Origin of the sequence: Protofrankia sp. Cas3, assembly GCF_963555955.1 — a bacterium.
GTDB lineage: Bacteria > Actinomycetota > Actinomycetes > Frankiales > Frankiaceae > Protofrankia.
In genome coordinates, this window is sequence record NZ_CAUVXP010000026.1 from 1 (window position 1) to 47,731 (window position 47,731).

Sequence of the window (47,731 nt, forward strand, 5' to 3'; positions counted from 1 at the left end):
CCCCCTCACAAGACCAGTGCCCCCCGCAACGGGTGACCTGTGCCGACCGGACTACGGTGCCGGCCGGGCAGCCGTGTCCGACCCCGACGCCCGGCTCCACCTGCCCAGGCGGAGCCCTGCCGGACAGCGCGGGCCGCTGTCCGCAACCGTCGGTGACATGCCCTGGCGGCCTGCTCGTGCCCGCCGGACAGCGGTGCCCACAGCCGCCGACGCCCTGCCCGACGACGTCGGTACGAACCGCTTCGGGTAGGTGCACACCGACCACCCCGGGATCGACCCCCACGCCTGTCCCACGCAGCCCGGTACCCGGCGAGCTGCTGCTGGACCATCCGATTCTCTCCGCCGGGGACACGCTGATCGCCACCGGCGCGGGATGCGGGTCGGGCGCGCCGGTCGTCATCACGTCCGACGACAACAAGATCATCGGACAGACGACAGCGGACAGCCGTGGTCGCTTTTCCACCGTCGTACAGTTCGCCACCTATCGGGCCGGGCACCGCACGATCACCGCGAGTTGCGGGGCTGTCCTGCGGTCCGGTGTGGACATGGTGCTGACCAGCTCGAACGGGGGTACGTCCAACACGTTCGTGCTGCTGCTTTTCTTTCTGCTGGCGGGTTCCCTGGTCGTGCGCCGCCAGCTGGGTGACGGCAGCCGGTCTCCGATGGCACGAAAGCACGAAAGACGGGAACGGCGGCGCGGGTAAGGGATGGCGGTGGCCGTGTACCACCGCTACCCACGCCGCCGCTCCCGCATCAGCCCCGACACCGGAAGGCCGCATTGAGGGCCGACCGCGGCGCGATCATGGTTCTTTCGCGCCGCCGGCGGCCCACGTCCCCAGGGCACTCATGGGGACCGGGCACCATCGGTGTCGGTTCACCCGGCGGCCGGGACACCGTCAGCCGGCAGCCGGGGAGCTGGGAGCATAGCTCAAGGTGTTCATACGGTTTCAGAAGCCGTTCAGGCCCCCGCGGTAAGCCAGGCCCGTGTCACGGACCGGCGTGACAGCTGCCCCAGCGACTGCTCCGGCAGGCTGAAATCGTCGGAATCGGCCCGCTCGTCACAGGACACCGACGTGTTCTGGATCCTTCCCCAGATGATACTCCGACATTCATCGGTCCCCACGACGAGCGACGTCCTGGTGTGCGGGTCGAACACTTCGACGTGCCCGTCGAAGCCGGGAGCGAGAATCCTGTAGTGACTCCACAGGTGTGCCGTGTAGGTGTCGGCGAACTTTCCCAGAAGTTCTCCGTCGGCGTCCAGCACAAGTATTCTCTTACCCATCTCCACACCCTTCGACCGCGCTTCACAAATAGGGGGTGACTGGCCTGAACCAAAGCCTACGGCGCGCCCGCGATCCCGTCTATTCCCAATTTCTCTTCATTGGTGTGAATGCTATTTCGGCGACGCTGGAATGCATTCTCGCAGCGCTGGTGCCGCAACCGTTCCAGCTGTGGTTCAGCGGTTGCACCCATCATCCGTGAACGCATTGACCCCGCAACTGTCCACCTGGGATGTGGTCCGGCGGCGGTATCCCGGCGCAGACCCAACACGCCGCCGTGGGTATACCGCCGCCGGCGGGAACACGGCCACGGACCGTTCAACATCCAAAAATGTGTCCGGTCGCCGACGATATCAGGGGATCATCCGCCCCCTGGACAGCCACGCGGCGCACCGCTTTGCGGTGACCGACACCCTGTCCAGAAAAGATCCAGAAGAGGTTCCAGGAGGGACGTCAGCGCCGCAGCAGACCCCGCAACCGGGACATGGCCGGCCAGGTCGGTTCCGGGCCGTTCACCGGATAGGCCGGAAACACCCGCTCGGCGGCGTCCACCAGCACGGCGACGTCCAGCGGCCGCAGCAGGACACCAGCCGTGAGGATGTAGTCAGCGACCCCCGTCGCCGGCAGCAAGACCACATCGTCGAGCACTGCGAGCCCGTGCGGCGGCGCGGCGCGCGCGAACGCGATCACCGGCTGCACGCAGACCTGCCAACCCGCCGGCAGCTCGGCGACCAGCTGGTTGGTGACTTCTTCACCCATCCAAGCGACCAGTTCGAGCATGGGATGCAACGGCACCTTGCCCGCCCAGAGCCCGGCCCGGTTCTGCCGCAGCGGCCCGCGATGCGCGGCCGTCTCGACCACCCACGCGCCGGACGGTCCGATGACCAGATGGTCGATGTTGCCGGCGGAACCGGTAATAGAACGATCATGCAGGACGGTGTACCCGGCACGGGCGAGGCGCTCGAGCGCGCGTGCGGTATGCCGTTCGGCTTCGGCATCCTCCCGCCACGACTCGATTTCCGGTGGAGATCGAAAGAAGCGGGTTGCCGCGACAGCGAGCACGACGATGACAAAACCGAGGGCCAGCTGCAGTATCAGCAATGTGGACAGGCTCAACAGAACCCCGAACACGCTGACCACGATCGCGGCTACGCCGGCGACGACGCCGGCGGCCACCGCCGCTCGGGTTGCCCTGTCCTTACGTTCGACCACGTAGAGCTGCCGGCAACGCCGATACTCCGCCATGGCCGACCGACCGGGCCAGTGTCCCTGCGACACCCGATGTCCCTGTGACACCCGAGTCATTATCACCTTCCGGCCGACCACACCCCGACCGACCACACTCCGGCTGACCAGATCGCGGCCGAACCGGCCCGCATTGCGCACGATCCCTCACCTCCGCCGTGGGCAGGCCGGCCACCCCCCGGGCGGCCACCGCGATAGCGAGTCGGCTACGCAGCGACCACCATCCCATACAAATCACACCGGCAAAGCCACGTCCTGGATATCTCCACCGGGCTCCCACCCGAACCGCGACGCCTTTACCGACCGTCGCTCACATACCGACCGTGAGTCACCGGGGCCAGGACATACCGTGCAGGAAACACCAGGGACACAAAAGTCCGGGCCACGGCTGCCGCATCGGGGTACGACGTAACGGCACCGCACGGCACCGCACGGCACCGCACGGCACCCGCACGGCACCCGCACAGCACCCGCACAGCACCCGCACGGCACGATCCCCGCACCGACCCGCACCGACCCGCGGCCAGCGACGCTGGCCGGTCCGGACCTGGAGGGTTCATGACACGGACACAGTCAGGTAAGCCGAAAGACGATCACCGCGGCATTGATGACGAGATCCGGTCAGCGGCAGACGTCCATCGCTACGCACACCTGACCTGCCTGACAGAGCAGCCGCGGGGAACCGTCGGCGTCGAGACCGAGTGGTTCGTCGTCGACACGGAAGCGGTATACCGCCCGGTGGCACCCACCCGGACGATGGCGGCGCTCACCGCCGCCGTTCCCGAGCGCCCGTTCGATCTCCGCGACAGCCCGTCCGCCGGGGCAACTGCCGGGGCAACCGCCGGGGCAACTGGCATCCCGGGGCATTCGACCCTGCCAGGCGGAACCCGGATCACCTTCGAACCCGGTGGCCAGCTTGAGCTGTCGGCTCCGCCGCTGCCGCTGTCGGATGCGCTGGCGCGGACAGCCGCCGACCTCGCCGGGGTCCAGTCCATGCTCGCGGATGCCGGCCTCGCGCTTGTCGGGATGGGCACAGACCCGCTGCGACCGCCGCGCCGCCATCTCACCGCGTCCCGCTACGAAGCCATGGAGCGCTACTTCCGGGCCGGCGGCGGGTCGGCGGGGGTGACGATGATGTGCTCGACCGCCTCCATCCAGGTCAACCTGAACGCGGGTACCACGGACCAGTGGACCGGGCGCTTCGAGTTGGCGCATGCCCTGGGGCCCGCGCTCGTGGCGATGTTCGCCGCCTCCCCGGTGCTGGCGGGAACGGCCACCGGCTGCTGTTCGACCCGGCAGGCGGTGTGGGCGGAGATCGATCCGACCCGGACCCGGCCGGTGGCGACCGCTCGCCGGTCCGACCCGGCAACCGCCTGGGCTGACTATCTGCTGGCCGCGAGGATCATGCTGGTTCGGGATCCGCTCGGCGGGTTCGCGCAACCCCCGACCGCGGTGACGTTCGGCGAGTGGGTGGCGGGCGAGAGCCCACTGACGCGGCCACCGACAACCACGGACCTGAGTTACCACGCGACGACCGTGTTCCCACCGGTGCGCCCGCGAGGCTGGTTGGAGCTGCGCTACCTCGACGCGGTCCCGGCCGGGAACTGGCCGGTGGTGGTCGCGGTGACCACCGCGCTGCTCGACGACCCACATGCCGCTGACATCGCGGCCGATGCATGTGTGCCCGTCGCCGACGAGTGGGTCACCGCGGCGCTCGTGGGCCTGGGCGACACCGCCCTGCACCAGGCCGCCAGGACGTGCGCGGGCGCGGCCCGGGACGCGTTGGGCCGGATGGACGCCGACGCATCCCTGCTCGCGGCCGTCGACGCGTATTTTGACAACTATGTCGAGCCGGGCCGCTGCCCCGCCGACGATCTCACCGATCGCCTGGCCGAGGTCGGGCCGGAGGGCCTGCTGCGCACCGAGATCGACGCGAGCGAACGTTGTCTGAGCGTAACAGCACCGGTGCCCGCGCCGAACAGCGCAGCTGTGGTCGCGCTGTGACTGCGAGCGCAGGCGCGCAACCGGGCGACATCGCCCGGGCGCTCGCGGACAGCCGGGCGCGGAGCCTGGCCTACACCGACCTTGACGACGCCGACCTGTGCCACCAGCATTCACCGCTGATGTCACCGCTGGTCTGGGACCTCGCCCACGTCGGCAACTACGAAGAACTGTGGCTGCTGCGGGCGGCGGCGGGCAGGGCGCCACTACGGCCGGGCATCGACGAGCTCTACGACGCGTTCCGCCATCCCCGGGCGGACCGGCCCGCCCTACCCCTGCTCAGCCCGGCGCAGACCCGCAGCTACCTGGCTGAGGTCCGCGGCCATGTCCTGGACGCCCTGGACCGACTCGCCCCGGACGCACTGGACGCACTGCACACGCCGCTGCGGCCACCGGTCGGGCCGGTCGAACCAGTCGGACCGTCCGCGCTGCTGGCGGACGGCTTCGTCTACGGACTGGTGCTCCAGCACGAGCACCAGCACGACGAGACGATGCTGGCCACCCACCAGCTCCGGACGGGTCCCGCGGTCATCGGCGAGACCGGCGGGACCGGCGAGACCGGCGGGACAGGCGGGACAGACGGGACCGGCGAGGCACGCGTCCCACCGGCCGGACGGCGCCGACTGCCGACGGAGGTGCTGGTGCCGGCCGGCGAATTCACGATGGGCACCGACGGCGACACACCAGGCCACGCCTGGACCTACGACAACGAACGACCCGCGCACCGCGTGTACGTCCCGGCGTTCTTCATCGACACGCTGCCGGTGTCCAACGCGGCGCAGATGGCGTTCATCGAGGCCGGTGGCTACGACGACGAACGTCTGTGGTCGCCGTCGGGCTGGGCGTGGCGATGCGAGGCCGGACTGCGGGCCCCGCAGTTCTGGCGCCGCGAGGCGGGAAGCTGGGTACGGCGCCGTTTCGGCCGCGACGAACCTGTCCCGATGGACGAGCCCGTGCAGCACGTCTGCTGGTACGAGGCGCAGGCGCACGCCCGCTGGGCCCGGCGGCGGCTGCCCACCGAAGCCGAGTGGGAAAAGGCGTGCGCGCACGATCCCGTCACCGGGCGTTCGCGACGTTTTCCCTGGGGGGACAGCGATCCGACGCCGGAGCGGGCGAACCTTGACCATGTCACGTCCCGTCCGGGCGTACGTGGGGCGTACCCAGCCGGAGCCAGTGCGTACGGCGTCGAACAGATGATCGGTGACGTGTGGGAGTGGACAGCCAGCGACTTCTCGGGTTATCCGGGTTTCCACGCATTCCCGTACCGCGAGTACAGCGAGGTGTTCTTCCCCGGTACGTCCCCGAGCGTCTACAAGGTGCTGCGCGGCGGGTCCTGGGCCACGCACCACAGCGCCGTCCGGTCGACCTTCCGCAACTGGGATCATCCGATTCGCCGTCAGATCTTTGCCGGCTTCCGGCTCGCGCGCGACGCCGAGATGGGAGGCTGAGGCTGGTGTGTCGCCACCTGGCTTGGCTCGGGACGCCGCGGACGCTCACCGCGCTCCTACATGATCCGCCACACAGTCTGCTGCGCCAGGCGTGGATGCCACGACGGATGCTGCACGGCCGGATCAACGCGGACGGCTTCGGTGTCGGCTGGTACGTCCCCGCGCTGCGGACCGAGCCGGCTCGCTACCGGCGGGCTGTCCCGATCTGGACGGATTCCTCGTTCGCCTCACTCGCCGGCGCGGTCCAGTCCGGTTGCGTGCTGGGAGCGGTACGCAACGCCACTGTCGGCATGCCGATCGAGGAGACAGCGACCGCACCTTACGCGCACGGTCGGTACCTGCTCAGCCACAACGGGCGGGTGGACGTCGACGTGGTGATGCGCATGCTCGATTGGCAGCGGGGCGCCCCGGTGCCCGACTCGCGCTGCGACTCCGCCCTGTTGGCCGCCGTGGTCTGGCAGCGGGTGAGCGCGGGCGCGAGTCTCGCCGACGCCGTCGCGGACGTGGTCGTCGCCGCGGGTCGGGCCGACGGTGCCGCCCGACTCAACCTGCTGGCAACCGACGGCCGCCAGATCGTCGCCACGACCTGGGGTGAAACCCTCTCATACCGGGTATCGACAGATGGTGACGCCATCGGAGTGCACGTGGCCAGCGAGCCCAGCGATGACTCGGACGGATGGATTGACCTTGATGATCAAAAATTGCTGACCACCGACACACGTGATGTAACCATTAGTAGTTTGATCTAGAATTCGGTTACTCTCGGTCGCAGAAGCGCTCCCGGAGGTTGCAACCATGACAGCGTCCAGTACCGATCTCACCGATGTGGGCTCCGCGGTCGACGACGATTCCCGGGTCGGTCCCGGCACCGGTATCAGGACCGCCCCGGGAATCGTCGTCGACCGGCACCTGAGCGCAGCCGACCGCGCCGCGGCACTCGCGACCGACGTCAGGGCGGGGCTCACGGCGGATCCGAAGGAACTGCCACCCAAGTGGTTCTACGACGCCACGGGAAGCATGCTCTTCGACGCCATCACCCGATTGCCCGAGTACTACCCGACCCGGACCGAACGGGCCATTCTGACCAGCTGCGTCCATGAGATCGCCGCGATGTCGCGAGCGGACACCCTCATCGAGCTCGGCTCCGGAACGTCGGCAAAGACCCGCCTGCTGCTCGACGCGCTGCGCAACAGCGGCCACCTGCGCAGGTTCGTGCCCTTCGACGTGGACGAGACCGTGCTCTCCCGCGCGGCCACCGCCATCCGCGGCGAGTACCCCGGGGTGACCATCCACGCGCTCGTGGGTGACTTCGAGTGCCACCTCGACCTGCTGCCCGGCGCCGACCTGCTGCCCGGCGCCAGCCGTCGCCTGGTCGCCTTTCTCGGCGGGACCATCGGCAACCTCGCCCCGACCCGACGACACGAGTTCCTGACCAGCCTGCGCGCCCAGCTCAACGAAGGCGACGCGCTGCTTCTCGGCACCGACCTGGTCAAGGATCCCGACCGGCTGGTCGCCGCCTATGACGACAGCGCCGGTGTCACGGCGGCGTTCAACCGCAATGTCCTGTCGGTCATCAACCACGAGCTCGGCGCGGACTTCGACCCGCGCGGGTTCGCGCATGTGGCCTGTTGGGATGCGGAGAACTCCTGGATCGAGATGCGGCTGCGGTCCGTGCGTGCCCAGCAGGTGCGGATAAGCGCGCTCGACCTGTCGGTGTCCTTCACCGAGAACGAACAGATGCGTACCGAGATCAGCGCCAAGTTCACCAGGGACAGGCTCGCCACCGAGTTCGCGGCCGCAGGTCTGGCCATGGTCCGCTGGTGGACCGACCCGGCCGACGACTTCGCGCTCTCCCTCTGCGTCCCGGCCTGACCGGCCGGCCCCGGTTCCCTATGGAGCGACCAGCGAGACGTCGCGAACCGCGCCGGTCGATGCGGAGGTCGCCATCGCCGCGTAGGCCCGCAACGCGGCCGACACCGGACGCGCTCGGTCCGCCGGCCGGAAGCCGCCGGACGCGGCCAGCGCGGCTTTGCGCGCGGCCAGCTCGGCCGCGTCCACCATCAGGTCCAGTCGGCGGGACGGAATGTCGATCTCGATGATGTCGCCGTCCCGAACCAGCGCGATCGCGCCGCCGTGCGCGGCCTCGGGTGAGACGTGCCCGATGGACAGACCCGCGGACCCGCCGGAGAACCGCCCGTCGGTGACCAGCGCGCACTGTGGCCCGAGACCACGCGCCTTCAGGAACGCGGTCGGGTACAGCATCTCCTGCATGCCCGGACCGCCCCGTGGGCCCTCGTAGCGGATGACCAGCACATCACCGGGGTGGACCCGGCCGGACAGGATCGCGTCCACCGCGTCGTCCTGACTTTCCAGTACCAGCGCGGGGCCGCGGAAGGTCAGCCGCCCGGCCTCCACTCCGGCGGTCTTGAGCACGGCACCGTCCGGGGCGAGCGTTCCGCGCAGCACCGCGAGGCCACCGTCCGCCGAGTAGGCGTGGGCGACGTCGCGGATGCAGCCCGATGCGGCATCGGTGTCCAGTGACTCCCACCGGTTGACCGAGGAGAAGGCCTCGATCGTGCGCACTCCGCCCGGTGCCGCGTGGAAGAGTTCCACCGCCTCGCCGGCCGGGTCCGACCGGCGGACATCCCAGAGCGACAGGAACTCCGCCAGGCTTGCCGAGTGGACGGTGTGGACGTCGCGGTGCAGCAGTCCGGCCCGGTCGAGCTCCCCGAGGATGGCCGGGATGCCGCCGGCCCGGTGGACGTCCTCCATGTGGTACTCGGAGCTCGGCGCCACCTTGCACAGACACGGCACCGTCCGGGAGATCTCGTCGATGTCGTCGAGGGTGATGTCGACGCCGGCCTCGACCGCGGCGGCCAGCAGATGCAGGACGGTGTTGGTCGAACCGCCCATGGCCACGTCCACGGCGAAGGCGTTGGCGAACGCCGCCCGGGTCGCGATCGACCGCGGCAGCACGGCGTCGTCGTCCTTGTCGTACCAGCGCTTCGCGAGGTCCACAACGGTCCGTCCGGCCTGGACGAACAGGTCGCGGCGAGCGGCGGAGGTGGCCAGGGTGGACCCGTTGCCGGGCAGCGCGAGCCCGAGCGCCTCGGTCAGGCAGTTCATCGAGTTGGCGGTGAACATGCCCGAGCACGACCCGCAGGTCGGGCAGGCCGAGCGTTCCACCGCGTCCAGTTCGGCGTCATCGACCGTGGTGTCCACCGATGCGGCGATGGCGGAGATGAGGTCCAGACCGGACCGGACGACGCCACCGGACACGACAGCCTGACCGGACTCCATCGCGCCGCCGGACACGAACACGGTGGGGATGTTCAGCCGCAGCGCCGCCAGCAGCATCCCTGGCGTGATCTTGTCGCAGTTCGAGATGCAGACGAGCGCATCCGCGCAGTGCGCGTTGACCATGTACTCGACACTGTCCGCGATGATCTCGCGGGACGGCAGCGAGTAGAGCATTCCGCCGTGACCCATGGCGATGCCGTCATCCACCGCGATCGTGTGGAACTCCCGCCCCACGCCGCCGGCCTCCGCGATCGCGTCCGACACGATGCGGCCGAGGTCGCGCAGGTGCACATGACCGGGGACGAACTCGGTGAAGCTGTTGGCGATGGCCACGATCGGCTTGCCGAAGTCGCTGTCCGTCATGCCGGTGGCACGCCACAGGGCTCGGGCGCCGGCCATGTTACGACCGTGGGTGGTGGTGCGGGAACGCAGAGCAGGCATCGGGCAGTCCTCGTGGCAATCGATCGACGCGGACGTGGACCGCGCCTGGGTCGGGCACGCTCACAGAGACCTGCCCGTTCACGCCCAGCGTAACGCCCGCCCGAACAGTGTCCGCGCATCAGTACCTGCCGCCAGTACCGGCTCTGCCAGGGCCGGCTCTGCCAGGGCCGGCCGCCGCGGGTGTCCCTACCGAGCGCCGCGACGGCGCAGCCACTCCCGCCGGACCAGCCACACGACGGCGAAGGATGCGGCAGTGCCCAGGAGCGGGAGCACTTCATGGCTGCGTGCGCCCGCCACGAAGTGGACCTGACCGTCGGGCTCCACGGCCCGGGTACTCGTCTGCGTCCCCACCACGAGCAGGAACAGAGCCAGGACGGCGATGATCGCGTAGCCGGTGCGGAACAAAGCGTAGACGCCGACCCGGCGGCGGGGCAGGGCCCCGCGGGACAGGACGGCGGGGACCATCCACCCCAGGAAACCGAAGAAGGTGGCGAACAGCGGCGCGAAGAAGAAGTAGTTGACGAAGGTGCTCACGGCAGGTCGGTCACGTGCTCCACAGTGGGCGGTTGGGCGAAGAAAGGGCCCAGCGCCGCACGCCAGCGGACGAAGCGGTCGGACTCCCGGAAGGTCACCAGGTGCGCGTCGAGGTTCTCCCACTCGACCAGCAGGACGAACCGCGACGGCGACTCCACCCCGCGGGTTATCCGCACCGATCGGCAACCGGGGCAGGATGTGATCTCACCGACAGCCGAGCGGTAGGCATCGGTGAATTTTTCCTCCTCGCCGGGCGTGACGTCGATCTGCGCGATCTCCAGCACGGGCAGGCCGCGCGAGCCGTCAGCGGGGGCGGGGGCAGTCATGAGCGCAAGTCTGGCACGCCCGGTCGACAACCACCGCCATGCCCACCAACTCCGGATACGGGCCAACAAAGATCGCCCGGAAACCGTACCGGTGTCCTGTGGTGCCTACCAGGACCGGCTCCCGGGCGATCTGAGATCTTGCTGCTCGTGCGCCGTTGCCGGTGCGGCCGTTGCCGGCCGCACCGGGTGGCTACTGGTCGGTCTCGGCCGGTCCGCGGTGCCCTGCGCCTTCCCCGCTTCTCAGGTTCCCGCGAGTCGCACTCGATGCGCCCCAGCCACCTCGGAAGAACAGCAGGCCCGTAACCGCGATGTCAGGTGGGACCGGACTTTGCGTCGCATTGAACATCTCGGGGGCTCCCTGCGCGATCGCCGCCAGACCCGCGAAGATGATCGTTGCCATCACCAACCCGCCTGCGATCAACGGACGCCCGCCCACGAGCGCGATGAGGGCCACCACGAAGCCGAGTATCACCAGCGTCCGGGACGGCGGAAGGGTGATCCGCTGCTCGACGTCGGCCACCACCGCCGCCGCGAGAATCAGATTGCTCTTCATCACGCCTCCGTTCGCGACGCGACGCGGACGCCGACAGCGACCCGCTCGGCGGACACCAGGCGGTTACCTGCCTGGAACCCCGCCAGGTAACAGCGAAGGTCTATTGTCAGAACTGGTCCGTTCTCCAACCGGCGCCAACCGGGGTACGGGTCATGCAGTATCAGTTTGGTGGGAGGGTGTTGCCGCACCCTCCCACCGATGACGTCGGGCGGACCCGACATCATCGCTGCTGGTTCCATTATTGGCCTTCCTTTCCGTCTCCTGCTCCCGCAGGTCCGCCGCCGGGTCCTGCCTCCATGCCGGGATGCGCCGCGTGGCGCGTGGCGCGTCGTACCGACGCCAGAGTCAACGAAGAGCGGTCCATCCTGGCCTGGTTGCCATCAGATGAATCCGCCCGCACGAACGCCTCGAACACCCGCGCCTCAAAACAGGCTCTCAGACGCGCAAGGTGTGCTGCCGCCGACCGGTGGCCCTCTCGGACGTACGCCGGCCATGGGACTTCGCCGGCGTACGCAGACCGGCGACCGACCGCGTCGACAGCTGGAATCTGGAGCCGGCAACATCTCGATCATGGCGCCTCTCCTTGAGGAGGGACCGCCCCGCTGCGGCGAGATGACTCCACTATGCAGACCAGAAGGTCACAACGCAAGAACCATTCCGCAAAGATTGGACTATTCCGAATCTATGAACGAACCGGCACGCATCGGTCAGAGCCCGGAGTGATCGTGGAAATTTACCCCCCGGGCACAGTCAGAGTGCCGGTGAGCTGGTTGAATACGGGTCGGCCCCCACGAGGGGCAAGCCATCCGTCGACGCTCCGATCGGCCGGCTCACCCGCACGGCTGACAGCGCGACATGCATAGACGACCCGCTAGATACCGGGTCGTCCTGTCATGTTCATCCCCGACAAGGAGTCGCCGTGACGACCAGCGCACCAGGTACCGTCCTCGCTACGTCTTGCGACTATGCGGGTAGTTGCCCGACTGTGTACCAGGACGGCTCCGACACCGTCGTGGTGCAGGGCTACGTGGTCGACTCCGCCCACGCGGTGGCGGCGGGCGAATCGATGGTCCGTATCCCGGCGGACCTGCTCCGCCAGGCCGCACAGGCGTTGCGGCCCTGACCTACCGGCCACAGGCGCTGCGGTGGTGCGAACGTCATCCGTGATCGCACCGCCGACCTCCCAGATCCGACTCGGAAGGGTGGCTGGCATGAGGAACCTCCCGGACGACGCATCAAGGCGAGCGGACGGGCTGGACCTCGGTGCCGAACTCGCGAGCCTGCGGCACCGGCACCGGCTCAGCGGCCAGGAACTCGCCAGCCGGGCGGGGATGAGCCAGTCCAAAATCTCACGGATAGAAACCGGCACGATCGCACCCGGCCCTGACGACATCGAAGCCATCGTGCGGGCTCTCGGCGAGCCCGACGACGTGGTGCTGCAGTTCCGGCAGGCCGCCGAGCGCATCGGGTCGGGAGCAGCCCCCATCATCGACCCCAGGCCATACATAGGCCGATTTCAGCCCGAGTACCTCGAGCATGAGGCCGCCGCGCTGGTTGTTCGCTTCTTCCAGCCGGCTCTCATTCCCGGTCTGCTCCAGACGAGCGAATACGCCCAGGCAATCATCGTGCGTTTCTGCGAACTGTTCGATATCGACTACCTCGTCGATGGAGCGGATGCGGTCGCCCTACGGATGGAACGACAGAAGATACTGTACGACGAAAAGCGAACTTTCCACTTCGTTCTGTTGGAGTCGGTACTGAGTTATCCGGTGGCGGCACCCGCGGCCATGATTGCTCAAATTGATCGCATCAGGGCGCTCGCGACCAACCGACCGAATATTACCATCGCCTTCATCCCCGATGGGACCGAGCTTGTCGTGCCGCCGTCGGGCAGCATGGAGATATTCGACGAGAACCGCGTGCTGTCCGAGACACCGATGACAATAGTGTCGCACCAGGATCCTGACGAAGTCCAGATCTTACTCCGGATCTTCGCCGAGTTCGCGAGCAAGGCAACCACGGAAATCGACCCGATCCTCGACCGGCATCGCCGGGCCTACATCGAAAAAATCGTCTCCGAGCAACGCTGACACCGGTCGACAACCACCGAATCCCTGTGCCGGACGATGTACTCGGCAATCCGGCCCCGCTGGAAGGGCTGACCGAGGGGCTCCTGTGGGCGGCGGCTGCGTGCTGGGGTCATGGAGTCACGCGCAGGGCTGTGAGAAAGCCACCGTGGGTCGCGTCGGGAATCGGCCTGCAATAGTAAGCGGCGAGTGCGGCGAGTTCGTGGAACTGGGGTTGCCAGCTGTGGCCGCTGAGCCAGCCGGGGGCGTCGGCCCCGAGTCCGCCTTTCCACAGCGCCGTGTACTGCTGCATGGTCGGCATCTGGCGTGTGGTGGCGGTCAGGCTGGCGGCGGCGGTCAGGCTGGCGGCGGCCATGGGGGTGTGCTCGAACGAGAGCTGGCTGCCCGGTGCGGACAGGTCGCTGACGTTGGTGAGCAGTCGTCCCGCTTCGTCGGCGGTGAGGTAAAGGAGCAGCCCTTCGGCCAGCCACGCCGTCGGGCTGGTGGCGTCGAAGCTCGCCTCGGTCAGCGTCGCCGTCCAGTCCTCCCGCAGGTCAGCCGGCACGGTGACCCGCTCGCAGCGTGACACAGCGCTGGAAGCGGCCAGCACCGTGTCTTTGAAGGCCAGCACGTCGGGAAGGTCGAGCTCGAACACGCGGGTGCGCGGCGGCCAGGCAAGCCGCAAGGCCCGGGTGTCCAGGCCCGCGGCCAGCAGCACCACCTGCCGACATCCGGCCGCGGTGGCGGCTGTCAGGTAGTCGTCGAAGAACCGCGTACGGATGACGCCGTGGAGGTGGAACACCGCTCCCAGGGATGCCAGCGGCCCGAGCGCAGCCACCTGCCTCTCGGTCTTCGGCTCGTCGGGAAACGCCCCTGGTGCGGCGTCCACGAACGCCTGCGCATACGGGTCGTCAAACAGCCGGTCGTCCCGCCGGCTCTCGCGGGCGCGGATCATCGCTACTCCGAGCGCGGTCTTCCCCACGCCCCGCAGCGGTCCGCGCGGCTGCAACGGTCACATCCCTTCCCGGTTCGCGGTGCCTGAGCGGCCGACGACGAACCGCGGTCAGCTGGCCATGTCGACGAAACGGGAGTAATGGCCCTGGAAGGCGACGGTGACGGTGCCGGTCGGGCCGTTACGGTGCTTGGCGACGATCAGGTCGGCCTCGCCGGCGCGAGCTGACTCCTTCTCCACCGCATCCTCCCGGTACAGCAGGATCACCGCGTCCGCATCCTGCTCGAGCGATCCTGATTCGCGAAGGTCGGAGATCTGTGGGCGCTTGTCCGCACGCTGTTCCGAGGCACGGTTCAGCTGGGAGATCGCCACCACCGGGACATCCAGCTCCTTGGCGAGCAGTTTCAGTGAACGCGATATCTCGCTGACCTCCTGCTGGCGGCTTTCCGTCCGCTTTGGCGACGACATGAGCTGCAGATAGTCGAGAACAATCATCCGGAGGTCGTTGCGCTGTTTGAGCCGCCGGGCCTTCGCCCGAATCTCCATCATGGTCAGGTGCGGGCTGTCGTCAATGAACAGGGGAGCGTCCGCGACCTCGCCCATCCGGCGGGCAAGACGGGCCCAGTCGTCGTCGGTGAGCCGCCCGGTACGGATGCTCTGCAGGGACACCCGGGCCTCCGCCGACAACAGCCGCATGGTGATCTCCATGCGGCTCATCTCCAGCGAGAAGATCACCGATGTCATCCCGTTACGGATGGACGCAGCCCGAGCAAGATCCAAACCGAGCGTGCTTTTGCCGACAGCGGGCCGAGCCGCAATGATCCACAACTGGCCACCGTGCAGCCCGTTGGTCAGCTCGTCCAGATCATTGAAGCCGGTGGGGACCCCGGTCAGTGACCCGTTGTGCCCCTGGATGGCTTCGATCTCCTCCAGGGCGGGGTTGAGCAACTCGCCGAGCGGGGTGTAGTCCTCACTTGAGCGACGTTCGGTGACCTCGTAGACGGCCGCCTGGGCGCGGTCGACGACCTCGTCCACGTCCTGCGCGGGGCCGAAGGCGAGCTGGACGATGCGGGTACCGGCCTCGGCCAGGCGGCGCAGGACGGCCTTCTCCGCCACGATGCGGGCGTAGTAGCCGGCATTCGCCGCCGTCGGCACGCTTGAGATGAGGGTGTGCAGGTACGCCGGCCCACCCACCCGTTCGAGCAGCTCCCGTCTGGCGAGCTCGGCGGCGACACTGATGACGTCAGCCGGTTCCCCACGGCCGTACAGGTCGCCGATGACGCCGTAGACGGTGGCGTGCGCGGGACGGTAGAAATCGCCCGCGGCGAGTACCTCCACCACGTCGGCAATCGCATCCTTGGACAGCAGCATGCCGCCCAGCGCGCTCTGTTCAGCTGCAAGATCATGTGGTGGAGTGCGGTCGAACTCGACCGACCCGCCCGAACCACCCCGGGCGCGGTCAATGTCGGTCAGTGTCATGACCACCCCCCATAGCGCCTCTTGTCGTGACCGCTTCTCGTGACCGCAGCTTCGACACACATCTAACTATCGAACATATGTTCGACCACCAGAGTGGCTTTGTCAATGTCCGACCGGGCACCCCCCACCGACAGCCGACCCTAAGAGCGCCCGCCACCAGCGGCGCCGACTGTACGGGGGAGCGGCCCGAAGCCCCAAAGAGTTATCCACAGAACCTGTGGATAACAACTGTGGATAAGACCGAACGTCCTGGGGAAAGCATCAGGACAAGTCCCTCGAAGCTGTGGATAACCGATCGGAAAATAGATCGTCCAGGCTGATGTCGCGGTCTGGCAGGCGCCGGCGTCATCCACCGCCTGTGGACGAAAGAAATCCGTGGATCCGATCACCGCTGCCCCCGGACGGCCGGCGACTCACGCTGTGCATGGATCCGACTGCGGACAGAAATACGAAAAGTGACCGCGATGTGGCATCGACCGGCCGGTCCATCGGCCGGTCGGCAACACCGCGGTCACTCATACCGCCCTACAGTCCCGTACCGCCATGCAGTCCCGTACCGCCATGCAGGCCGGACCTTCTCAGGTGGAACCACTCCGGCGGACGTTCTCAGGCGGAGACCACGTCCAGACTGACGGTCGCGACGACGTCCGTGTGCAGGTGCACCGAGACCGTGTGGGCACCCAGTGACTTGATCGGCTTCGGCAGTTCCACCCGCCTGCGGTCCAGATCGGGACCGCCGGCCGCCGCCACCGCTGCCACCACGTCCGCCGCTGTCACGGAGCCGAACAGTCGGCCTTCCTTACCCGCCCGGCTCACCAGCTGGACGGACAGGTTGGAAAGCTGGCCGGCGATCTCCTTTGCATGCCCGAGGTCCCGAACCGCCCGAGCCGACCGGGCCCGGCGGATCTGGGCGATCTGCTTCTCGGCACCCCGGGTCGCCACGATCGCGTACCGACGCGGGATGAGGTAGTTGCGGCCGTACCCACCGGCGACCTCGACCGTGTCACCGGGGCTGCCGAGGCCGGGTACCTCCTGAGTGAGGATCAGCTTCATCGCCAGCCTCCTCAGCGAGCCGTCGAAGTGTAAGGCAGCAGCGCCATCTCGCGACTGTTCTTCACCGCGATCGCCACATCACGCTGATGCTGACTGCAGTTTCCGGTAACCCGCCGGGCGCGGATTTTACCGCGATCGGAGATGAACTTCCGCAGCAGCGAGGTGTCCTTGTAGTCGATGTAGTCGCTCTTGTCCTTGCAGAACGCGCAAACCTTCTTCTTCGGTTTGCGCACGGCCGCCTTGGCCATCGTGCACTCCTATATGTCTGTGGGTTCGACCGCAGGCCCGTTCCATTCGCGCATCCGCAGGCCACACGGGCCACTAGTGGTCCGCTAGCGGACCACTAGAACGGGGGTTCCTCGGAGTAGGCGCCGGCCGGCGCGGACCACGGGTCCTCGACTGCACCGCCGCCGTATCCCGATCCGCCGCCGGCGGGCGCCGGGGCACCGTAGCCGCCAGCCCCGCCGCCAGCCCCGCCGGTAGGACCGCCGGGCGCAGCCCCGGCACTCGGTCCGCCATAACCGCCACCGCCGGCACCACGAGCCGCCTTGACGACCTTCGCCGTGGCGTACTTCAGTGAAGGGCCGATCTCCTCGACGTCCAGCTCGACCGAGATGCGCTCGTTACCCTCACGGTCGGTCCACTTCCGCTGCTTGAGCCGACCCTGGACGATGACCCGGGCGCCCTTCTGCAGCGATTCGGCAACGTGCTCCGCAGCCTGCCGCCAGATGGAACAACGCAGGAACAGCGCGTCCCCGTCCTTCCACTCGTTGGTGGTCCGGTCGAGGGTCCGCGGCGTCGAGGCCACGGTGAAGCTGGCCACCGCGGCACCGTTGGGGGTGAACCGAAGCTCGGGGTCGTTCGTCAGGTTTCCGACCACCGTGATGACTGTTTCGCCGGCCATGAAGCCGCTCCCTTCAGGCCGCGATCTTGCGTCGGGGCTTCTTCTTCTCGGGAAGCCGGATCACCTTGGTGCGGATCACCGATTCATTGAGGACGAGCTGGCGGTCGAGTTCGGCGACCACATCCGGCTCGGAGTGCAGGTCGATGACGGCATAGATGCCCTCGACGCTCTTACGGATCTCGTAGGCGAGCCGGCGGCGGCCCCAGACTTCGACCTTCTCGACAACGCCGCCGCTGGCGCGGACACCGGTCAGATACTGGTCGAGGGAGGGCGCGACCGTACGCTCTTCAAGATCCGGTTCGAGGATGACCATCAGTTCGTAATGCCGTGGCAAGGGTGAACCCACCTCCTGTGGACTCGGGCGGCCACGGAGGGTTCCGTGGCAGGAGGGACAGTGCCGCGTGTCAGAACGCCCGCACGTGCAACGCGCGCGGGCCAACGAACGGCAACCTGGCAAACACTACTCGATCCACGTCGACCAGCTCGCACCCGCACCGGTGGCCGACACCGGGCGCTCTTAGTCGACCCACTGACCCTGGGTGAAGGCGACGACAAAAGCGGCCATGACGGGCGCACACAGCCAGATGTAGGCCGGCCGCACCCAGGGACACCGGGTCGCGACCCGAGCGAGCAGCAGGTACATCGGGAAGGCCACCAGAATTGTCCGGATCCCCGAGGCGTAGTAGTTCGAGCTGCTCATCAGCAACGTCGCAACGCCGACGAAGGCAGCCTCACCGAGGCGCGCCGACCACACCAGCGCCACGGTCAGGACTACGCCGACGACCACGGCGGCCATCTCACCACGCCAGAACCAGGTCCACGCCGAGGACTGCGACGCGTCGAAGGCCCCGTGCCAGGTCGCCCGCCATCCCACCCAGGGCCAGTCGATGTCCCGGTGCCAGCCGACCCGCATCGCCCAGGCGTAGGAGTCCCACCGTCCGGTGCGCACCCGTAGGTAGGTGACGAAGGCGAGGACGGGCAACGGAGGCAGCGCGAGCGCGAGTCCCGACGTCGCGAACACCGGTAGCCCCGCGCGTCGCCGGCTGACGACATACTGCACCGCCAGCCCGACGCAGAAGGGGATTCCGGTGACCCTCGTCGAGGCTGCACCGGCGCCGAGCAGGCCGGCGAGCCACCAGTGCTGGCGGCGGGCGGCGAGCCAGGACGTGGTGGCAAAACCGAGGAAGATCGCCTCCGAGTACCCGGCGCAGAGGAATACCGCATAGGGGAACAGCAGCAGCGCGAGGACCGCGAAGTCCGCGGCACGGCGGTCCTGGTCACCCGGACCAGCCCAGAGCCGGATACCGCCGGCGGCCCGTCCGGTCCCACCACGGGCTTGTCCGGTCCCGGCGGCGGCCCGTCCGGTCCCGGCGGACACCGGTCCGGTCCCACCGGACCGGTCGATTGACGCCGAAACCACCGGTCCGGTCGAGGTCGACGCTCCTGCGGCCGAAGTGTCATCGATCTGCATCTGCCAGATGGCCGCCACCGCCACGGCCCCCGCGACGAACGAGACCGCCATCCCCGCGACCGTCCAGTCACCGATGAACAGGTGGGCGAAGCGCATCGCGATCGGGTAGCCCGGAAAGTCCACCTCGGTGTGGTCGGTGTACATCGGGGACTCGTACCCGAACCGCGCGACCTTGGTGAACAGTCCGACATCCCAGCGGTTCCACAGCGCCGACACGCCCGGCAGATCAGCACCCGGTTGACCGGACAGTGCCCGGGATGTGGCCAAGGACAGCACGATGACCGTGACCCGACTGACGAACCAGATCGGCAGGGTCGCCCGGACTGCTTGCGGAATCCAGTTCAGCCACGTCCGGCCTATGCCGGGCGCACCGGACCCGGGCAGCGCGGCCAGGCCGGAATCCGGTTGGGCGCGACCGGTCCGGTCAGGGGGGGGATCTTCCGATGGCACGGTCATGGACCAGCCCCGACGGCCGCCGCCCATCCGCCCGGCCCGGCCTGCGTCGCGTCCCGGTCCGTCGCGGTCGCGGTGTCCGCCGTGGCGCGCATGGCCCGACGACTGCGCCGGTCCGCCGCCCCGTCGAGCACGCCACCCGCCGGGTCGTCCGCTCCGGTGACGCGGACGACGTCCAGTTCGGGCCGCAGGATCTCGCGTACGACCAGCGAGGCGAACACACACAAGGTGAGGTCGCGGATGACGACGGCGCTCACGAACCAGCCACGGTCGATCCCGGACGCTCCGTTGGTGTCGTTGTAGACGAAGTGCAGGAACCGGGTGAGCAGCACATATGCCTCGCTCGCCTGCCAGGCCAGGAACGCCGGCCACCGTGGCCGGGCCAGCGCGGCGAGCGGTACCAGCCACAGCGTGTACTGCGGCGAGAAGACCTTGTTCGTCAGCAGGAACACCGCGATCGTGAGGAACAACAGCTGGGGCAGGCGCGGACGCCGGGGCGCGAACCATCCCAGCGCGGCTATGCCGAGAAGAAGCATCCCCAGTACGACTATCGAAATGATGTTGAGTTTGCCGGTGGGGATGCCGTGCTCCCGGACATCGGTCAGCACCACCGGGACACAGGCCGCGACCAGTAGCCACCCGGTGCACGCCACCAGCACGATCGGCCATCGCCAGGCCGGCCATCGCGACGTCGCCGCGATGGCGATGACGGCCAGCGCGATCCCGACCACCGCCATGGTGAGCAGGTGGACGGCGCCGAACATGTGGGTCGAAAAGGAGCTGGCCAGCCAGGTCGTGGCGAAGGCCAGGGAGTCCCAGTCCGGACCGCGCTCGGAGTTGAGGTCGACGAAGCGCAGCATCGCGTTCGTCCCGTCGCCCCAGTGGCCCCCGAGCTTGCCGAACCAGTCACCACCGGCCCACAGCGTCGTCCAGATGCTGTCGCCGACCCGTTCATCGCCCTTGAAGTACCCGGCAACCAGCCAGAGGGGCACCCAGACCACCAGTGCGGTCACCACGGTCGCGACGAGCGTGCGGACGAAGGGCCGAATTCTGCCCGCACGCAGGGTGAGCACTGCCAGCGGCAGCAGGAACAGCACCGGGTAGAACTTCGTCGCCGCTCCGAGCCCGATCAGGATGCCGGCGAGCGTGGGTGCTCGGCGTGACCAGGCAAGCAGGCCGGCGGCGGCGAACGCCACCGCCAGGATGTCCCAGTTGGTCATGAGATGGAGCACCAGAACGGGCGCGAGCGCGACCAGCGCGGCGTCGAAGGCTCTGGCCCTGCCCGCGGTCAGGGCCGTGGCGAACACCGCGACACAGGCCGCCACCAGGAACAACAGAGCTGTGACGTCATAGAAGGTGGCTGTTCGATGATCGATCGTGTAGCTGGCCACAACCTGGCGGCCACCGTCGTCGCGGTACACCGGCTGCGACGGCGAGGCGAATCCGGCGACGGATGACGCGAACTGCATGGCCGCGCCGATCAGCGGCGGGTACTCGGTGGGGTAGTCGAGGAAGGGCCGCTTGCCGTTGGCCAGGCTCTCCTGGCCGTACAGGGCGACCACGTCGGAGTAGCACATGCGCGTGTACTGGTACTCGTGCGACCAGTTGCGGGTGTCGCGGCACGGTGCCTTCTGGGCGTAGGCCAGCAGGCAGATCAGGACGGTGAAGGCCATCAGGAGCCGCAGTGGTGTCCACCAGCTCCGGTTGACACCGATGCGGGCGTGGGCCCCGGGCGGACCACCGATGAGCATGCTCGCACCGGCAACCACGGGGTCCTCGCCCGACGGGCTCACCCGTCGGGCGGGCGCCGTGGGACGCGACACGTCCGGATCCGTCCCAGGATGTGTCTCCCGGCAGCCATCAACCATGGGGCATTCTCACCCGACCAGCATGGGGCACTGGAACAGCATGCCTTCCATGCGGGGCGCGCCTCGCGCTCAGTGGTCGCCGCCGGACGTCATGAGCTCACTGCATAGACCCGGCCTGAAGCGGCGAAATGTTAATGGTGCCGCTGGTGGGCGATGGTCTGGCCTTCGGTGTCACTGTCGGCTGCACCGGGCCGGGTGGGGTGGTTGCGCCGGCGGTGGGCGAGCTTTCCGGAGTCGGTCGCGACTGCGTGGGGAACGGCAGCACCACTGACGGCACCGGCGCGGGCAGCGGCGGGACGCTCGGCCCGGGGGTCGGCGACGGTGACGCGTTCGTGACCGTCCCGACGTACTTCGGCGCGACAAAGGGCTGCGGCGCCACGCCGGTCAGGGCGCCGTCCATGAAGGCCTTCCAGACCTTGGCGGGATAACCGCCGCCGTAGACACCGCTCATGGCCCCGGGGATTCCGGTCAGCGCGGTCTCCTTGCTCACCCCGCCGTCCCCGCGGAACATGTTCACGCAGGCCGCCACCTGCGGGACATAACCGCAGAACCATGCGGTCCGGAACTTGTCGGTGGTACCGGTCTTGCCAGCCACCGGACGGCCGTCGGCCAACTGCGCGGCCTTGCCGGTGCCGTCCTTGATGACCGACTGCAGAGCGTAGGTCACATCCGCGGTCACACTCGCCGACAGTGCGGTCGTCGATCCCGTCGGACCTTCGTAGATGACCTTTCCCTTGCCATCGACGACCCGGTCGACGAGGTGTGGGGTGGTCGCCTTGCCCCCGTTCGCGAAGGTGCTGTAGACCGCGACCATGTTCTTTGCGCTGATGCCGTCCCGGCCCAGCGTAACCCCGGCGTCGTCGGTGAGCGCGATGTCCTTGGACACGCCGAGGGCGCGCGCGGTGGAGATCACGTTGTCGATCCCGGCGGTGATACCGAGTGGCACGAACACGGTGTTGATGGACTCCGCGGTTGCCTTGACCAGGTTGGGATAGCCGAAGTTGCCGTGTTCCTCGTCGTTGTGAACGACGTAGGTTCCAGTGCCGTCGGCGGAGTTTCCGGGAATCTTCAGCACGTCCGGGGCCTCATAGGTCGAGTTCAGGCTCGCGCCGTGCGTCAGGGCGGTCGCCAGCGTGATCGGCTTGAACGTCGACCCGGGCGGCACCTTCGCCTCTGAGACGTTGTCCTCCCAGAAGGTCTGGCCGTTCGCACCCTTGCCGTAGATCGAACCGCCATACCAGGCAAGGACCCGCCCGGTGCTCGGTTCGACCGCGACCAGCCCGGTTCGCAGATCGGGCACGGCCGTGGACGGCTTCTGGAGCACGTTCGTGACGGCCAGGTAGGCGGCCGTCTGGCGACCCTGATCAATGCTGGTCTGAATGCGCAGACCCTGGAGGTTGATCTGCTGCTCGGTGATACCGGCGGCGATCAGCTCGGCCTTGACCTGGTCACGAATGTAGGCGGCCTGTGGCGATGACACCGCCAGGCCGTTGGACTTGTCCCATTCCTTGGTCACCGGCGGCTTCTTGTCGGGACCGGCGCGGGACGCGCCCAACCATCCCTTGGCGACCATCGTGTCGATCACTTCATGCCAGCGACGCTCGGCGGCGGCCGGGGTCGCCCGCGGGTCGAGCGCGTTCGGGGAGCGGATCAGCCCGCCGATGACCGCGCCCTCCTCGGCCGTGAGGTCCTTGGCGGGTTTGCCGAAGTAGGTCTTGGCCGCGGCCTCGATGCCGTAGCATCCACGGCCGAAGTAGATCGTGTTCAGGTAGAATTCCAGCACATCATCCTTGGAGTACTGCTGATCGATCTTGATCGCCATGGCGATCTCTTTGAACTTCCGGGAGAAGGTCCGTTCCTGGGTCAGATAGGCGTTCTTGGCGTACTGCTGGGTGATGGTGGAACCGCCCTGGGCGATCTCGCCACCACTGAGGTTCACCCAGATCGCGCGGGCGATCCCCTTCGGGGAGATGCCGGGCTCGCTGTAGAAGTTCTTGTTCTCGGCGGCCAGCACCGCGTGCTGGGCGTCCACCGACACCTGGGAGAGCGGAACGTTCGTCCGGTTGACCGTTCCGATCTTGGCGATTTCGGTCCGGCCGTCGGCGTAGGTGATGACCGACGTCTGTTCGGCGGTGTTCACCGTTGCCGGCAGCGGCACCTTTGTGAAGGCCAGGACGAGCGCCACCAGGGCTGCGACCATCAGCACGCTGGACAACAGCCCGAGCAGGACCAGCCGGCGCAACCACCGTGGACGGTTTCGCCAGAACATCGGACCGTGCTTGCCCTGGCCCTTCCTGACCGTGGACGCGGCCGCGCGGCGACCCGCACGCCGGGCCGGGGGGTCGCCGACCTGATCAAGGGCGTCACCCGCAGCCGCGGCGGGCACGTCATCCGGGCGAGGGCGGCGCACGTAGGTGGTGGAGTCGCCGGTGCGCTCGCGGACGCCGATGCGTTCCATCGCGGCGCGGTCCGTCGTGTCGTAGCGGCTGTCGCGCGCCCCACCCCGGCCGTCGGGACCACGATCGGGCGCGCCCGAACCGGCGGTACGGGGATGGTCCCGGCGGACCGGCGGACGGCGCACGTGCGTACGTGCGTTGTCATCGTCGCGCGGGTGCACGTCCCGATCGTAGGGTGGCCTCACTGACAGTCCCGTCCGTTGCGGCAGGGGGTACGGACCCCGCATGGTCGGTGGCTGCCGGGAGACGCTACGCCGCCCCACCTGGACGCACCCACACCGGCTCCGGTAAAACCGGCCTCAGCCGGCCAAAGGGCGTGCGATCGTGGCCTTTCCGCACGCCCGGAGGCCCCACACAGCCAACCCGCCCAAAGGGCGTGCGGGCGCTCTTAGTCTGCCGTGCGCCGACGGCTCCCCCGCCTGACTCGTGGCTGGCCGGTCCCGATCACAAAAGACGTGGTCAGATGGTTCCAGCCACAGGAGGTGCAAACTTCCACGACATAGACGTTCAGCTCGCTGAAGCGCTGTTCCAGCGCCGGCAGATCCCTGGTGGCCCGGACCCGCCCGGAGCTCACGCCAAGCTCGTCACCGTAGGTGTACGTCACGTTGATCAAAGGTTCGTTACGACAGACCGGACAGCGCCGGGTGGTCGCCTCGCCATGATATCTGGCCGCCCGGAGCAGATATGGGTGAGCGTCACAGACGTCTGTCGTCGACACCCTGCCCGCATGCAGGTCAGCGAGTGTCGCTCGCCGGGCGAGCGCGTAGTCGATAACCGACCGTGGGCGCATGGCAAAGACGGTACGCCGGATGCGGCGACCCGGCAGACGGTCCGGACAGATGCGCCCCGAGCGCCGGAGAACCCTCCGAACACGGTGTGCCACGGCCGGCCGAGACACGATCCAACCATCTCGCCGTTCCACACCAGACATCCGTTGTTGCCTTGGATTCCCCGAAGTGGCATCCTCGATGTATCGAAGCGATATGTCTGACCGCTAGATCACCATAACGAGATCACCACGACGAGATCAAAATAGCCAGATCACAACCATCGGTTCAGGCACTCGCTGGATCAGACAACCGCCAGGTCGGTTACGGTGGAGGGAGCGGCAATGCTGGAGTTGGCCGTCCTCGCGCTGCTCTCGGAGAGTCCGATGCACGGCTACGAGCTGCGGAAGCGGCTGAACACCGTGCTGGGTACCTTTCACCGTTTCAGCTACGGGTCCCTCTATCCATGCCTGCGCAAGCTCGCGGCCGAGAGCTACGTCACCGCCGACGACTCCAGTGCCGCGGGTCGCCTCGGCGGCCGCAGCCGCGTTGTCTACACCCTCACGGCCGAGGGCAAGGAACGCCTCGCCACCCTGCTCGGTGAGGGTGGGCCGTCCTCCTGGGAGGACGAGATGTTCGGCGTCCGGTTCGCCTTCTTCGGCAAGACCGACGCGGCTGTCCGACTGCGCATCCTCGAAGGTCGACGCGGCCGGTTGGAGGAACGGCGTGAGAAGGTCCGGTCCGCCCTGACCAGGACCCGCGAGCGGTTCGACTCCTACACCCTCGAGCTGCAGCGCCACGGCCTCGAGTCCGTCGAGCGCGAGGTCCGCTGGCTCACTGAACTGATCGAAACCGAACGGGCCGAGACCGGACGGACGCAACCACCGCCGACCGCCGTGTCCGCGGGGCTGCCACCAGACCTGCCCGCAGCTCCACAATCAACCGGGCCTCCAGGTGCGCAGGAGGATCCATGATCGCGCACCTTCCGGCCAGCGTGCCGACGCCACCGGGCCGGGAGGACAACGGCGACGCGGTCCCGCCCACCGGGTAGTTCGGCGGCACCGCAGGGCCCGCATCCCCGCCCCACCCACCAGCGTCCACAACCAATACCGCTTCACACACAGCCAAAGGGAGCAGACCGTCATGGGTTCGGTACGTGTCGCTATTGTCGGTGTGGGCAACTGCGCCGCATCCCTCGTCCAGGGGATCGAGTACTATCGCGACGCTGAGCCGTCGGCGCAGGTACCGGGCCTGATGCACACCCAGCTTGGCCAGTACCACGTTCGGGACCTGGAGTTCGTCGCGGCGTTCGACGTCGACGCCAAGAAGGTCGGACGCGATCTGTCCGAGGCGATCGTCGCCAGCGAGAACAACACCATCAAGATTGCCGATGTGCCGCCACTGGGCGTCACCGTCGCCCGCGGCCACACTCTGGACGGCCTTGGTCGCTATTACCGCGAGACGATCGCTGAATCCGACGAGGAACCCGTGGACGTGGTGGCCACGCTGCGTGAGTCCCGAGTCGACGTCCTTGTCTGCTACCTGCCGGTCGGCTCCGAGAACGCGGCGAAGTTCTATGCCCAGGCCGCGATCGACGCGGGCGTCGCGTTCGTCAACTGCCTGCCGGTCTTCATCGCGGGCCGCGCGCAATGGGCGGAGAAGTTCCGCGCGGCCGGCTTGCCGATCATCGGGGACGACATCAAGTCGCAGGTGGGCGCGACAATCACCCACCGTGTCCTGGCAAAGCTGTTCGAAGACAGGGGCGTTGTCCTGGACCGCACGATGCAGCTCAACGTCGGCGGCAACATGGACTTCAAGAACATGCTCGAGCGGGACAGGCTGGAGTCCAAGAAGATTTCCAAGACACAGGCAGTGACGTCTCAGCTCTCCCACGACATGGGCCGGGAAAACATCCACATCGGCCCGTCCGACTACGTCTCCTGGCTCGACGACCGCAAGTGGGCCTATGTCCGCCTCGAAGGACGCGCGTTCGGCGATGTGCCGCTGAACCTGGAGTACAAACTTGAGGTGTGGGACTCGCCGAACAGTGCCGGTGTGGTCATCGACGCGGTTCGCTGCGCCAAGATCGCTCTTGACCGGGGTGTCGGGGGGCCGCTGGTCGCCGCATCCTCCTACTTCATGAAGTCGCCGCCGGAGCAGTACCGCGACAACGTCGCACGTGACAAGCTGGAGGCGTTCATCCGCGGCGAGTAGGACGCCCCGCGCGAGGCGTCCCGCGCAAGGCGACCCGGGATGTACGAGAGTGGTCCGGCCACCCGGAGGGGGCGGCCGGGCCACTCTCGTCGTCGCTCACCGTCTGACCGCGGTCAGCTGCATCAGGCATCAGGCATCAGGCATCAGGCGTCAGGCATCAGGTCGCAGTCCTGGTGGGAACCGTTGTCATCGGGCTCGGCTGCGCTGCGGCTGTCGGCAGCCGGCGGACCTTCACTCCCCCGAAGCCGTCCAGATCGGACGGGTCAGACGGGTCGGACGTCCGCCTGCTCAGGTACAGCAGCGCGCACACGATGTACCCGGCTCCGGCGACCAGCACCATAGCCGCCGACCTGCCGGTGGCCGGCAGGGTGATCGCCGCGAGCGCGGCAGCGGCCACGTAGGCGACGTTGAACAGCAGATCGTAGAGGGCGAAGGCGCGCCCCCGGTAGGCGTCGTCGATCTGTTCTTGCACGATCGTGTCGACACAGATCTTGCTGGCCTGGGCGGCGAACCCGATCGGCACCGACGCGACGATCAACAGCACCGAGCTGAACGGCAGACACAGGGAGATCTCGATGATCCCGGCGCCGAGCAGCACGAAGATGATCCACATCTGCTTGCTGACCCGGCGGGTCACCCGCGGCGTCACGAAGGCGGCCGTGACCGTTCCCAACCCGCCGGCGCCCACCAGCAGGGCAAGGCCCGCCAGACCTCCGACGGCGCCCGTGAAGTAGTTACGGTAGAGCAGGATCGCCATAACCGATGTAAGACCATATGACGCCCGGGAACCGGTCAACGCGGCCAGGGCGTACCGGGCCGGCGCCCGCCGCCACAGGTGACCCGCTCCGTCCGCCAGTTCCAGGACCACCTGCCCGACCTCGCCGAGAACGCCCTGCCCGGGCGTGGCGTGCACGGGGCCGAACTCGCCCCGGCCCGCTCGGGCGGCGGTCCCCGCGGCAAGCAGGTAGACGACGCCGGAGAGCGCAGCCACAAAGGCGACACCCGCGTCGTCCCCGCCGATCAGCCCCCGCAGACCACTGCCGATACCGGCGCCGATGAGGGTCGCAAGCGTGCCGGCGGTCGTCGATACGGCGTTCGCCGTGACGAGCCGCCCCGCGGGGACGACCACCGGCAGGCCCGCGGACAGCGCGGCGAGCACAAACCGGTTGACGCTCACCACCGCCAATGCGGCCGCATAGAAGTCGGCACCGGTATGGCCGGCGGCGATCAGCACGACGAGGATGGCGAGCAGTACGGCCCGGGCCAGCGCGCTGACCACCAGCACCCGCTGCCGCGACACCCGGTCGAGCAGGATCCCGGCGAACGGTCCGATGACACTGAACGGCAGCACCACGATCGCCAGCGATGTCGCCAGCGCCGCGGCGGAGGTCGCCCGCTCCGGCGAGAACAGCACATAGCTGACCAAACTCGCCTGGAAGACCCCGTCCGCTGTCTGCGAGGTCAGTCGGGAGCTGAAAAGCCGCCGGAATCCGGTCAGCTCGAACAGTTGTCGCAGATCTCCGGCCCGCGCCACACCATGAGCCTACGGACCCAGCCGGTCATGCGTCCGAGCCGTACCCCCGCTGGCACCGCCCGACCCTCGGATGTGACGCAACGTCACCGTGAACGTCGGTTCGGAGGTCAGTTCGGCAGGTCAGTTCGGCAGGAGGGTGAAGGCTTCAACGTGCTTCGGCCGGACGACGCCGAAGTGACGGCGGTCCAGCGTGGCGATCTCCGTGACGCCCAACCGCTCAGCGAGCGCGATGACCGACGCGTCCACCCCACCGAGAGGGAAGTCCGCATACCGATCAACGAGATCCGCCATACGATCAGGATCCGCAATTTTCAGTTCGGCGACAGCGAAATGACCGGTGACAAACGACCGCAGGAACTGTGCTTCGACACGAGGGCCCGCGTCCCTCTGGAGAAGGTGACAAACCTCTGCAACAACCGGCGGTGGAACGATGAACGGCCCCTTCTCCGGACTGAGGAGATCCAGACTCGCAGCATGATGGCGATCCTTGCGGTTGGCAGCCGCCACGATCGGCCCTGCATCAACGATCAATGTGACCCCACAGTCGCATTGACGATCTCACTGGCCCGCTCGCCAAGGTCCGGATCGCCGTCGAAGCTGGCGAACCATGGCGGCGGCCAACCGGACCCGTCAGAGGCGGGATCGGCGTCCATCCCGGTTACGGCAGGGACGAGCTCGAGGTGGAGACGTGCGCGGCGGCCTCGCGGGACGCCGTGACGCTCCAGCTCGGAGACGAGGTGGTCGTCAACGACGACCTCGAGGTCATAGCAGACCGGTTCTGGAGTAGCCATGCGATCAGGATAGCGCAGACGAACTGCTTGCAAGCAAATTGTCCACAAGAAAAGCGAGTTCTCCACAGGCTATGCCCGCCCAACCGACACCGCCCCGCGGCCTGAGTTCCGCGAGGCGGTGCTGTGTTCGGGGTGCTGTGTTCGGGGTGCTGTGTTCGGGGTGCTGTGTCCGGGGTGCTGTGTCCGGGGTTGGTGACGCGGTCCGGCCACCTCCGGTCAGTCCGGTCAGTTCGGTCCGGTCGGTCAGTTCGGTCCGGTCGGTCCGGTCGGTCCGGTCAGTCCGGTCAGGTCCGGTCAGGTCCGGCAGGACGCTCCGGCGCAGGTGGCTAGCTGGTCCAGCCGCGCGTCGAGCTGGGCGACCAGAGCCGCGTTCTGTGCCATACCCGCCGGGGTGGCGAGCAGGTTCGTGAGTTCGTACGGGTCGGCCGCCAGGTCGTAAAGCTCGTACTGGTGGACCTTGGGCGCCCGGTCGACGTCATACCAGCGGACGTAGAGGTAACGCTCGGTCCGCAGACCTGTCCACGGTGGCAGGTCCAGATAGTGAGCGGTCGCGTTGGTCACCTGCTCGGCGGCGATCCCGTCCTGGCCGTCCTCGCCGGGGCCCGCATACTGCCCCAACAGGTCACTGCGCCACGACGGCGGTTGCTGGCCGTGCAGCATGCCGGCGAGCGACTGCCCGTCGACGTCGGCTGGAACGGTCACCCCGGCCAGCTCCAGGAAGGTCGGCGCCAGGTCGATCTGCGCGACCATGTGACTGTCCGTACCCGCCTTGATGCCAGGTCCGGCGACAACCAACGGCACCCGCAACGACTCCTCGTACGGGGCCATCTTCTGGACGAGACGGTGCGAACCGAGGTTGTAGCCGTTGTCCGAGGTGAAGACGAGATAGGTGTTGTCCAGCTTTCGGGTGTCACGCAAGGTAGTCACAATGTTCGCCACCATGTCGTCGAGGGCGTACAGCGACCCCATCCGATTCTGGTAGTCCCAGTTGTTGGTGGCCAGCACCTGAGCGGACCGCTCGGTCGCGCTGGACGAGAGCCACCACGGCTTGTCCGAGACATCGGGCTCGAGGAAGTTCGGGCTGTGCGGAGCGGTGGCGCTGGCAAACGGGTTGTTGGCGTCCCGGGGCGCCGGTGGCAGGGGCAGGTGTGGCGCGGTGGACGCCGCGTACCAGAAGAACGGCGTGCCGTCAGTGGCGGCCCGGCGGATGAAGTCCGTGGACTTGGCGGCGACTACGTCGGTCGAGTAGTTGGCCGGATTGTCCGGACCGCCGTACTGCACCATCGTGCCGTTCTCGTTCAGCGTGTAGTTGTATCCGGTGTAGAAATTGTTGTTGACGCTGCCATACCATTCCGACCAGCCCGGCGGAATGTGCTCCGGCTCGTTCTCGATTCCGTTCATGTACTTTCCGGCGAGACCGGTGCGGTACCCGGCGTCATGCAGGTATTTGGCGAAGGTCTTCTCCTCGTTACCGTTCGCCGCGAACGTGGCCCAACCACCGACGTCACCGGAGTTGGTGAGCACGCCGGTGTTGTGGCCGTACTTTCCGGTCAGGATCGTGCCGCGAGCCGGGCAGCAGATGGGCGTCGGAGCGAAGCTGTTGGTGAACGTCAGCCCACTGTCCCGGATGAGGGCGGCCGTGTGCGGCATGGCCTCCCAGTACGGCGAGGTGGTCGCGTCCAGGTCGTCGGCAAGGATGAACACGAAATTCGGCCGACTGTCGCTCTTCGCCACGTTCACCGCGGCCAGCGGCGCGGAACTCCTCGCGGATGGCCCGGATCGCACCACGGGAATAGTCACGGCTGCCATCGCGATGACGCCGAGTACGCCAGCGATGCCGAACCGCGCCCGCCGTCCGAGATGTCGATGTCGTGCGGACACCACATGCCTCCTTCTCCGTCCTCCGAGCGGAGCCGGAAACGGCGCGACGTTCGTTCTTCCACGCCGCCGGCGGCCCGCATCCCGAACCACTCGGCAGAGGAACGAAGTCGATCGTGACCGCGCCGCGTGTGAACGGCTGGAACGCAGGGTGTGAGTGCGATTCGAAAGCCGGCCCACCACATCGGGCGGCCCACCGAAAAGGACCGCCCGATGTGGTGGGCCTGCGGGCGGGTCGAGCTAGGTTGCCTGGTCAGGCAGGTCAGGCAGGTCAGGCAGGTCAGGCAGGTCAGGCAGGTCAGGCAGGTCAGGCAGGTCGCCGGGAAGCGGGACGTCGTTCTCCCGCGCCCAGCGCAGGAGTTCGGTCTCGGCCGCTTCCCGTCCTACCAGACCCGCCTCGAAACGGAAATCGAGCATGTGCGCCCGCGCCTGGCCGACCAGCCGTCCGGGCGAGAGGCCCAGCAGCTCCATGATGTCGTCCCCGGAGAGTTCCGGGCGGATCGCGGCGATCTCCTCGCGCTCGGACAGCCGGGCGATCCGCTCCTCAAGCGTGTCGTAGGTCGCGGCCAGCATCTCGGCCTTGCGCCGGTTGCGCGTCGTGCAGTCCGAACGGACGAGTTTGTGCAGCCGGGACAGCTGCGGCCCGGCATCGTGGACGTACCGCCGGACCGCCGCGTCGGTCCACTCGCCGCGACCGTAGCCATGGAACCGCAGATGCAGGAACACCAACAGGGTGACCGTGTCCGCGACGTCCTTGGGGAACCGCAGCTCCGCCAGCCGTTTGCGGGTCATGTCGCGTCCGACCACCTCGTGGTGGTGAAAGGAGACTCCGCCGCCGGGTGCGTGCCGGCGGGTCCGTGGCTTGCCGATGTCATGCAGCAGGGCGGCCCAGCGCAGCACCTCGTCCGGGCCACCGTCGGGCAGCGGGTCCTCCAGCGCGATCGCCTGGCGCAACACGGTCAGGGTGTGGGTGTAGACGTCCTTGTGCTGGTGGTGCTCGTCGATCTCCATCCGCAGTGCGGGCAGCTCCGGCAGGACGATGTCCGCGACCCCGATGTCCACCAACCGTTCCAACCCGGCCACCGGGTCGGCGCCGACCATGAGCTTGCGCAGCTCATCCCGGATGCGTTCGACCGAGACGATCGTCAGTCGGGGTGTCCTGGAGCGCATCGCCGCGACCAGCTCGCCGACCGGGATCAGCCCGAGCTGCGCTTCGAACCGGGCGGCCCGCAGAATGCGCAGCGGGTCGTCGTCCAGGGACGCCTCGGGGGAACCCGGGGTCCGCAGCACCTTGCGGGCGAGGTCCGCCATGCCGCCGAACAGGTCGATGAACTCGTGGCCGGGCACGGACACCGCCATCGCGTTCACGGTGAAGTCGCGACGGACGAGATCGCCTTCCAGCGTGTCACCGTAGGCAACTGTCGGATTCCGCGATGTCCGGTCATACGCTTCAGTGCGGTAGGTGGTCACCTCGAACCGCACCCCGTGGCGGATCAGACCGACGGTTCCGAACGCGATCCCGGCCTCCCAGGTGGCGTCCGCCCAGCCACGGGTGATCTCAAGGACACGCTCCGGACGGGCATCGGTGGCGAAGTCGAGATCGGCCACGCCCAGGCCATCGGCCGCGGCGTCGACGTTCAGGCGGCCGAGCAGTGCGTCCCGGACCGAACCACCGACGAGGTACAGGCTGTGGCCGGCACCGGCAAAGAGCCGCCCCAGGTCGTCGGCGGGAGCCGGTACCTTGAGAAGGGCACTGACAGCCCGTTCCGCGGAGTCACGTGGGTTGTCCAGGCAGATCACCGACACTCTTTCAGCGTATCGGCCGCCCCTGCCCTCCACCGGCCGGCCACCCGTCGACGCGCAATCGCCGGCGATCCACCACCGCAGGACCGGCGTCAGCGCGATGGCGGAGCCGATGTCCGACAGTGACCGTGCACAGCGGGTGTGACGCGGACGACTCGTACGATCAGCTCATGTCCCCGTCCTCGACATCCCCTCGTCGGCGACTTCGGCGGGTAGAGGAAACTTCGGCGGGCGGGCTCGTCCTGGATGACCCTTCAGAAAGGGCGAACGCAGCGCTGATCGCGCGCCGTGACCGCCGTGGCCGACTGTTGTGGTCGCTGCCGAAAGGGCACGTCGAAGGCGGCGAGACCGCGGAACAGGCAGCGGTTCGGGAGGTGGCGGAGGAGACTGGTGTGACCGGACGGGTACTCGGTCGGCTCGGCACGATCGACTTCTGGTTCGTGGCCGGACGGGCACGCGTGCACAAGACCGTTCACCACTATCTTCTGCTACGGACAGCCGGGGAGCTGTCGGACGCCGATGTGGAGGTCAGCGAAGTCGCCTGGGTCCCGCTGGTGGAGGTCCGCGAACTACTTGCCTACGACGACGAACGCAGGCTCCTGAGCCAGGTGCCCGGCATTCTCACGGACACCACGTGACACACCGCGTTGATTCTCTGACGTTCCGGAGCATCAGAATGATCGCTCTGATCCTGATGTCACTCGCCATGCTGACGCTGGAAACAACCTCGGTCCGCGCGCAGCCAGACCCGGCGTCCACAGAATCCACCGGAGTATCCACAGCTTCCACCCGGGTATCCACAGGTTTGTCCCCAGCCCGGCCAGGCCTTTCGAGCCCACGGCTGAACAGATCGTCACTCGTGGCTTCGACCACTCCCGCGAACGCTTCCGAACAACCGGTACGTATCGACATCGACGAGTTCACCCAGATCGGAAGGCCCCAGTCGCCGTTGAAGGTGACGGGCCGCCTGGAACTCACCGGGACTGTCCAGGTCTCAAACCTTGAGGTACGGGTCGACCTCGGCCGTTCGATGTCCAGCCGCGGTGACCTCGCGAACCTACGCGCCAACGCGGCCGCGGCGGCCGCGCTGAGCTACCCGACGGCGGTTGCCTCCCAACCGATTGCGAGCCCGCTGGTGCCGGGCGCGCTGCCGGCGGCATTCACCGCAAGCGCCAACCCGGCCGGCCTGAACCTGCCTGCGGCGCTGAAGGTGTACCCGGTGCGGATCACCGCGACCGGAACGGTAGCCGGCCAGCGCAGAATTGTCGGTACGACATACACCTTCCTGGTCTGGGCTCCCGTCGACGTCACCGCACCCACGCCGATCTCGGTTGTGCTGCCGCTCGCGGACGTGCCACGGCTGCGCGCGGACGGTCGGCTCACCGACGATGGCCTGACCGACCTCGTCGCACCGGGTGGCCGCCTTGACCGGTTGCTGAACGCCGTCGTTACGGCCCGGGGCGAGCAGGCACCGACCGTCACCCTCGCGGTTGACCCGATCCTCGTGCAGACCCTGAAAATCATCGCTGACGGCCCGTACGAGGTGGCCACACCGTCCGGTCCGAGCCCCCGACGCCCGAGCCGGGATGCCGCGACCTTCCTGGCAAAGCTGAAGGCGTTCGCGGACGCGGGCGGCACGATCTTCGCCCTACCCTACGGCGACGTCGACGTCGTGGCGCTGACCCGGGCGCAGGAGTTCCACAGCATCCTGGTGGCGCTGCTGACCGGCCAGACCGTCATCGCCAACGCCATCGGTCGCACACCGGACACGACGATCGCCTACCCCGCCGGCGGATTCGTCGACCAGACCACGCTCGACCTGCTGCGCCGGATGGGTGTCACCACCGTGGTCACGGACGCACGCCTGCTGCCGCCGAAGGACCCGGACAAGGGCTACACCCCCGCGGCGAGCACCACCATCGCGACGTCCGGTGGTGTCACCCGGGCACTGGCCGCCGACACGGAACTGGCCAGGCTCGCGACCGGGACCACGACGCCGACCGATCGCTCGACCCAGGCAGAGTCCTTCCACGATCTCATCGCCGAACTCGCCATGATCACAGCCGAGCGTCCGGGTCTCGCCCGGGCACAGACGCTGGCGTTGCCGCGCTACTGGGACCCGCCGGCCGACTGGGCGCAGGAGGTGTTGGGCAGCCTGTCGACTCCGTTCTCCCGGCCGGTGCCACTGATCGGGACACCGGCGGTGGGTACCGCGGCGGGTTCGGCTGCCGCGAGCGGCGAACGCGGTCCCCTCGGATACCCCGACTGGGCCCGGGCGGCAGAGCTGCCCGTCACCCGGATGATCGCCGCAGAGGATCTGCGCAATCAGGTACAGGCCCTCAAGTCCGTACTGTGTCCACAGGGCTCGGGGTCACCGGGACTGCGCAACTGCACGGCCGCCGGCATTGACGCGATGGAGAACACCCTCACTGCAACCGAGTCGGTCGCCTGGCGGATGGGCGCCGCGGGCACGGACGGCGCGGACACCCTGAGCTCGGGTGTCGCCGGGGCGGTACGCGCCCTGCGGGAGGGCATCCGGGTGGTCGCGTCCCGGAGCGTGTCGCTGACAAGCAAACACGGCAGGGTTCCGGTCACCCTCGAGAACAACACCACGTTTACTGTCAACGTGGTCCTCTCCCTGGCGTCCACAGACCACTCGCGACTACGATCAGCGACAAGAGTGGTACTTATAGTACCCGCCCTGCAGAAGGAGCAGATCGAGGTCGACGTCGATGCCGAAGGTGCCGGTACGTTCCCCGTGGACATCCAGATACTCACTCCCGCCGGCCGACCGCTGTCGGCCGGTCCGCCACTGCGGATCCTGGTGAAGTCGACGGTCTTCGGGGTCATCGCCGTGGCGATAACCGGCGGTTCACTGGCGGTTCTCGTATTCGCCGTGGCGATTCGGCTGGTCCGCCGGCTGCGGGCCCTGCGCCGGCAACCTCCCGCCGACCCGCTCCCGCCGCAAGGTGCGGATATTCAGGATCTTCCGGATAGTCCTGACACGCTGGAATGCGCACGCCGGACGGTCGCGGAGCCAGCTTCGCGCGACCCACGAGCCGAGGAGCACCGGGCAGACGCACGCCGGGCCGGTGAGTACCGCAGAGACGGCCTGGAGCGGCTCGTCCGCGCCACCAACGCGGTCAGAAACACGGAGAGGGCCGGGTGCCCGGAAGGCGTCAGGAACGAGAAAGTCGCCGGGCACAGGGAAACCGGGAGCCAGGGAACCGGAGGCCAGGGAACCACCAGGGGCCAGGGAGCACGGCGGTGACGGCCGGACCCGGAGACGGGACCAGGAAGCCGCCCGCCCGACATCGCAGACGATCCGACTTCGATCCCAGCGGGCCGACCACCCAGACGCCGGGACCCTTCGGTGCGCCACCAGCCGCGCCGCCAGCCCGGCCCCAGCACCTCACACCGCGCCAGGAAACACACCTGGGCGCGCCCCACCAGGTCCGGCCGGGACGGGGCCCGGCGACCGGCGGCCCCGCGACCGGCGGCCCGGCGACCGGCGGCCCGGCGAAGTCCGCCGGCCGCGGGGCGATGACCCTGGGTCGGGCCAGCGGCACGATGGCGATCGGCACGGTCGCGTCCCGGGCATCGGGTTTCCTGCGGACGGTGGCGATCGCGACGGCCATCGGCACGGGCGCGGCCGGGGACGCCTACAACGTCGCCAACACCACCCCGAACATCCTCTATGACCTGCTGCTCGGCGGAGTGCTGTCCAGCGTCATCGTGCCGGTACTCGTCCGGGCCGCCAAGGACGACCCCGACCAGGGCGAGGCGTTCGCATCCTCGCTGCTCACCCTGGTGGTGCTGGCGCTCGGTGGGGCGGTGGTGGTCGCGATGGTGGCCGCCCCGCTCATCATCAACGCCTATCTGGCCGCCGGCGGCGCCGAGCGGGACCTCGCCGTCACGTTCCTGCGCTGGTTCCTGCCACAGGTGATCTTCTATGGCCTGGGCGCCACGATCGGGGCGATACTCAATGTGCGGCAGTCGTTCGCCGCACCGATGTTCGCGCCCGTACTCAACAACCTGATCGTGATCGCCACCTGCATGGCGTTCATCTTCGTGCCCGGCCCCAGGCCGCCCACCGTCGGCGGGATCAGCAATGCCCAGATCACGGTGCTGGCTGGCGGCACGACCCTCGGCGTGGTGGTCATGACGTTCGCCCTGCTGCCGTCGCTGCGTGCGGTCGGGTTCCGCTACCGGCCGCGGCTGGACCTGTCCCACCCCGGGCTGCGCCAGGCGGTGCGGCTGGCCGGCTGGACGCTGCTCTACGTGGCGGTCAGCCAGGTCGGGTACCTGGTCATCGTGCGGCTGTCCAGCTCCGCGACGGCGTACACCATCTACACGTACGGATATCAGATCTTCCAGCTACCCTACGCGATCATCGCCGTATCGGTAATCACTGCGCTGTTGCCGCGGATGAGCGCACACGCCGCCGACAACCGGCGCGACCTCGTCCGCCAGGATCTCTCGACCGGGATGCGCCTGGCCAGCGTCGTGATCGTGCCGGCAGCACTCACGTTGCTGGCGCTGGGTCGCCCGATCGCGGTCACGGTCTTCGACCACGGCGCCGTGAACTACGCCGGCGCCCTGCGGATCGGCGACACCCTTGCCGCCTTCGCCGTCGCCCTGGTGCCGTTCTCGCTGTTCCAGGTGCAGCTGCGGGCCTTCTACGCCCACCAGGACAGCCGCACACCCGCACTGATCAATATAGGTGTCGTGGCTACAAATATCATATGCGCGGTCGCGCTGAGCTCACTGCTGCCCGACAGGCAGCGGTCGGTCGCGCTGGCACTGGCCTTTGCCGCGTCCTACCTGGTAGGTGTCGCAGCCTCGTCAACACTGTTGCAGGCTCGCCTCGGCGGCATCGACGGCGGACGGATCGCTCGCATGCTCACTCAGGTGACCATCGCCGGCGGCCTGAGCGCGGTGGTGGCAGCAGCCGTCGCCTCGGGAGTGCGTATGATCATTGGTTCGAGCTGGGTCGGTTCCGGCGTGAGCGTGCTCCTCGCCTGCACGGTTGGCATTATAATATATCTTACGACTATTATCCGGATGCGACTGGCGGAGATGGCGGCGCTTGTCACGACTGTACGTAGCCGGTTCGGTTCCCGATCTGCGCACTGATTCCAATCGCAACCGGTGCAATCACCGATCGGCAGGCCCGGGGCTCGTACACTGAACAAGCTGCATCCGGCTACGACAGCCGGGCGCGTCGGTGATGACGGAGGCACAGTGGTCGACGGGCACAACCGACCGCCGCTGGCTGACGTCAATGAAGATGTGACGAGCAGCGCAACCCGCCGGGCCGACACCATGGCGGCACCTGGGTCCCACTCTCCGTCTGCGGATGAGACGGGCCCGATGCCGCCGCCGGGGCCTGACACACTTCCGGTGAAGACCATGCTGGACGGCCGATACCAACTACTGTCAGTCATGTACGCGCGTGGTCCGGTCACCCTGTGGCGCGGCGACGACCGCATCCTCGCCCGCCCCGTCGCCGTCCGCGTGGTGCAGCGCTTCAGCCCGGACGCGCACGACTCCGCGGCGGCGGCGCATGATCGCGCCGCCGAGATGCTGTTGGCCGCAGCCATCGCCTCCGGCCGGCTGGTTCACCCGGGCGCGGCATCGACCTATGACGCAACCTCGACCACCACCGGCGCCGGTCCGGTGTCCTACGTGGTGAGTGAATGGGTGGAGGGCACCTCCCTGCAGGCGTTGTCCGCCGAGGGCCCGCTGCGGCCGGACCAGGCCGCGACCGTGATGCTGGCCGTCGCGCGGGTGCTCGCCGCCGCCCACGAGCGCGGCATCCACCACGGCGACCTGCGGCCCAGCGACGTCATCATCTCGCACCACGGCATGGTCAAGGTGGTCGACCTCGGTACCGGCTCGGTCGTCGCCGCCCTGGAGAAAGGCGCGCACAGCCAGGCTGAACCATGGGCCGACTCCACCAACCTGGCCGCCGACGACGTCCGGGCGATGGGTGGTCTGCTGTATTCGGCGCTGACCGGACGGTGGCCGCTGGACCGTGAGTGCGGGCTACCCACAGCGCCGTCGACCAGCGACGGACGGGCGTGTTCACCCCGCCAGGTGCGGGCGGGCGTACCCCGAAACCTCGACGCGCTCACCCTCGCCACGCTCGGGGACGACCGGGCGCACCGCCCGCCGATCGCATCCGCCGCGGAGCTCGCCGAGGCCCTCGAGGAGATCGCGCCGCCCGAGGGCACCCTCGACCTCGGGCGGGTCCGCATCGACGACGAGCCGCCGATGACCCGCGCCATGGCCTCAGGGTCCCCGTCCACCGAGTACGCCGCCACCGGGCACCCGGTGGACGATGGACGGCAGGGTCCGGCCGGGCAGAACCCCGGCCCGAACGGTGGTTACCCCAGGGGTGGCGGCTCGCGCGGCGGCAGTGCGGGAGACGCCTACCCGGTCAGCGCCGGCTATCCCGCCAACAGCGGCTATCCCAACGGCGGGCTGGAACGGTTGCCGACACAGCAGCGCGCCGCATCCCGGCGACGCGGTGCCAAAGGCTCTCCGTACTCCAAGGGGACCTCATGGTCGCCACGCCGCATCCTGGCGATCGTGGTTGCGCTTGTGGTCGCCGTAACCCTCGTCGTCGTCACGATGACCATGCTGAACCGCGCTCCGCAGAAGAAGATCACGACCGCGCCGGCACCGACCGCGTCAGCGACCACGGCGGTGGGTGTCGTTCTCAAGCCCACCGTCGCGGCGTTCGACCCCCAGGGATCGGACGGCGACGAGAACAACAGCGATGCGCCGAAGGCGATCGATGGGAATCCAGCCACGTCCTGGACGACGAGTGGCTATAACAACACCGACGGCAGGCAGTTCGGCGGGCTGCCCAAGAGCGGGGTAGGTCTCCGGCTGGACTTTGGCCAGCCCGTCATCGTCCGCGACATGACGATCACATTTGGCGGTGGTCCAACCTCGTTTGAGCTACGGGCCGGTGATGCAGCGGTCAACGACATAAACGGCTACCCGGTTGTCGTCTCCGAGGCCGCTGCCCCAGCCGGCACAGCCACCACCGTGTCGGTCCCGGCGACAGCCGCCCACCAGTACTGGGTCGTGTGGCTGACCAAGCTGCCGACGGCTTCAGACGGGCGCTTCAAGGGTTCGATCGTCGACGTGTCCTTCCACTCGTAGGGCCACGGTCCCCCGCCCCCGGGCCGTCGTCCGATGACCACGTCTGAACCGTCCATGTCTGAACCGTCCACGTCCGAACCGTCCACGTCTGAAGCGCCCGCAGGTGAAGCGCCCGCAGGTGCGGTCGGCGACACTGCGCTCTCCCCTGCGCCAGAACAGGCCGAACAGGACCGGGACCTGCTCCGCCGGCACCTCGACGGCGACCCGGACGCGTTCGCCGCGCTGGTTCGGGCCCACGGCAACCGCATGTGGACGGTGGCGGTCGGCATGCTGCGCGACCGCGAAGACGCCGCTGACACCGTCCAGGAGGCCATGCTCTGCGCCTACCGCGGTGCCGCGACATTCCGGGGTGAGGCGTCGGTGGCTACCTGGCTGCACCGCATCGTGGTCAACGCCTGCCTGGACCGGCTGCGTCGCCGGGCGGCTCGACCACAGGTTCGGCTGCCCACAGACGGCGAAGGCGAACTGGCCGAACCGCGTGACGCCATGGCCGAGGGTGAGACCAGGCTCGCTGTCGACGCCGCACTCAGCCGGCTGCCCGAAGCGCTACGGCTGGCGGTGGTGCTGGTCGACGTCCTGGGGTATTCGGTCGCGGATGCGGCCGCACTGCTCGCCGTGCCGGTGGGCACAGTGAAAAGCCGGTGCGCGCGAGGACGCACAAAGCTGGCTGTAATGCTCGACTACCTGCGTCCTGGGAACCCTACGGCGCTCGATTCCGTCAGTCAGAGCAGGCACGTCAATGCATCCGACGCGGCCGGAGGAGGTGACCAGCGATGGTAGCTGATCAACATCCGGATGTTGAGCGCCTCGACGCCTATGCCGAGGGCGACCATTCGCCATCCGGCGTGGCCCTGCATGTCGGGGCCTGCCCGCAGTGCCGCGAAACCGTGACCGCGCTGCGGCAGGTGCGTCGGGATCTCGCGGCGCTCGCGTCGGTGACGATGCCCGAGGATGTCGCCGAGAGGCTGCGGGCCGCCCTGATTTCAGAGCAGGACGGTCAGCACCGCAATGGCCAGCACCGCAATGGCCAGCACCGGGATGGCCAGCACCGCAATGGCCAGCACCGGGATGGCCAGCACCGGGATGGTCGCAACCCGGCCGCCGGCAAACGGACACTGTCGAGATCATGGCGACCGGGGCAGATTCCAACCGGGATTCCAACCCGGCCCCCGGGGATCCCGGCGTGGTTCACAGCGGCGGCCTGCCTGATCGTCGTGGTGGGCATGGTCAGCTTCGTGGTAACGCTGGCCCACCATCCCGCTCAGAGCACCGCCAGTGAGGCCAGCAGCCGGCTGGCGGCACCACTGCCGGCACCGGCGGCCGCACCGCTGACGGCGCAGGCGCCGCGTTCTACCGCGGGAGACAGCTCCGCTGGCGAGATTGCACCCGGTGCGGTCGCCGACACGGCCTCAGCCATCCTCGCGCATACCGGGCGCCCGGTGACCATGGCCGAGATTCCCCAGCACGCACTCGATCTGGTGACCGGACGGATACCGGGAACGCTCCGGGTGTCACTGCACGAAGACGGCGCTGCCACGACCGATCCATCCGCCTCGGTCGCGTCTGTCATCACCGAGATGACCCAACCGGACCTGCGCTTGTGCTACGTCACCCTGGCCGCGCAGACGGGCGGGACCATCGCCGCACTCGATCTGGTGACCTTCAACGGGCAGCCGGCCGTGCTGGTCGTCCTGTCCAGCCCGAATGACACCGACCAACTGCAGGTGGCCGTGCTCGACGAGCGGTGCAACGTCACCAACATGGCGGCGGCCCTGTGGTACAGCACAACCGCTTCCCGATAATGACCTTTCCCCGGCCGCCAGCGGCGCGATGATGCTCTTACGCGCCGCCGGCGGCCCCACCCAGGCCAACCCGGCCGAAGGCGGCGCGATGATGCTCGTACGCGCCGCCGGCGACCTCAAGTAGATCTAGCCGGACCGTGACCGGTGCCCCGGGAATCGGGCGCGCAGTGGGACGGTTGTGGCAGGCGCACGGCCTCACCGGCAACGGCCGGCGACCCGAAAGGACAGGTGGAGATGTGACCGCGCAGAGCAGCGGGCCCGGATCGAACGATCCGGATGTGCGCGACGTCGTGATCATCGGATCCGGCCCGGCCGGCTATACCGCGGCGATATACACGGCGCGCGCGAACCTGCGCCCGCTGGTCTTCGAGGGTGCCGTCTCAGCCGGAGGCGCGCTGATGACCACGACGGAGGTGGAGAACTTCCCGGGCTTTCCCGAGGGCATCCAGGGCCCCGAACTCATGGAGGGCATCCGGCGCCAGGCCGAACGGTTCGGCGCGGAACTCATTGCCGACGACGTCACCGAGGTCGATCTGCGGGCCGACCCGAAAATCATCACCGTCTCGGACAAGACATACCTCGCCCGCACTGTGATCATCGCCACCGGCTCCTCCTACCGCATGCTGGGCATCGCGGACGAGGCCCGCCTCCTCGGCCACGGCGTGTCGGCATGCGCGACCTGTGATGGGTTCTTCTTCAGGGACCAGGACATCATCGTCGTCGGTGGCGGTGACTCGGCCTTGGAAGAGGCAACGTTCCTGACCCGTTTCGGCCGGTCTGTGACGATCATCCACCGGCGGGACCGACTGCGGGCAAGTGCGATCATGCAGGAACGCGCGCTAACCAACCCGAAGATCCGTTTTCGGTGGAACGCCGTGGTCGAGGCCATCCTCGGCGACGACACGGTCACCGGCGTCACAGTGCGCGACACCGTGACTGGCGAGACGGACGATATCCCCGCGACCGGCCTGTTCGTCGCCATCGGCCACGAGCCTCGGTCGGAGCTTGTTCGTGGGCAGCTCAAGCTCGACGAGGCCGGGTACATCATGGTGGACCATCCCTTGACCACTACCAACCTTTCAGGCGTCTTCGCCTGCGGTGACGTCGTCGACCACATCTACCGGCAGGCCGTCACGGCGGCGGGCACCGGGTGCGCAGCAGCGCTGGATGCGGAGCGTTGGCTGGCCGCACGCGAAGGCGAAGGCGAACAGGTACCACGGGCACCCGCCGAGACGGTCACGCAGTGAGCGCCGGCGACAGTCACGGATTCCGGATGCCCTGAGTTCCCCTGGATCCGAATCCACCAGGTTCGTCAGGGCACTGTGTCCGCGGAGTCGTTCTGACACGACGCCGTCCCCGTAGCAACGATAGGGAGGAGATCATCATGGCTGGGGTTACCAAGCCCGTCACCGACAGCACATTCGCCGACGAGGTCCTGGGAAGTAGCGTGCCCGTCCTCGTCGACTTCTGGGCGGAGTGGTGCGGGCCATGCAAGATGATCGCCCCGGTTCTCGAGGAGATCGCGGCCGAGCACAGCGACAAGCTGCGCGTAGTCAAGCTCAACATCGACGAGAACCCGCAGGTCGCTCGGCAGTATCAGATCATGTCAATACCCACCATGGCCGTTTTCGTGAACGGCGAGGTGGATAAGAGCATCGTCGGCGCGAAGCCGAAAGCAGCCCTTCTGCGGGATCTTTCCGCATACATCTGAGTACGGCCTGTGTGGCGGGTGATGGTGGCCCGCCCACGAGGCAGGGGTCCCCGTGCCACGCCGAAGGCGTTGCACGGGGAAGCCGGATCGGTAGGCCCCCGCACAGCGGCCCGCCCACGAGCTTGGGGTCCCCGGATCGCGGCGAAGCCCCACCCACACCCGTGATACGCCTACCGATTCGCGAAGCGGATCGGTAGGCCCCCGCACAGCGGCCCGCCCAGGAGCTCGGGGTCCCCGGATCGCGGCGAAGCCCCACCCACACCCGTGATACGCCTACCGATTCGCGAAGCGGATCGGTAGGCCCCCGCACAGCGGCCCGCCCACGAGCTCGGGGTCCCCGGATCGCGGCGAAGCCGCTATCCGGGGTTAGCCTGTGTCCCCGTGACCCGTCCGTCAGTAGGTTCGAGTGGTAACCGCAGGGCAAGGCTTCTGCGTCTCGGCGACCGTGATCCATCCGTCATCGAGGTACGCGCCGCATTGATCTCCCTGTCGTTTCTGCCGGCCGCGCCACGTCAGCCAGACGCATCCGCGCCGGGTTCGGGAGGCCCGAGGCTACGCAATCATGGTTCTTCCGCACTGCCGGAGGTCCCGGTCACCGGGCCGCTGTTGGTTCCAGCCAGCACAGACCTGCCTCATCCTACCGACCCGCACGTGTCATATCCGTACATGTCCGACCGGCCCGTGTCCGACCCTGCGGCGGACGGGAGCCTGTTCGACGAGGCACTGGACGATGCCGTCCGTGCGTTTCAGCAGAGCCGAGGCCTGTCCGCGGACGGCATTATCGGCCCGGACACCTTCCGCGCGCTCGACGAGGCCCGTCGCAAGCTCGGCGACCGCCTGCTGTACCACAGCATCAACCATCCGTTCATCGGAGACGATGTGGCAGCACTCCAGGAGCGGCTGTCGAACATGGGGTTCGACGTGGGACGAGCGGACGGGATCTTCAGCTCGCAGACGGAGGCGGCACTCAAGGACTTCCAGCACAACCGGGGCTTGGAACCGGATGGCCGTTGCGGGCCGCTGACCCTGCGGGAGCTGAAGAAGCTGGAACGGACCGTCGTCGGCGGCCGTCCGGATGTGCTGCGGGAGTCGGTACGCCTGCTTCAGCAGGGTCCGTCCCTGCTCGGGGTCGTGGTCGCGATCGACCCCGGGCATGGTGGGGGAGATCCGGGGGTCACCGTCGGGCAGCTGTGCGAGCGCGACCTCATGGCCGATCTTGCCTCTCGACTCGAGGCCCGACTGTTGGCCTCCGGCCTGGAGGCATACCTGCTGCACGGTCCACACGAATCGCCGGACGACTCCGAACGTGCCCATCGGGCGAACGAAATCGGCGCGGACCTACTCGTGTCGTTGCATCTGGACGCGGGCAAGTCGCCGCGTGCCCAGGGAGTGTCGTCCTACTACTTTGGCAATGCCCGGGGATCGTCCGCCGTGGGTGAACGCCTGGCCGGGCTCGTGCAGAAGGAACTTGTATCGCGCACGGACCTCGTCAACTGCCGGACCCATGCCAAGACCTGGGAGCTCCTTCGGCAAACGCTGATGCCGGCCATCCGTACGGATCTGGGCTATCTCACGAACCCGCACGATGCCGCCGCACTCGAATCGCAGGAATTTCGGGCCACCGTCGCCGAGGGGATACTCGCTGCGGTACAGCGACTGTTCCTGCCGCCGGACCTCGACCCACCCACAGGACAGCTACGGGTGCCGACGCTTGCCTCGCGTACGGCCCGCTGAGGCCCCGCCTGGCCCTTTCTACCGACTCTGCCGCAAACCCCCGCCGACGGGCTGGCCGTATCCCTGCTGGCCGTCTCCCAGGGCAATTGGCACCGAGACACGGTCAGCCCGTCGGCGCTGTCCCAGCCGCGCTACCGACCTGGCGCAGCATCGCCTCCGGTGCCATCGACCCAAGCAGCCGCTCAAGCGCGACCTCAACCTCTTCCCGCCAGCTCACGGCGTTCTTGACCTCAAGCCGCAGCCGGGGCCAACGGTGGTGCGGCCGGACCGTCTTGAAGCCCACGGCAAGCAGATACTCGGCGGGTACAACGCACCGGGTCCCTTCGCCACGCAGATCCCCGAAAGCCTCAATGGCGCGAAACCCACGGCGGACCACATCCTTGGCGACCGACTGGATGAGAACACGCCCCAAGCCCTGGCCAGCGAACTCATCCAAGATTTTTGCAGTCATGAGGAGCACGGCGTCCGGACTGACGGGACTCGTCGGAAAGGCGACCGACCGCGGTACATAGGCCGGCGGTGCGAACATCGCGAACCCGGCCGCGACGCCGTCCACATAAATGATCTTTCCGCAGCTTCCCCACTCGAGAAGGGCCGAGGACACCCACGCTTCCTTCTCCAGTTCAGTGCCCCCGGCTTCCTCCGCCCGACTGCGTGCGACCGGGTCCAGCTCCCAGAAGACGCATCGACGGCACCGCCGCGGCATGTCGTCAATGTTGTCGAGAGTGATGTTGGCAATGCGACGGCTCATATCGCGATGTTCCACGCGGCCAGGCATCCAGCGTCGAGGTCACCACTGACATCTCTCACACATCCAGGTTAGGCCATCCGGTGTAGATCTTCATTGAAGATGACCGCTGTCCGGGTACAACGAACGCTTCCGGCGGCCAGAGCGCCCAGGAGCGCGGGGCGTCGGCGTCGGCGTCGGCGTCGGCGTCGGCGTCGGCGTCGGCGAACCGACCCCTGCTGCATCTCCTGGCACGAGAAGTCCTCAACGTGGCGCGTACCACGTCGTCAGGGTGGGACGGGTGGGGGCGAGTTCATAATGTTCCACGTGAAACGCCCGCGGTGGAGTCGCCGACGACGGGCCCCTCGAGCCGGAATTCGCAGCACTGGGTAGCGCTGCGGGCGAACCCCTGTGGGAGAACCATCTCGATCGCCGTGTGGCGGTGGGATCTGGACAGGCCAGGAGGCCGGCTGGGCGCGGATCGCCCGGCAATGGGGGTGTGGATGAAGGAGTGGGGCTGGGGTGCGTGTGCATCGCGAAGTGCGAGGACAGAGGCACGCGCCCCAGCCCCGCGACGCCGCATCCCTGTTGCCGGGCACTCTACGTTGTGGCTGATGGGGCGAGGGCTACTGGAAGCGGGAGACGAAGCGGCGTTGCCAGGGTGTCTCCACGGCGCGTGGGGAGTATCGCTCCCGGACGTAGGCAACCGCCTCACGGGCCGGTACCCCGTCCAGCACTGCGAGGCAGGCCAGTGCCGTGCCGGTTCGTCCGTATCCACCGGCGCATGCGACCTCGACGCGCTCGGCTTCGGCGCGGATCCATGCCTCGCGCAGCGCGTCGACGGTTGCCGTGCGGTCGGATGGCAACCAGAAGTCGGGCCAGCGAAGCCACCGGCTTTCCCAGACAACGGGGGGTGCCTCCTGGCCCAGCAGATACAACGCGAAGGTGGGAACGGGACCAGCCGGAAGCGGCACGCGCAGTCCCCGACCGCGAACGATCCGGCCGGAGGGCAGCCGCAGCACGCCCGGCGCTGCGGGCTCCCATGGTGCGATCACGGTGCGAGGGTAGCCCTCTTAACCGATCAGCGTGCTCACCGATCAGCGTGCTGATGACGTCTTCGCGGCAGTGGCCGGCCCGGTGTGCAACTGCACCAGCTGATGCGGCTGCGCTGAGCACGACCCAGCGGAGCCCGACGGCCCGGACCCCGGTGACCCGGGGATTGCAGGTAGCCAGTTGGTCAATCCGCTCCCGACCGGTGCCGCTGGCGTGGATGTTCACAGCGGCAACCCGCACCACCAGACACGGGCCGCGGGCGCCGGTGACGATGTTCTGCGGTCGTCCCGGTCCCAGCCGTGCCAGCATCGACGGCGCCGGACGTGCGGACTGCGAGTTCACCATCGCCGCCGACGGCCCGACCCTCCGACCCCGGCAGCCAGTGCTGATGTCAAGGGACGTCGTGGGGCACCGGAACCGTGTCCGCAGTGCGCCCGGACCGGGGGACGTCCCGGGGCTTTGGGTGCTGGCACCCGAGGGAATTCTGATCGCCCGGCGGGGTGGAAATGTCGGACCAGACACCTATTCTGAACATATGTTCGAATCGTCTGATGGGTGTGCCGGCCCCAACCCGGCCGGCCCCGACCCGGCCGGCCCCGACCCGGCTGCCGGCGTGGACCTCGACGGCCTCGACATCGAGGGGTTGGACGCGGCCAGCTGCCTGACCCTGATGTCCACCATCACCCGCCAACGCGCCGCCCTCGACGCGAT

At 68.1% G+C, this 47,731-nt stretch carries 42 protein-coding genes; 18 read left to right on the top strand and 24 right to left on the bottom strand.

The genetic code is table 11. The features are described 5' to 3' along the window. On the top strand, positions 1-704 hold a 704-nt coding region (locus U9983_RS07510), incomplete at its 5' end, for a hypothetical protein (RefSeq protein ID WP_322753328.1). Positions 705-958: 254 nt separating this feature from the next. On the opposite strand, the gene U9983_RS07515 is transcribed toward U9983_RS07510, so the two are convergent. Both U9983_RS07515 and U9983_RS07520 read right to left on the bottom strand, forming a co-directional pair. Then, complete coding sequence (locus U9983_RS07515; protein ID WP_322750412.1) at positions 959-1,282, bottom strand: hypothetical protein; 324 nt, start codon at positions 1,280-1,282, stop codon at positions 959-961. Between the two features lie 451 nt (positions 1,283-1,733). Then, the gene (locus U9983_RS07520; protein WP_322753361.1) at positions 1,734-2,525 is read right to left on the bottom strand and encodes a nuclease-related domain-containing protein; all 792 of its coding nucleotides are present in this window, start codon (positions 2,523-2,525) and stop codon (positions 1,734-1,736) included. A 558-nt stretch (positions 2,526-3,083) separates the two neighbouring features. On the opposite strand from U9983_RS07520, the gene egtA reads away from it, so the two are divergent. Genes egtA through egtD form a run of 4 tightly spaced genes read left to right on the top strand, consistent with a single transcriptional unit; the run spans position 3,084 to position 7,846 of the window. Continuing rightward, entirely contained in the window at positions 3,084-4,529 is a 1,446-nt protein-coding gene (gene egtA / locus U9983_RS07525) for an ergothioneine biosynthesis glutamate--cysteine ligase EgtA (RefSeq protein ID WP_322753329.1), read from the top strand. Continuing rightward, on the top strand, positions 4,526-5,974 hold the full coding sequence (egtB, locus tag U9983_RS07530) for an ergothioneine biosynthesis protein EgtB (protein ID WP_322753330.1): 1,449 nt from the start codon (positions 4,526-4,528) through the stop codon (positions 5,972-5,974). Before egtA ends, egtB begins: the two co-directional genes overlap by 4 nt. Positions 5,975-5,979: 5 nt before the next feature. Continuing rightward, positions 5,980-6,723, top strand: a complete 744-nt coding sequence (gene egtC, locus U9983_RS07535; RefSeq protein WP_322753331.1) for an ergothioneine biosynthesis protein EgtC — start codon at positions 5,980-5,982, stop codon at positions 6,721-6,723. Positions 6,724-6,769: 46 nt separating this feature from the next. Then, a complete protein-coding gene (gene egtD, locus U9983_RS07540) occupies positions 6,770-7,846 on the top strand; it encodes an L-histidine N(alpha)-methyltransferase (RefSeq protein ID WP_322753332.1) in 1,077 nt (358 codons plus the stop codon). 18 nt (positions 7,847-7,864) lie between these two features. Here the strand turns inward: egtD and ilvD are convergent, their stop codons facing one another. The 4 genes from ilvD to U9983_RS07560 form a co-directional block, all read right to left on the bottom strand. Further along, entirely contained in the window at positions 7,865-9,715 is a 1,851-nt protein-coding gene (gene ilvD, locus U9983_RS07545) for a dihydroxy-acid dehydratase (protein WP_322753333.1), read from the bottom strand. A 186-nt stretch (positions 9,716-9,901) separates the two neighbouring features. Next, positions 9,902-10,249, bottom strand: coding sequence for a hypothetical protein (locus U9983_RS07550; protein WP_322753334.1), 348 nt, complete (start codon positions 10,247-10,249; stop codon positions 9,902-9,904). Then, positions 10,246-10,575, bottom strand: coding sequence for an antibiotic biosynthesis monooxygenase family protein (locus U9983_RS07555; RefSeq protein ID WP_322753335.1), 330 nt, complete (start codon positions 10,573-10,575; stop codon positions 10,246-10,248). Before U9983_RS07555 ends, U9983_RS07550 begins: the two co-directional genes overlap by 4 nt. A 190-nt stretch (positions 10,576-10,765) precedes the next feature. Further along, positions 10,766-11,128, bottom strand: a complete 363-nt coding sequence (locus U9983_RS07560) for a hypothetical protein (RefSeq protein WP_322753336.1) — start codon at positions 11,126-11,128, stop codon at positions 10,766-10,768. Between the two features lie 919 nt (positions 11,129-12,047). Between U9983_RS07560 and U9983_RS07565 the strand changes: the two genes are divergently transcribed. Next, entirely contained in the window at positions 12,048-12,251 is a 204-nt protein-coding gene (locus U9983_RS07565) for a hypothetical protein (protein WP_322753337.1), read from the top strand. 88 nt (positions 12,252-12,339) lie between these two features. Further along, positions 12,340-13,218, top strand: coding sequence for a helix-turn-helix transcriptional regulator (locus U9983_RS07570; RefSeq protein WP_322753338.1), 879 nt, complete (start codon positions 12,340-12,342; stop codon positions 13,216-13,218). A 109-nt stretch (positions 13,219-13,327) separates the two neighbouring features. On the opposite strand, the gene U9983_RS07575 is transcribed toward U9983_RS07570, so the two are convergent. From U9983_RS07575 to U9983_RS07620, 10 genes are all read right to left on the bottom strand, one after another. Further along, complete coding sequence (locus tag U9983_RS07575) at positions 13,328-14,203, bottom strand: SAM-dependent methyltransferase (protein WP_322753339.1); 876 nt, start codon at positions 14,201-14,203, stop codon at positions 13,328-13,330. Positions 14,204-14,257: 54 nt separating this feature from the next. Beyond that, the gene (gene dnaB / locus U9983_RS07580) at positions 14,258-15,625 is read right to left on the bottom strand and encodes a replicative DNA helicase (RefSeq protein ID WP_322753340.1); all 1,368 of its coding nucleotides are present in this window, start codon (positions 15,623-15,625) and stop codon (positions 14,258-14,260) included. Between the two features lie 606 nt (positions 15,626-16,231). Next, positions 16,232-16,678, bottom strand: coding sequence for a 50S ribosomal protein L9 (gene rplI / locus U9983_RS07585; RefSeq protein ID WP_322751388.1), 447 nt, complete (start codon positions 16,676-16,678; stop codon positions 16,232-16,234). Positions 16,679-16,689: 11 nt separating this feature from the next. After that, entirely contained in the window at positions 16,690-16,926 is a 237-nt protein-coding gene (gene rpsR / locus U9983_RS07590) for a 30S ribosomal protein S18 (RefSeq protein WP_131749434.1), read from the bottom strand. A 95-nt stretch (positions 16,927-17,021) separates the two neighbouring features. After that, positions 17,022-17,582 (bottom strand): single-stranded DNA-binding protein, encoded by a 561-nt coding sequence (locus tag U9983_RS07595; protein ID WP_322753341.1) that lies wholly within the window; start codon positions 17,580-17,582, stop codon positions 17,022-17,024. A 13-nt stretch (positions 17,583-17,595) separates the two neighbouring features. Then, positions 17,596-17,916 carry a 30S ribosomal protein S6 gene (gene rpsF, locus U9983_RS07600; RefSeq protein ID WP_322751390.1) on the bottom strand — a complete coding sequence of 107 codons (321 nt, stop codon included), beginning with the start codon at positions 17,914-17,916 and terminating at the stop codon, positions 17,596-17,598. Between the two features lie 183 nt (positions 17,917-18,099). After that, on the bottom strand, positions 18,100-19,509 hold the full coding sequence (locus U9983_RS07605) for a hypothetical protein (protein WP_322753342.1): 1,410 nt from the start codon (positions 19,507-19,509) through the stop codon (positions 18,100-18,102). After that, positions 19,506-21,329, bottom strand: a complete 1,824-nt coding sequence (locus U9983_RS07610; RefSeq protein WP_322753343.1) for a glycosyltransferase family 87 protein — start codon at positions 21,327-21,329, stop codon at positions 19,506-19,508. The genes U9983_RS07605 and U9983_RS07610 overlap by 4 nt, the downstream gene beginning before the upstream one ends. A 142-nt stretch (positions 21,330-21,471) precedes the next feature. Next, the gene (locus U9983_RS07615; RefSeq protein WP_322753344.1) at positions 21,472-24,015 is read right to left on the bottom strand and encodes a transglycosylase domain-containing protein; all 2,544 of its coding nucleotides are present in this window, start codon (positions 24,013-24,015) and stop codon (positions 21,472-21,474) included. A 203-nt stretch (positions 24,016-24,218) separates the two neighbouring features. Then, positions 24,219-24,620 (bottom strand): DUF5318 family protein, encoded by a 402-nt coding sequence (locus U9983_RS07620; protein WP_322753345.1) that lies wholly within the window; start codon positions 24,618-24,620, stop codon positions 24,219-24,221. Between the two features lie 321 nt (positions 24,621-24,941). On the opposite strand from U9983_RS07620, the gene U9983_RS07625 reads away from it, so the two are divergent. Next, positions 24,942-25,571 carry a PadR family transcriptional regulator gene (locus U9983_RS07625; protein WP_322753346.1) on the top strand — a complete coding sequence of 210 codons (630 nt, stop codon included), beginning with the start codon at positions 24,942-24,944 and terminating at the stop codon, positions 25,569-25,571. Positions 25,572-25,740: 169 nt separating this feature from the next. Next, entirely contained in the window at positions 25,741-26,811 is a 1,071-nt protein-coding gene (locus U9983_RS07630) for an inositol-3-phosphate synthase (protein WP_322753347.1), read from the top strand. A 157-nt stretch (positions 26,812-26,968) separates the two neighbouring features. Here U9983_RS07630 and U9983_RS07635 read toward each other — a convergent pair whose 3' ends face one another. The 5 genes from U9983_RS07635 to U9983_RS07655 form a co-directional block, all read right to left on the bottom strand. Beyond that, on the bottom strand, positions 26,969-28,345 hold the full coding sequence (locus U9983_RS07635; protein ID WP_322753348.1) for an MFS transporter: 1,377 nt from the start codon (positions 28,343-28,345) through the stop codon (positions 26,969-26,971). 120 nt (positions 28,346-28,465) lie between these two features. Then, positions 28,466-28,876, bottom strand: a complete 411-nt coding sequence (locus U9983_RS07640) for a type II toxin-antitoxin system VapC family toxin (protein WP_322753349.1) — start codon at positions 28,874-28,876, stop codon at positions 28,466-28,468. Further along, on the bottom strand, positions 28,873-29,136 hold the full coding sequence (locus U9983_RS07645; protein ID WP_322753350.1) for a hypothetical protein: 264 nt from the start codon (positions 29,134-29,136) through the stop codon (positions 28,873-28,875). The genes U9983_RS07640 and U9983_RS07645 overlap by 4 nt, the downstream gene beginning before the upstream one ends. Before the next feature lie 294 nt (positions 29,137-29,430). Further along, positions 29,431-31,017, bottom strand: a complete 1,587-nt coding sequence (locus tag U9983_RS07650; protein WP_322753351.1) for a sulfatase — start codon at positions 31,015-31,017, stop codon at positions 29,431-29,433. A gap of 237 nt (positions 31,018-31,254) precedes the next feature. Next, positions 31,255-32,814: a CCA tRNA nucleotidyltransferase gene (locus tag U9983_RS07655; protein WP_322753352.1), complete on the bottom strand. Its 1,560-nt coding sequence runs from the start codon at positions 32,812-32,814 to the stop codon at positions 31,255-31,257. Positions 32,815-32,987: 173 nt separating this feature from the next. On the opposite strand from U9983_RS07655, the gene U9983_RS07660 reads away from it, so the two are divergent. From U9983_RS07660 to U9983_RS07700, 9 genes are all read left to right on the top strand, one after another. Then, the gene (locus U9983_RS07660) at positions 32,988-33,455 is read left to right on the top strand and encodes an NUDIX hydrolase (protein ID WP_322749174.1); all 468 of its coding nucleotides are present in this window, start codon (positions 32,988-32,990) and stop codon (positions 33,453-33,455) included. A gap of 38 nt (positions 33,456-33,493) precedes the next feature. Then, the gene (locus U9983_RS07665; RefSeq protein WP_322753353.1) at positions 33,494-36,088 is read left to right on the top strand and encodes a DUF6049 family protein; all 2,595 of its coding nucleotides are present in this window, start codon (positions 33,494-33,496) and stop codon (positions 36,086-36,088) included. Next, entirely contained in the window at positions 36,085-37,953 is a 1,869-nt protein-coding gene (gene murJ / locus U9983_RS07670) for a murein biosynthesis integral membrane protein MurJ (protein ID WP_322753354.1), read from the top strand. The genes U9983_RS07665 and murJ overlap by 4 nt, the downstream gene beginning before the upstream one ends. Before the next feature lie 276 nt (positions 37,954-38,229). Beyond that, entirely contained in the window at positions 38,230-39,993 is a 1,764-nt protein-coding gene (locus U9983_RS07675) for a protein kinase family protein (RefSeq protein WP_322753355.1), read from the top strand. Positions 39,994-40,047: 54 nt separating this feature from the next. Beyond that, entirely contained in the window at positions 40,048-40,773 is a 726-nt protein-coding gene (gene sigM / locus U9983_RS07680; RefSeq protein WP_322753356.1) for an RNA polymerase sigma factor SigM, read from the top strand. Further along, entirely contained in the window at positions 40,767-41,795 is a 1,029-nt protein-coding gene (locus U9983_RS07685) for a hypothetical protein (RefSeq protein WP_322753357.1), read from the top strand. Before sigM ends, U9983_RS07685 begins: the two co-directional genes overlap by 7 nt. A 236-nt stretch (positions 41,796-42,031) precedes the next feature. Next, positions 42,032-43,042 (top strand): thioredoxin-disulfide reductase, encoded by a 1,011-nt coding sequence (gene trxB / locus U9983_RS07690; protein WP_322753358.1) that lies wholly within the window; start codon positions 42,032-42,034, stop codon positions 43,040-43,042. A 137-nt stretch (positions 43,043-43,179) separates the two neighbouring features. Beyond that, positions 43,180-43,506 (top strand): thioredoxin, encoded by a 327-nt coding sequence (trxA, locus tag U9983_RS07695; RefSeq protein ID WP_322749167.1) that lies wholly within the window; start codon positions 43,180-43,182, stop codon positions 43,504-43,506. A gap of 381 nt (positions 43,507-43,887) precedes the next feature. Next, positions 43,888-45,240, top strand: coding sequence for an N-acetylmuramoyl-L-alanine amidase (locus U9983_RS07700; protein ID WP_322753359.1), 1,353 nt, complete (start codon positions 43,888-43,890; stop codon positions 45,238-45,240). Positions 45,241-45,343: 103 nt separating this feature from the next. On the opposite strand, the gene U9983_RS07705 is transcribed toward U9983_RS07700, so the two are convergent. The 3 genes from U9983_RS07705 to U9983_RS07715 form a co-directional block, all read right to left on the bottom strand. Continuing rightward, positions 45,344-45,991 (bottom strand): GNAT family N-acetyltransferase, encoded by a 648-nt coding sequence (locus U9983_RS07705; protein ID WP_322749165.1) that lies wholly within the window; start codon positions 45,989-45,991, stop codon positions 45,344-45,346. A 55-nt stretch (positions 45,992-46,046) separates the two neighbouring features. Next, a complete protein-coding gene (locus U9983_RS07710) occupies positions 46,047-46,250 on the bottom strand; it encodes a hypothetical protein (protein WP_322753360.1) in 204 nt (67 codons plus the stop codon). Between the two features lie 343 nt (positions 46,251-46,593). Continuing rightward, positions 46,594-47,022 carry a protein-tyrosine phosphatase family protein gene (locus tag U9983_RS07715; protein ID WP_322749164.1) on the bottom strand — a complete coding sequence of 143 codons (429 nt, stop codon included), beginning with the start codon at positions 47,020-47,022 and terminating at the stop codon, positions 46,594-46,596. Between the last annotated feature and the right edge of the window lie 709 nt (positions 47,023-47,731).

Coding starts and splice junctions, on each gene's coding strand:
- U9983_RS07515 (WP_322750412.1), bottom strand. CDS start 1,282: ATGGGTAAGAGAATACTTGTGCTGGACGCCGACGGAGAACTTCTGGGA.
- U9983_RS07520 (WP_322753361.1), bottom strand. CDS start 2,525: ATGGCGGAGTATCGGCGTTGCCGGCAGCTCTACGTGGTCGAACGTAAG.
- egtA (WP_322753329.1), top strand. CDS start 3,084: ATGACACGGACACAGTCAGGTAAGCCGAAAGACGATCACCGCGGCATT.
- egtD (WP_322753332.1), top strand. CDS start 6,770: ATGACAGCGTCCAGTACCGATCTCACCGATGTGGGCTCCGCGGTCGAC.
- ilvD (WP_322753333.1), bottom strand. CDS start 9,715: ATGCCTGCTCTGCGTTCCCGCACCACCACCCACGGTCGTAACATGGCC.
- U9983_RS07555 (WP_322753335.1), bottom strand. CDS start 10,575: ATGACTGCCCCCGCCCCCGCTGACGGCTCGCGCGGCCTGCCCGTGCTG.
- U9983_RS07560 (WP_322753336.1), bottom strand. CDS start 11,128: ATGAAGAGCAATCTGATTCTCGCGGCGGCGGTGGTGGCCGACGTCGAG.
- U9983_RS07570 (WP_322753338.1), top strand. CDS start 12,340: ATGAGGAACCTCCCGGACGACGCATCAAGGCGAGCGGACGGGCTGGAC.
- dnaB (WP_322753340.1), bottom strand. CDS start 15,625: ATGACACTGACCGACATTGACCGCGCCCGGGGTGGTTCGGGCGGGTCG.
- rplI (WP_322751388.1), bottom strand. CDS start 16,678: ATGAAGCTGATCCTCACTCAGGAGGTACCCGGCCTCGGCAGCCCCGGT.
- rpsR (WP_131749434.1), bottom strand. CDS start 16,926: ATGGCCAAGGCGGCCGTGCGCAAACCGAAGAAGAAGGTTTGCGCGTTC.
- U9983_RS07595 (WP_322753341.1), bottom strand. CDS start 17,582: ATGGCCGGCGAAACAGTCATCACGGTGGTCGGAAACCTGACGAACGAC.
- U9983_RS07605 (WP_322753342.1), bottom strand. CDS start 19,509: ATGACCGTGCCATCGGAAGATCCCCCCCCTGACCGGACCGGTCGCGCC.
- U9983_RS07620 (WP_322753345.1), bottom strand. CDS start 24,620: ATGCGCCCACGGTCGGTTATCGACTACGCGCTCGCCCGGCGAGCGACA.
- U9983_RS07625 (WP_322753346.1), top strand. CDS start 24,942: ATGCTGGAGTTGGCCGTCCTCGCGCTGCTCTCGGAGAGTCCGATGCAC.
- U9983_RS07630 (WP_322753347.1), top strand. CDS start 25,741: ATGGGTTCGGTACGTGTCGCTATTGTCGGTGTGGGCAACTGCGCCGCA.
- U9983_RS07645 (WP_322753350.1), bottom strand. CDS start 29,136: ATGGCTACTCCAGAACCGGTCTGCTATGACCTCGAGGTCGTCGTTGAC.
- U9983_RS07660 (WP_322749174.1), top strand. CDS start 32,988: ATGTCCCCGTCCTCGACATCCCCTCGTCGGCGACTTCGGCGGGTAGAG.
- U9983_RS07665 (WP_322753353.1), top strand. CDS start 33,494: ATGATCGCTCTGATCCTGATGTCACTCGCCATGCTGACGCTGGAAACA.
- U9983_RS07675 (WP_322753355.1), top strand. CDS start 38,230: ATGCTGGACGGCCGATACCAACTACTGTCAGTCATGTACGCGCGTGGT.
- sigM (WP_322753356.1), top strand. CDS start 40,048: ATGTCTGAACCGTCCACGTCCGAACCGTCCACGTCTGAAGCGCCCGCA.
- U9983_RS07685 (WP_322753357.1), top strand. CDS start 40,767: ATGGTAGCTGATCAACATCCGGATGTTGAGCGCCTCGACGCCTATGCC.
- trxA (WP_322749167.1), top strand. CDS start 43,180: ATGGCTGGGGTTACCAAGCCCGTCACCGACAGCACATTCGCCGACGAG.
- U9983_RS07705 (WP_322749165.1), bottom strand. CDS start 45,991: ATGAGCCGTCGCATTGCCAACATCACTCTCGACAACATTGACGACATG.